General features: G+C 62.4%; 56 protein-coding genes and 1 other RNA gene. 17 read left to right on the forward strand and 40 right to left on the reverse strand.

The features are described 5' to 3' along the window. Window positions 1-124: 124 nt before the first annotated feature. The 3 genes from QZS13_RS03265 to QZS13_RS03275 are packed head-to-tail and all read left to right on the forward strand — an operon-like array spanning window position 125 to window position 1976. Window positions 125-628, forward strand: coding sequence for a GreA/GreB family elongation factor (locus QZS13_RS03265; protein WP_295585425.1), 504 nt, complete (start codon window positions 125-127; stop codon window positions 626-628). A gap of 35 nt (window positions 629-663) precedes the next feature. Continuing rightward, a complete protein-coding gene (locus QZS13_RS03270; RefSeq protein ID WP_295585427.1) occupies window positions 664-1014 on the forward strand; it encodes an arsenate reductase family protein in 351 nt (116 codons plus the stop codon). After that, window positions 1011-1976, forward strand: a complete 966-nt coding sequence (locus tag QZS13_RS03275) for a tRNA-dihydrouridine synthase (RefSeq protein WP_295585429.1) — start codon at window positions 1011-1013, stop codon at window positions 1974-1976. Before QZS13_RS03270 ends, QZS13_RS03275 begins: the two co-directional genes overlap by 4 nt. A 52-nt stretch (window positions 1977-2028) precedes the next feature. Here the strand turns inward: QZS13_RS03275 and QZS13_RS03280 are convergent, their stop codons facing one another. After that, complete coding sequence (locus QZS13_RS03280; RefSeq protein ID WP_295585431.1) at window positions 2029-2448, reverse strand: PPC domain-containing DNA-binding protein; 420 nt, start codon at window positions 2446-2448, stop codon at window positions 2029-2031. Between the two features lie 94 nt (window positions 2449-2542). Between QZS13_RS03280 and QZS13_RS03285 the strand changes: the two genes are divergently transcribed. Then, complete coding sequence (locus tag QZS13_RS03285) at window positions 2543-3232, forward strand: helix-turn-helix domain-containing protein (protein WP_295585433.1); 690 nt, start codon at window positions 2543-2545, stop codon at window positions 3230-3232. A gap of 35 nt (window positions 3233-3267) precedes the next feature. Here the strand turns inward: QZS13_RS03285 and QZS13_RS03290 are convergent, their stop codons facing one another. The 8 genes from QZS13_RS03290 to QZS13_RS03325 all read right to left on the reverse strand — a co-directional run bounded on the left by QZS13_RS03290 (window position 3268) and on the right by QZS13_RS03325 (window position 10276). Further along, the gene (locus QZS13_RS03290; protein ID WP_295585435.1) at window positions 3268-4356 is read right to left on the reverse strand and encodes a PTS transporter subunit IIC; all 1089 of its coding nucleotides are present in this window, start codon (window positions 4354-4356) and stop codon (window positions 3268-3270) included. A 101-nt stretch (window positions 4357-4457) separates the two neighbouring features. Beyond that, the gene (locus tag QZS13_RS03295; RefSeq protein WP_295585438.1) at window positions 4458-4970 is read right to left on the reverse strand and encodes a transcription repressor NadR; all 513 of its coding nucleotides are present in this window, start codon (window positions 4968-4970) and stop codon (window positions 4458-4460) included. A 106-nt stretch (window positions 4971-5076) separates the two neighbouring features. Beyond that, on the reverse strand, window positions 5077-5778 hold the full coding sequence (locus QZS13_RS03300; RefSeq protein ID WP_366557933.1) for an ABC transporter ATP-binding protein: 702 nt from the start codon (window positions 5776-5778) through the stop codon (window positions 5077-5079). Between the two features lie 11 nt (window positions 5779-5789). After that, the gene (locus tag QZS13_RS03305) at window positions 5790-6611 is read right to left on the reverse strand and encodes an ABC transporter ATP-binding protein (protein WP_366557934.1); all 822 of its coding nucleotides are present in this window, start codon (window positions 6609-6611) and stop codon (window positions 5790-5792) included. A 19-nt stretch (window positions 6612-6630) separates the two neighbouring features. Then, window positions 6631-7707, reverse strand: a complete 1077-nt coding sequence (locus QZS13_RS03310) for a branched-chain amino acid ABC transporter permease (protein WP_295585443.1) — start codon at window positions 7705-7707, stop codon at window positions 6631-6633. A 9-nt stretch (window positions 7708-7716) separates the two neighbouring features. Further along, window positions 7717-8595, reverse strand: coding sequence for a branched-chain amino acid ABC transporter permease (locus QZS13_RS03315; protein ID WP_295585445.1), 879 nt, complete (start codon window positions 8593-8595; stop codon window positions 7717-7719). Window positions 8596-8759: 164 nt separating this feature from the next. Then, on the reverse strand, window positions 8760-9929 hold the full coding sequence (locus QZS13_RS03320; protein ID WP_295585447.1) for an ABC transporter substrate-binding protein: 1170 nt from the start codon (window positions 9927-9929) through the stop codon (window positions 8760-8762). A 74-nt stretch (window positions 9930-10003) separates the two neighbouring features. Further along, complete coding sequence (locus QZS13_RS03325; protein ID WP_295585449.1) at window positions 10004-10276, reverse strand: hypothetical protein; 273 nt, start codon at window positions 10274-10276, stop codon at window positions 10004-10006. Window positions 10277-10552: 276 nt separating this feature from the next. Between QZS13_RS03325 and QZS13_RS03330 the strand changes: the two genes are divergently transcribed. Both QZS13_RS03330 and QZS13_RS03335 read left to right on the forward strand, forming a co-directional pair. After that, the gene (locus tag QZS13_RS03330; RefSeq protein WP_295585451.1) at window positions 10553-12262 is read left to right on the forward strand and encodes an ABC transporter ATP-binding protein; all 1710 of its coding nucleotides are present in this window, start codon (window positions 10553-10555) and stop codon (window positions 12260-12262) included. Further along, window positions 12259-14010 (forward strand): ABC transporter ATP-binding protein, encoded by a 1752-nt coding sequence (locus tag QZS13_RS03335; RefSeq protein WP_295585453.1) that lies wholly within the window; start codon window positions 12259-12261, stop codon window positions 14008-14010. Before QZS13_RS03330 ends, QZS13_RS03335 begins: the two co-directional genes overlap by 4 nt. A gap of 75 nt (window positions 14011-14085) precedes the next feature. On the opposite strand, the gene QZS13_RS03340 is transcribed toward QZS13_RS03335, so the two are convergent. The 6 genes from QZS13_RS03340 to QZS13_RS03365 form a co-directional block, all read right to left on the reverse strand. Further along, window positions 14086-15261: a 4-hydroxybutyrate dehydrogenase gene (locus tag QZS13_RS03340; protein WP_295585455.1), complete on the reverse strand. Its 1176-nt coding sequence runs from the start codon at window positions 15259-15261 to the stop codon at window positions 14086-14088. A 75-nt stretch (window positions 15262-15336) separates the two neighbouring features. Beyond that, window positions 15337-16308, reverse strand: a complete 972-nt coding sequence (locus tag QZS13_RS03345; RefSeq protein WP_295585457.1) for a transketolase family protein — start codon at window positions 16306-16308, stop codon at window positions 15337-15339. Between the two features lie 15 nt (window positions 16309-16323). Further along, the gene (locus QZS13_RS03350) at window positions 16324-17157 is read right to left on the reverse strand and encodes a transketolase (RefSeq protein ID WP_295585459.1); all 834 of its coding nucleotides are present in this window, start codon (window positions 17155-17157) and stop codon (window positions 16324-16326) included. Between the two features lie 71 nt (window positions 17158-17228). Continuing rightward, window positions 17229-18242 (reverse strand): inositol 2-dehydrogenase, encoded by a 1014-nt coding sequence (gene iolG, locus QZS13_RS03355; protein WP_295585461.1) that lies wholly within the window; start codon window positions 18240-18242, stop codon window positions 17229-17231. Window positions 18243-18297: 55 nt separating this feature from the next. Beyond that, window positions 18298-19866 (reverse strand): phosphoglycerate mutase (2,3-diphosphoglycerate-independent), encoded by a 1569-nt coding sequence (locus tag QZS13_RS03360; protein WP_295585463.1) that lies wholly within the window; start codon window positions 19864-19866, stop codon window positions 18298-18300. Window positions 19867-19909: 43 nt separating this feature from the next. Next, window positions 19910-20647, reverse strand: a complete 738-nt coding sequence (locus tag QZS13_RS03365) for an HAD family hydrolase (RefSeq protein WP_295585465.1) — start codon at window positions 20645-20647, stop codon at window positions 19910-19912. A 370-nt stretch (window positions 20648-21017) separates the two neighbouring features. On the opposite strand from QZS13_RS03365, the gene QZS13_RS03370 reads away from it, so the two are divergent. From QZS13_RS03370 to QZS13_RS03380, 3 genes are all read left to right on the forward strand, one after another. Then, complete coding sequence (locus tag QZS13_RS03370; protein WP_295585466.1) at window positions 21018-22019, forward strand: LacI family DNA-binding transcriptional regulator; 1002 nt, start codon at window positions 21018-21020, stop codon at window positions 22017-22019. Between the two features lie 73 nt (window positions 22020-22092). Next, window positions 22093-22821: a PHP domain-containing protein gene (locus QZS13_RS03375; RefSeq protein ID WP_295585467.1), complete on the forward strand. Its 729-nt coding sequence runs from the start codon at window positions 22093-22095 to the stop codon at window positions 22819-22821. Continuing rightward, window positions 22818-23696, forward strand: coding sequence for a PfkB family carbohydrate kinase (locus QZS13_RS03380; protein ID WP_295585468.1), 879 nt, complete (start codon window positions 22818-22820; stop codon window positions 23694-23696). The genes QZS13_RS03375 and QZS13_RS03380 overlap by 4 nt, the downstream gene beginning before the upstream one ends. A 46-nt stretch (window positions 23697-23742) precedes the next feature. Here QZS13_RS03380 and QZS13_RS03385 read toward each other — a convergent pair whose 3' ends face one another. Further along, on the reverse strand, window positions 23743-25116 hold the full coding sequence (locus QZS13_RS03385; RefSeq protein ID WP_295585473.1) for an MATE family efflux transporter: 1374 nt from the start codon (window positions 25114-25116) through the stop codon (window positions 23743-23745). A 183-nt stretch (window positions 25117-25299) separates the two neighbouring features. On the opposite strand from QZS13_RS03385, the gene QZS13_RS03390 reads away from it, so the two are divergent. The 4 genes from QZS13_RS03390 (at window position 25300) to QZS13_RS03405 (ending at window position 29134) form a co-directional block, all read left to right on the forward strand. Beyond that, complete coding sequence (locus QZS13_RS03390) at window positions 25300-25620, forward strand: hypothetical protein (RefSeq protein ID WP_295585474.1); 321 nt, start codon at window positions 25300-25302, stop codon at window positions 25618-25620. A gap of 131 nt (window positions 25621-25751) precedes the next feature. Further along, window positions 25752-26903, forward strand: a complete 1152-nt coding sequence (locus QZS13_RS03395) for a permease (protein ID WP_295585477.1) — start codon at window positions 25752-25754, stop codon at window positions 26901-26903. Window positions 26904-26993: 90 nt separating this feature from the next. After that, window positions 26994-28268 (forward strand): aminotransferase class I/II-fold pyridoxal phosphate-dependent enzyme, encoded by a 1275-nt coding sequence (locus QZS13_RS03400; protein WP_295585480.1) that lies wholly within the window; start codon window positions 26994-26996, stop codon window positions 28266-28268. Beyond that, complete coding sequence (locus tag QZS13_RS03405; protein ID WP_295585482.1) at window positions 28265-29134, forward strand: radical SAM protein; 870 nt, start codon at window positions 28265-28267, stop codon at window positions 29132-29134. Before QZS13_RS03400 ends, QZS13_RS03405 begins: the two co-directional genes overlap by 4 nt. 52 nt (window positions 29135-29186) lie before the next feature. Here the strand turns inward: QZS13_RS03405 and QZS13_RS03410 are convergent, their stop codons facing one another. The 20 genes from QZS13_RS03410 to QZS13_RS03505 all read right to left on the reverse strand — a co-directional run bounded on the left by QZS13_RS03410 (window position 29187) and on the right by QZS13_RS03505 (window position 47582). Continuing rightward, on the reverse strand, window positions 29187-30053 hold the full coding sequence (locus QZS13_RS03410; protein WP_295585485.1) for a YitT family protein: 867 nt from the start codon (window positions 30051-30053) through the stop codon (window positions 29187-29189). A 269-nt stretch (window positions 30054-30322) separates the two neighbouring features. Then, window positions 30323-30748 carry an aspartate carbamoyltransferase regulatory subunit gene (locus tag QZS13_RS03415; protein WP_295585487.1) on the reverse strand — a complete coding sequence of 142 codons (426 nt, stop codon included), beginning with the start codon at window positions 30746-30748 and terminating at the stop codon, window positions 30323-30325. A 17-nt stretch (window positions 30749-30765) separates the two neighbouring features. After that, the gene (pyrB, locus tag QZS13_RS03420; protein ID WP_295585489.1) at window positions 30766-31686 is read right to left on the reverse strand and encodes an aspartate carbamoyltransferase; all 921 of its coding nucleotides are present in this window, start codon (window positions 31684-31686) and stop codon (window positions 30766-30768) included. A gap of 311 nt (window positions 31687-31997) precedes the next feature. Further along, complete coding sequence (pyrE, locus tag QZS13_RS03425) at window positions 31998-32639, reverse strand: orotate phosphoribosyltransferase (RefSeq protein ID WP_295585491.1); 642 nt, start codon at window positions 32637-32639, stop codon at window positions 31998-32000. 34 nt (window positions 32640-32673) lie between these two features. Beyond that, window positions 32674-33375, reverse strand: a complete 702-nt coding sequence (gene pyrF / locus QZS13_RS03430) for an orotidine-5'-phosphate decarboxylase (RefSeq protein WP_295585493.1) — start codon at window positions 33373-33375, stop codon at window positions 32674-32676. Then, window positions 33368-34285 carry a dihydroorotate dehydrogenase gene (locus tag QZS13_RS03435; RefSeq protein WP_295585496.1) on the reverse strand — a complete coding sequence of 306 codons (918 nt, stop codon included), beginning with the start codon at window positions 34283-34285 and terminating at the stop codon, window positions 33368-33370. The genes pyrF and QZS13_RS03435 overlap by 8 nt, the downstream gene beginning before the upstream one ends. Then, window positions 34279-35016, reverse strand: coding sequence for a dihydroorotate dehydrogenase electron transfer subunit (locus tag QZS13_RS03440; protein WP_295585498.1), 738 nt, complete (start codon window positions 35014-35016; stop codon window positions 34279-34281). Before QZS13_RS03440 ends, QZS13_RS03435 begins: the two co-directional genes overlap by 7 nt. Next, window positions 35013-36299, reverse strand: coding sequence for a dihydroorotase (locus QZS13_RS03445; RefSeq protein ID WP_295585500.1), 1287 nt, complete (start codon window positions 36297-36299; stop codon window positions 35013-35015). The genes QZS13_RS03440 and QZS13_RS03445 overlap by 4 nt, the downstream gene beginning before the upstream one ends. A gap of 172 nt (window positions 36300-36471) precedes the next feature. Next, complete coding sequence (locus tag QZS13_RS03450; RefSeq protein WP_295585502.1) at window positions 36472-36882, reverse strand: NifB/NifX family molybdenum-iron cluster-binding protein; 411 nt, start codon at window positions 36880-36882, stop codon at window positions 36472-36474. Next, window positions 36879-37235, reverse strand: coding sequence for a DUF134 domain-containing protein (locus tag QZS13_RS03455; RefSeq protein WP_295585504.1), 357 nt, complete (start codon window positions 37233-37235; stop codon window positions 36879-36881). The genes QZS13_RS03450 and QZS13_RS03455 overlap by 4 nt, the downstream gene beginning before the upstream one ends. 110 nt (window positions 37236-37345) lie before the next feature. Next, window positions 37346-39070 (reverse strand): phospho-sugar mutase, encoded by a 1725-nt coding sequence (locus QZS13_RS03460; protein WP_295585506.1) that lies wholly within the window; start codon window positions 39068-39070, stop codon window positions 37346-37348. A gap of 51 nt (window positions 39071-39121) precedes the next feature. Beyond that, the gene (locus QZS13_RS03465; RefSeq protein ID WP_295585509.1) at window positions 39122-39415 is read right to left on the reverse strand and encodes a hypothetical protein; all 294 of its coding nucleotides are present in this window, start codon (window positions 39413-39415) and stop codon (window positions 39122-39124) included. Window positions 39416-39428: 13 nt separating this feature from the next. Further along, window positions 39429-39911: a 23S rRNA (pseudouridine(1915)-N(3))-methyltransferase RlmH gene (gene rlmH, locus QZS13_RS03470; RefSeq protein ID WP_295585511.1), complete on the reverse strand. Its 483-nt coding sequence runs from the start codon at window positions 39909-39911 to the stop codon at window positions 39429-39431. Next, window positions 39899-40696: an MBL fold metallo-hydrolase gene (locus QZS13_RS03475; protein ID WP_295585513.1), complete on the reverse strand. Its 798-nt coding sequence runs from the start codon at window positions 40694-40696 to the stop codon at window positions 39899-39901. Before QZS13_RS03475 ends, rlmH begins: the two co-directional genes overlap by 13 nt. Before the next feature lie 91 nt (window positions 40697-40787). Beyond that, window positions 40788-42086 carry a UDP-N-acetylglucosamine 1-carboxyvinyltransferase gene (locus QZS13_RS03480; protein WP_295585516.1) on the reverse strand — a complete coding sequence of 433 codons (1299 nt, stop codon included), beginning with the start codon at window positions 42084-42086 and terminating at the stop codon, window positions 40788-40790. Window positions 42087-42308: 222 nt separating this feature from the next. Beyond that, the gene (locus QZS13_RS03485; protein ID WP_295585521.1) at window positions 42309-43112 is read right to left on the reverse strand and encodes a hypothetical protein; all 804 of its coding nucleotides are present in this window, start codon (window positions 43110-43112) and stop codon (window positions 42309-42311) included. A 30-nt stretch (window positions 43113-43142) separates the two neighbouring features. After that, entirely contained in the window at window positions 43143-44432 is a 1290-nt protein-coding gene (locus QZS13_RS03490) for a hypothetical protein (RefSeq protein ID WP_295585523.1), read from the reverse strand. Window positions 44433-44463: 31 nt separating this feature from the next. Beyond that, entirely contained in the window at window positions 44464-46260 is a 1797-nt protein-coding gene (locus tag QZS13_RS03495; protein WP_295585525.1) for an ATP-binding protein, read from the reverse strand. Between the two features lie 40 nt (window positions 46261-46300). Beyond that, complete coding sequence (locus QZS13_RS03500; RefSeq protein ID WP_295585527.1) at window positions 46301-47005, reverse strand: response regulator; 705 nt, start codon at window positions 47003-47005, stop codon at window positions 46301-46303. 28 nt (window positions 47006-47033) lie between these two features. Beyond that, a complete protein-coding gene (locus QZS13_RS03505; RefSeq protein ID WP_295585531.1) occupies window positions 47034-47582 on the reverse strand; it encodes an NUDIX domain-containing protein in 549 nt (182 codons plus the stop codon). A 198-nt stretch (window positions 47583-47780) separates the two neighbouring features. On the opposite strand from QZS13_RS03505, the gene smpB reads away from it, so the two are divergent. The 4 genes from smpB to ssrA all read left to right on the forward strand — a co-directional run bounded on the left by smpB (window position 47781) and on the right by ssrA (window position 50036). Then, entirely contained in the window at window positions 47781-48254 is a 474-nt protein-coding gene (gene smpB / locus QZS13_RS03510; RefSeq protein ID WP_295585548.1) for an SsrA-binding protein SmpB, read from the forward strand. Between the two features lie 2 nt (window positions 48255-48256). Then, a complete protein-coding gene (locus tag QZS13_RS03515) occupies window positions 48257-48790 on the forward strand; it encodes a peptidylprolyl isomerase (protein ID WP_295585533.1) in 534 nt (177 codons plus the stop codon). A 27-nt stretch (window positions 48791-48817) separates the two neighbouring features. Beyond that, a complete protein-coding gene (locus tag QZS13_RS03520; RefSeq protein ID WP_295585535.1) occupies window positions 48818-49576 on the forward strand; it encodes an SDR family oxidoreductase in 759 nt (252 codons plus the stop codon). Between the two features lie 97 nt (window positions 49577-49673). Beyond that, window positions 49674-50036, forward strand: a transfer-messenger RNA (tmRNA) gene (ssrA, locus tag QZS13_RS03525). A gap of 118 nt (window positions 50037-50154) precedes the next feature. Here ssrA and QZS13_RS03530 read toward each other — a convergent pair. The 4 genes from QZS13_RS03530 to QZS13_RS03545 form a co-directional block, all read right to left on the reverse strand. Then, window positions 50155-51204 carry a site-specific integrase gene (locus tag QZS13_RS03530; protein ID WP_295585539.1) on the reverse strand — a complete coding sequence of 350 codons (1050 nt, stop codon included), beginning with the start codon at window positions 51202-51204 and terminating at the stop codon, window positions 50155-50157. Window positions 51205-51306: 102 nt separating this feature from the next. Beyond that, complete coding sequence (locus QZS13_RS03535) at window positions 51307-52224, reverse strand: BRCT domain-containing protein (RefSeq protein WP_295585541.1); 918 nt, start codon at window positions 52222-52224, stop codon at window positions 51307-51309. 15 nt (window positions 52225-52239) lie between these two features. Beyond that, complete coding sequence (locus tag QZS13_RS03540) at window positions 52240-52776, reverse strand: copper amine oxidase N-terminal domain-containing protein (RefSeq protein ID WP_295585543.1); 537 nt, start codon at window positions 52774-52776, stop codon at window positions 52240-52242. Window positions 52777-52841: 65 nt separating this feature from the next. Next, window positions 52842-53510, reverse strand: a complete 669-nt coding sequence (locus QZS13_RS03545) for a LexA family transcriptional regulator (protein WP_295585546.1) — start codon at window positions 53508-53510, stop codon at window positions 52842-52844. Between the last annotated feature and the right edge of the window lie 167 nt (window positions 53511-53677).

Genomic DNA, 53677 nt, shown 5'->3' on the forward strand with positions numbered 1-53677 from the left:
AGGGAGTAGGCTGGATAAAACCGGCGCGAGGGTTCAAATCCCTCCTTCTGCGCCACGCGGCCGCAAAGCGAACTTTGCGGCCGCGTTTCTTTTTTGGATTTTTCAAGATCAGGAGGGTGTTTCCATGTACGACGAGCTGACGGCAGTGGATATCAAAAAGATGCAGGAGGAGCTGGATCACCGGATCCGGGTGGAGCGCCCCCAGCTGATCGAGGAGGTACAGACGGCCCGTGCCTTCGGCGACTTGAGCGAGAATTATGAATATAAGTGTGCCAAGCAGGCCAAAAACCGTAATGAGAGCCGCATCCGCTACCTGGAGCGGATGATCCGCACGGCGAAGGTCATCGAAGTGCAGGACAAGGGCGACGCGGTGGGCCTTTTCGACAAAGTGACCATCTTCAACGAGATGGTGAAAAAGGAGATGACCATCCGGATCGTGACGACCCTGCGGCAAAATGCACTGAAGGGCCTTATCAGTAAGGAGTCCCCGGTGGGACAGGCCCTGCTGGGCCGCCGGGTGGGCGACCGGGTCCAGGTGGAGGTCAGCCCCACCATGAAGTACTTTGTGGAGGTCCGCGCCATTGAAAAGGGCGAGGATGACGAGAGCCTGGAGATCGGCAGCTTTTGAGCGGCTGTTTCATAAGACGATAAAGGAGAGACCATATGCTGTTTGTATGCTACCCCAAGTGCAGCACCTGCCAGAAGGCCCGTGCCTTCCTGGAAGAGCGCGGTGCGGCCTACACCCTGCGGGATATCAAGACTGAAAACCCCACGGCGGAGGAACTGCGCCGGTGGTGGAAGATGAGCGGATTGCCCCTCAAGCGGTTTTTCAACACCAGCGGCCTCCAGTACAAGGCCCTGGGCCTCAAGGACCGTCTGCCGGAGATGGACGAGCAGGCCCAGTTGGAGCTGCTGGCTACGGACGGCATGCTGGTCAAGCGGCCCATTCTGGTGGGCGAGGACTTCGTGCTGGTTGGCTTCCGGGCAGCGGAGTGGGAGCAGCGGCTGGGATGATTGAGCGGGTGGACTTTGCACCGCTGGACGGCATCACCAAGGCGGTGTTCCGGCGGGTGTTTCACGCCCGCTTCGGCGGCGCGGACCGGTACTTCATTCCTTTTTTCTCGCCCACGGACCAGCACATCGTCACCAAGCGGGACCAGCGGGAGCTGGACGTAAACAATAATCCGGGCCTTCCCCTGGTACCCCAGATCATGACCCGCCGGGCCGACGACTTTTTGTGGGCGGCGTCCCTGATGGAGGAGCTGGGCTACCGGGAGGTGAACCTGAACCTGGGGTGCCCCTCCGGCACGGTCACCGCCAAGGGCAAGGGTTCCGGCTTTCTGGCAAAGCCCGACGAGCTGGAGCGGTTTTTCGACCAGGTGTTTGCCGCGGTGCGTCTGCCGGTGTCCGTCAAGACCCGGCTGGGGGTACAGTCGCCGGAGGAGTTTGAACGGCTCCTGGAGATCTACAACCGCTATCCCATCGCCTGCCTCACCGTCCATCCCAGGGTGCAGAAGGAGTTTTACAAGGGGGCGGTCCACCGGGACTGGTTTTCCCAGGCTGCGGCGCGCAGCCGCAATCCCGTCTGCTATAACGGGGACCTGGTGACCGTGGAGGACGTCCGGGCCTTTGAGCGGGACTTTCCCGCCGTGGAGGCGGTGATGATCGGCCGGGGGGCTGTGGCGGACCCGGCCTTGCTGCGCAAGCTCCACGGCGGCGCGCCCGCCACCCGACAGGAGCTTATGGACTTCACCGCCGAGCTCTATGAGGCCTACCAGGAATTTTACGGCCAGGTGGGCCCGGCGGCTCAGCGGATGAAGGAGGTGTGGTTCTATCTCATCCACCTTTTTGAGGGGGGTGAGAAGATCCACAAGTCCATGCGCCGCAGCCGGACGCCCCGGGAGTATGAGGCCCTGGAGGCGGAGGCCTTTTCCACATTGCCCCTGCGGGACCACGCGGTGGGCCCGCTGGTATGAAACGCAATGCGCCGGACGGCATCGACCGTCCGGCGCGTTTTTATGCCCTTTTTCAGAGCTTCCAGAGGTTCAATCCCACCTCCGGGCTGAAGGCCCGGTCCACGGTGCCCGGCAGTACCCGCACCGCCATCTCGCAGGTGGCGCTGATGACGGCCCGGTTCAGGTGGCCGCCCACCACGTGGCCCTGGCTGTCGCCGGCGCTCATGTGCAGGTGACTGTAGAATTCCCCGTTCATGGAGTCGATGGTACCCGTCAGGGAGACGATCTCATAGGGGCCGGAGAACTCGTTGGAGTGATAGGTCTTGCTGACCGTGTCAAAGACGCCCACGGTGAACTCCCGCACGGCCCCCAGAGCCTGTACGGTGGCAAGGCGGATGTTCTCCGCCAGGGCCAGCTTCTTCACCTGCTCCAAAATCTCCTCGCCGGGGTCCATCCGCACGAGATAGGTGTCCCCGAATTTCCGATATTCCATAAGTATCCTCCTTGTGCTGTGGTTTTTTCCAGCATACCACACTCCGCAGCCCAGCGCAACGGATCATTGCGTGACAAACCCGGGGGTGGATGCTATGATAAAGCTGGAGGTGAGGGACATGGTGGGACGCAATCTCAAGAGACTGCGCCAACAGGCGGGACTGACCCAGGATGCTCTGGCGGAGCGGCTCCATGTGACCCGGCAGGCGGTGTCCTCCTGGGAGACCGGCAAAACGGCGCCGGATGTGGAGACCCTGACGGCCCTGGCCGAGGCTCTGGAGGTGGATGTGCGGGCCCTGATTTACGGGCCGGAGGTAGTGGCGGAGGGCGGCTATCCCCGGTTCCAGCGGAGATATGTGGTGTGCACGGCAGTGTTTGCCGCCGTGACACTGGCTCTGCTGGTGATGGAGATGACACTCAAGCCGTATCTGCATCAGCTGAAGGGGCAGACCTTTATCCTGTGGCCTTCTTTGACGTACATCATGGCAGTGGTGCCGTTAGGGTACGCTGCCGTAGGGGCACTGGTCCCCTCGCTGTTGTCGTTGTGGGCGGATATCCGGGTACGCAGCGCCCGCGTCCGGTGGGTTTTACTGGTGGTGGGACTGCTGGCCCTGGGGACTTATCTCCTTTGGGTCGTTTCGTTTTTCGGATATGGTCCCGAGGCGGTGTATGAATACCCACTGCGGCAGTGGTATGTAGCCATGTCTACCACAGGAAACGATTTGATCCGATACAGTTCTGTGACACTGTCCGGCTGTACGCTGTTTCTGGCCTTTAACCGATAAGAAAACCCCCGGCTTCAAGCCGGGGGTTTTCTTTGTCAGGAGAGCTTCAGATCGCCCTCCTTGATCCAGCCGATGCGGCGGAAGAACAGGCCGAAGGCCCAGGTGAGGACGGCGGGGAGGATGAAGCACAAAAGGGCCATGGCCAGCCAATCCATGCCGGTGATGGCGGCCTTGGCGCCGGTAGAGACGTCGTTGACCCAGCCGGTGTAGACGCCGATGGGGCCCACCATGCCGCAGGTGCCCATGCCGCTGGCTACGCCGGAGGCGGGGTCGTTCATCTCAAAGTGGAACACGCAGGTGGCAAGCGGTCCGGTAATGGCGGAGGTGAGGATGGCGGGCAGCCAGATCCGGGGATTCTTCACGATGTTGCCCATCTGCAGCATGGACGTGCCCAGGCCCTGGCTGATGAGGCCGCCCCAGCGGTTTTCCCGGAAGCTGAGCACCGCGAAGCCCACCATGTTGGCGCAGCACCCGGCCACGGCGGCGCCGCCTGCCAGGCCCGTGAGGCCGATGGCGGCGCAGATGGCGGCGGAGGAGATGGGCAGCGTCAGGGCGATGCCGATGACCACGGACACCAGAATGCCCATCCAGAAGGGCTGGAGCACCGTGGCCCACTTGACGAAGTCGCCTACGGCGCTGGCGGCAGTGCCGATGGCGGGGGCCCACCAGGCGGACAGAGCCACGCCGGAGAGAATGGTCACCAGGGGCGTCACCAGCAGGTCGATTTTCGTCTCCTTGCTGACGGCCTTGCCCAGCTCCGCGGCGATGACGGCGATGAACAGCACGGCCAGGGGGCCGCCGGCTCCGCTGCCGCCGGAGAGGGTGGTGGAGCCCAGGGCGTTGGCGGCGTAGCCCACGGTCACCAGGGAGAAGAGCACCATGGGCGGGGCCTGAAGGGCGTAGCCGATGGCCACAGCCATGGCCGCGCCGCTCATGGCGGAGGCGTAGCCGCCCACGGTCACCAGAAATTCGATCCCCAGCTGGGTACCCAGGGTGTTGAGGATGGTGCCGATGAGCAGCGAGCAGAAAAGGCCCTGGGCCATGGCGCCCAGGGCGTCAATGCCGTATCGCTTGCCGGAGATGACGATGTTTTTCCGTTTTAAGAATGCCTTGAAGTTTTCCATGGGAAGCACCTGTTTCTCTATAAAAATAAATGTGGTATACAGGTGTCTTGACACCTGTATACCACATCATACCCGCATCAAGGTCTCCTGTCAAGCCCCAATCATCCTTCCAGCAGCACTCCCTGGGCCCGCAGGGCGGCGCGAACCCGCTCCAGGGCGGCCTCGTCGGGGCAGGAGAGGGTGTGCAGGTGGATGCCGCCGGTCAGATCGGACAGGGGGCGGGCGTCGGAGATGGCGCAGCGGTCCAGGAACTGGCGCACATCATGGCGGCTGGCAAGCTGCAGCGAGCCGGTGAGCTGGCCGTAGACCGGGTGCTCCACGATCACGTCCCGCACGGTGCAGCCCTCGTCCACCATGGCGTTGAGCTCCGCCTCCATTTCCGCGGCGGTGTGCTGGCAGGCCACCTGACGCACCAAGCCCGACGACTCCGGCAGCACCACGTAGCCCCGGGGAGTGGCGGAGATGGCGTCTCCGGCGGCCCGCAGCAGGGCGATGTCTCCCACGATGATCTGGCGGCTGACGGAGAACCGGCCGGCCAGCGCCGTGGCGCTGATGGGCTGGCGGGATTGATGTAGAATTTCACGGATGGCCTGACGGCGCTGCTCGGCACGCATAGGGGATGCTCCTTTCACTGTCATGACAGCAGTATACCACACCAGCGGAAAAATGCAACGCAAAGAAAAAAGGAAGCGCACTTTCGTGCGCTCCCTTTGGTACCGGTCAGCCGCCCAGATAGGCTTTTTTGATGGCGGGGCTCTCCAGCAGCTCTTTGCCGGTGCCGGAGGTGACGATGCGGCCGGTTTCCAGCACGTAGCCCCGGTCGGCCACGGAGAGGGCGGCCTGGGCGTTCTGCTCCACCAGCAGGATCGTGGTGCCGCTTTGATGGAGCTTGCGGATGATGTCGAAAATCTGCTCCACCAGGATGGGGGCGAGGCCCATGGAGGGCTCATCCAGCATCAGCAGCTTGGGTCGGCTCATGAGCGCCCGGCCCATGGCCAGCATCTGCTGTTCGCCGCCGGAGAGGGTGCCGGCGATCTGGCGACGGCGTTCCAGCAGGCGGGGGAAGGTGTTATAGACCTTTTCCATGTCCTGGGCGATGTTGGCGCCGGACTGGGTGTAGGCGCCCATCTCCAGGTTTTCCTGGACGGACATCTGCAAAAAGACCCGGCGTCCCTCAGGGACCAGGGCCAGGCCCCGGGAGACGATCTTGTGGCTGGGGACCTTGTTCAGCGGCTCACCCATAAAGGTGACGGAGCCGCTGCGGTTGTGGAGGAGTCCGGCGATGGTGTTCAGCGTGGTGGACTTGCCGGCGCCGTTGGCACCGATCAGCGTCACGATCTCGCCTTGGTTTACCTCGAAGGAGATGCCCTTGACGGCATGGATGCTCCCGTAATAGACGTTGATGTCGTCTACTTTCAAAATCGTTTCCATGCTTACGCCTCCTTCTGCTTGCCCAGGTACGCCTCAATGACGGTGGGGTTGGATTGGATTTCCTCGGCGGTGCCCTTGGCGATGACCTGGCCGAAGTTCAGCACGCAGATGCCCTCGCAGATGCTCATGACCAGCTTCATGTCGTGCTCGATGAGCATGATGGCGATCTGGAAGGTATCCCGGATCTTGACGATGTTCTCCATAAGCTCCGCCGTCTCGGAGGGGTTCATGCCTGCTGCAGGCTCATCCAGCAGCAGCAGACTGGGGTTGGTGGCCAGGGCCCGGACAATCTCCAGGCGGCGCTGGGCACCGTAGGGCAGGGAACCGGCCTTGAAGGAGGCCATCTGCTCCATGTCGAAGATGGACAGCAGCTCCATGGCCCGCTCGTGGGCGGCCCGCTCCTGCTTCCAGTAGCCCGGCAGGCGCAGCACGCCGGCCAGGGCGGAGTAGTGGGTCTGGTTGTGGAGGCCGATCTTCACGTTGTCCTCCACGCTCAGGTTGTTGAAAAGGCGGATGTTCTGGAACGTACGGGCGATGCCCATGCGGTTGATCTGGGCGGTAGTCTTGCCGGCGGTGTCCAGACCGTCCAGCAAAATGGTGCCCCGGGTGGGCTGATAGACCTTGGTGAGCAGGTTGAAGATGGTGGTCTTGCCGGCACCGTTGGGGCCGATGAGGCCGGCGATCTCCGTGCGGCCGATGGTCAGGTTGAAGTCGTTCACGGCTTTCAGACCGCCGAAGTCGATGCCCAGGTGGCTGCACTCCAGAATGGGGGATTTGTCCACATCCCGCTCGGGAACGATGGCCCGGCTGGGAACCGGCACCATTTTGGCTTTTTCAAATTGTTTAGCCATTGTTGGCGGCCTCCTTTCTTCTGCCGGGGATGGCGCGGCCCAGCAGCACGCGGCAGCGCTCGTTGTTGGTGGCCAGCATCACCAGAATCAGCACGATGGCATACACCAGCATCCGATAGTCGGAGAACGCGCGCAGCAGCTCCGGCAGCACCGTCAGCGCCGCAGCGGCGATGAGGGAGCCCCAGATGTTGCCCAGACCGCCCAGCACCACGAACACCAGAATCAAAATGGAGGTGTTGAAGTTGAACTTGGTCGCCTGGAGGGAGGAGAAGTTCAGGCCGTACAGCGCGCCGGAGGCGCCCGCCAGAGCGGCGGAGGTGACAAAGGCCATGAGCTTGTACTTGGTGACGTTGATGCCCACGCTCTCGGCGGCGATGCGGTTGTCCCGCAGGGCCATGATGGCCCGGCCGGCGCGGCTGCGCACCAGGTTGAGCACGATGACCAGCGTCAGCATCACCAGAATGAATCCGGCGGTGAAGGAGGCGATGGTCCGGGTACCGGAGGCGCCCTGGGCGCCCTTGATGATTTCCAGGCCGCCCGCCGTCAGGTTCAGATCGGCGATGGACATGTTGCCGGTGAGATTGAAGGCCATGTGGAGGCCGTTTTCATCGTAGCCCACCAGAAGGCAGTTGACCAGATCCTTGATGATCTCGCCGAAGGCCAGGGTGACGATGGCCAGGTAGTCGCCCCGCAGCCGCAGCACGGGCATACCCACGATAAAGCCCGCGATGGCGGCGAATACCGCGCCCACCACCATGGCCACGGCCAGGCGGAGGGGAGCAGAGGGAATGGCGTTTTGCAGGCTCATGGCAGCGATGATGCCGGAGAAGGCGCCCACGCTCATGAAGCCCGCGTGACCCAGGCTCAGCTCGCCCAGAATGCCCACGGTCAGGTTCAGGGAGACTGCCATGGACATGTAGCAGCAGATGGGCACCAGCTGGCCGGTCAGGGAGCGGGAGAGGACGCCGCTGCCCTGGAGCAGGTTCATGACGATGAAGGCGATGATGACGCCGATATAGGTGGCGAAGTCCGTTCGGGTGGACTTTTTCAGCTGACTGATTTTTTTCATGGAACCACCTCACACTTTCTCGGGCACGTACTTGCCCAGCAGACCTGCGGGCTTCACCAGCAGCACCACGATCAGCACGGCGAACACGATGGAGTTTGCCAGGTTGGTGGAGATATAGGCCTTGGCCATAGACTCAATGATGCCAAGCAGCAGACCGCCCAGGAAAGCGCCGGGGATGGAGCCGATGCCGCCAAACACGGCGGCGGTGAAGGCCTTGATGCCGGGCATGGAGCCGGTGGTGGGCATGAGGGTGCCGTAGGAGGAGCACAGCAGCACGCCGGCGATGGCTGCCAGGGCAGAGCCGATGGCAAAGGTGGTGGAGATGGTGAAATTGACGTTGATGCCCATGAGCTGGGCAGCGCCCTTGTCCTCGGAGCAGGCGCGCATGGCCTTGCCCATGCGGGTCATGCTGGTGAACATGGTCAGTCCCACCATGATGACAAGGCAGGTGACCACAGTGAGCAGGGACACATAGGAAATGGAGAGCTGGCCGCCGAACAGGCTCAAAGAGCCGGTGACCACCGGGGAGTAGACCTTGGGTGCGGCAGACCAGATGAGCTGGGCTGCATTTTGCAGGAAGTAGCTCACGCCGATGGCGGTGATGAGCACGGCCAGGGACGGGGCGGCGCGCAGGGGCTTGTAGGCAAGGCCCTCAATGACCACGCCCAGCACGGTGCACACCACCATGGCCAGCAGCACGGATACCACGCTGGGCAGCCCCAGGTAGTTCATGGCGCAGTAAGAGATATAGCCGCCCACCATGATGATGTCGCCGTGGGCGAAGTTGAGCATTTTCGCAATGCCGTAGACCATGGTATAGCCCAGGGCGATGATGGCGTACACACTGCCCAGGCTGATGCCGCTGATCAAGTAGGAGAGAAATTCCATCAGGAAGCACCTCTTTTTCTTCTCTTTTCCACATTCTATGGCAGAAATACGGGCAGCAGCGGCGCTGCCGCCCCTGTTTCCACCATAGAACCCGGGAAGGGCTGCCGGGAGACCCGGCAGCCGCTTCCCCGCGGTTTTACAAATTGTATGCGTCGCGCCGGAGATTACTGGGGCAGGACGTACACGCCGTCCTGGATGACGAAGGCGGTGGGATCCTTGGACACGGCACCGTCGGCGGACCAGGTCATGCCCTTGCCGGTCAGGCCGTCATAGGACAGCGTGGGCATGACGGGGACGATGGCCTCGCAGATGTCGGCGGCGGACATGTCGGCCGTGCAGCCGGCGGACTCCAGAGCGGCCTTGAGGATGTACACGGCGTCATAGGCGTCGGCGGCGAACTGGTTGGGGGTCTCGCCGAACTGATCTTCATACTCGCTCACGAAGCTCTGGTTCTCCTCCAGGGTGGCGGAGAAGGGAGTCAGCAGCATGACGCCCTCGGCCAGAGCGGGATCAAAGCCCTCCATGGTCAGGATGCCGTCCATGCCGTCCACGCCGAAGAAGGTGGGCGCATAGCCCATGGCGTTGGCCTGGCTGAGGATGACGGAAGCGGGCTGATAGTACATGGGCAGGAACAACGTGTCGGCACCGGCGGCCTGGGCGGCAGTCAGCTGCACGGAGAAGTCGGTGGCGGTGTCCTTGGTGAAGGTGCCCTCATCCACGATGGTCAGGCCCTTGGACTCAGCCTCGGAGACGAAAGCGTCCCGGATGCCCTGAGAGTAGGCGTCATCGTTCTGATAGAGGACGTAGATCTTGGCGTCAGCCATGTTCTCAGCCATGTAGTCGGCGGAGCTGGTGCCCTGGTTGGGGTCGGTGAAGCAGACCTGGAAGACGTTGTCCTTGCCGGAGGTGACGTCGGTGGAGGAGGCGGAGGGGGTCAGCATGAAGGTCCGGTCCTCATAGCACTTGGCACCGACGGAAACAGAGGGGCCGGTGGTGGTGGGGCCGACCAGCAGCTGCATACCCCAGTCCATCAGGTTGTTGTAGGCGTTGACGGAGGTCTCACCGTCGTTGACATCGTCCTCGCTCTTGAGCTCGAACCGGATGTCGCCGCCGGCGGCATTGATCTCGTCCACGGCGATCTTGGCGCCGTTGGCCACGGCCTGGCCGTAGATAGCAGCGTCACCGGTCAGGGGGCCGATGGTGCCGATCTTGAAGGCGGCGCCTTCCGCGGTGGCACCGTCTTCAGAGGTGGTGCCGCCATCCTGCTGGCCGCAGGCGGTGAGCCCGGCCACCATGGCCAGCGCCATGGCAAGACATGCAAACTTCTTGTTCATCATCTTTTCTCCTTTATTGAAAAAATATTATACAAAAAAGCGGCTCCGCCCATGAGCGGAACCGCTTTACTGTATCACAACAGTAATGTGCGCTTTCGCGGCATGGGGGATAAGAACCAACCCAGCAGGACTGCCAGCAAAGCCAGGTTCAGCAGGGAAATGCCCGCTACCAGAATGTTTACCAGGCATACCAGGGCGAAAATAATAATGGACGCCACAATAATGGCGTCCAGAATCACACGGATGGCAGTATAAGCGGCACAATGCGCGCAGGAGGAAGCGGCCTCTGCCTGATGGGCAGACGCACGATAGGACTTCATGTGGGAAGTGAACATTGCGTACGTCATGGTGCCGTCTCCTTTCTGCAAGACTGCCTGGAAATTACTTTTTATTGTACTCATTCAAAGGACTAAAGTCAATCCGCTGTTTGCCGTCAAAACACACAGAAAACGGCGGAGCGAAACCGGTATTATTTACAAAAAATTCAAAAAATGAGGCTGATTTAAAAAAATAGTTGCGCATAACAACAAAACGGGATTGACTTGCAGGGGGGATATGATATGATGGGGACAGACATACACGGGCTTTCGCAAACGTTTGAGCCCGGAGAGGAGGAAAAGGCTGTGCGGACGGTACTGGGGTATCTGCGGCCCTACTGGCTCCGGGTTGCCTGCGGCGTGAGCATCAAGTTTATGGCCGCGGTGCTGGAGCTTGTCTTGCCGCTGCTGCTGGCCCACGTGATCGACGATCTGGTGCCTCTGGGGGACATGGGACCCATCTGGCGGACGGGGGCGGTCATGGCGGCGGTGGCCTTCGGCGCCGTGGGATGCAACATCACGGCCAACCGGATGGCGGCGCGGGTGTCCATGGAGATGACCTGTGCCCTGCGCCGTGACCTGTACGCCAGGACGGCGGGCCTCTCCTGCGCCCAGATGGACCGGTTCTCCGTCTCATCCCTGGTCTCCCGCCTGACCAACGATACATATAATGTGCATCAGATGGTGGATAAGGTGCAGCGGGGCGGCATCCGGGCCCCCATGCTGGTGCTGGGGGGACTGACACTGACGTTTTTGCTGGAGCCGGTGCTGGCACTGGTGCAGCTGGGGGTCTGCGCGGCCACGTTTTTCACCATCTATCAGGTGACGCGCCGGGGCATCCCCCGCTATACCGCCGCCCAGACGGCGGTGGACACGGTGGTGCGGATCATCCGGGAGAACGCTGCCGGCGTCCGGGTCATCAAGGCGCTGGGCTGTCAGAACCGGGAGCGGCAGCGGTTTGAAACGGCCAACGCCGCCGCCAGGGACCGGGAGTCCGAGGCCGGCGTGGTCATGGCGGCTGCCAACCCCACCACGGACTTTCTGCTGAACGTGGGGCTGATCCTGGTGGTAGCCGTGGGAGCGGTGCGGGTACAGGAGGGACGGATGGCCTCCGGGCAGATCGTGGCTTTTTTGTCCTACTTTACCCTGATTCAGACGGCCACCTTGGGCGTTTCCAAGACATTTTTGCGCATCAGCAAAGGCGCCGCCTCTGCCCGGCGCATCGAACAGGTACTGCATGCACTCATGGATCAGCCGGTGTACCTGCCGGAGAAGAAAAACGGCGCGGAGCTGGGCATGGAGCAGGTATCCTTTTCCTACCTGGGGGTGGAGCAGGACTTGAGTGAGGCCTCCTTTTCCCTGCAAAAGGGGCAGACGCTGGGCATCCTGGGCCCCACTGGCAGCGGAAAGACCACGCTGGTGAGTCTGCTGCTGCGGCTGTACGACGCGGACGAGGGCACCGTGTGGGTGGGCGGCGCGGATGTGCGGTCTTACCAGCGCCGGGCGCTGTCCGACCGGTTCGGCGTGGTGTTCCAGAACGACACGCTGCTGGCAGGCACGGTCTATGAAAATATCTCCTTTTTGCGCCATCTTCCCCGGGAGGACGTGGAGCGGGCGGCGCGGACGGCCCAGGCCTGGTCGTTCATCTCCCGGATGCCGGGGGGACTGGACGCGGCGGTGGAGCTGCGGGGGGCCAACCTCTCCGGCGGCCAGCGCCAGCGGCTGCTGGTCGCCCGGGCTTTGGCGGGCCGTCCGCCGGTGCTGGTGCTGGACAGTGCGGACAGCGCCCTGGACTACCGCACCGCTGCGGCGCTCCACGCCGCCGTCCACCGGGAATTTCCGGACATCACCCTGGTGGTGATCTCCGAGCGGATTGCCTCGCTGCGTCAGGCGGACCACATCTTGGTGCTGGAGGACGGGTGCATCACCCACCAGGGGAGCCATGAGGCACTGATCCGGGATTGTCCCCGTTACCGGCGCATGGCCCAGCTGCAAATGGGGGAGGAGGCCGTATGAAGAAAAAACGAGCGGTGCTGCGGCGGCTGTGGCCGTTTCTGCGGCCCTACGGCGGGAGGCTGTGCGTCCTGGCGGTGTGTTTGGTGGCCAACAACCTGCTGACGCTGTGCATCCCCATGCTCTCAGGCTGGGGGGTAGGCGCTGTGGGCACGGAGCCGGGGGCGGTGGACTTTGGGGCGGTGGGGCGCTGCTGCGCCGGGATGGGTGTGTGCTGCGCCGGGGCATCCGCCCTGAACTACCTGGTCTCGTCCCGGATGATCCGCCTGGCCCAGTCCGTGTCCTATGACCTGCGCCGGGCGGCGTTCGACCGGGTCAGCGAACTGCCGGTGGAGTATTTTGACACTCACCCCGCCGGGGACATCATCAGCCGCATCTGCTACGACGTGGATACGGTGAATGCTACGCTGTCCACGGATCTTTTGCAGATTGCCACCAGCTTTTTGACGGTGGGGGGCTCCTTTGCCATGCTGCTGCTTCTCTCGCCCAGGCTGTCGCTGGTATTTTTCGTAACGGTGCCGCTGTCGGTGGTGCTCACCTGGGCCCAGATGCGGCGGATTCAGCCCCTGTTCCGCCGGCGGTCCCGGGAGCTGGGTGCCCTCAACGGATTTGCGGAGGAGCGGATGGCCTGCCGCCAGGCCATCCGGGTCTACGGGGTGGAGGAGGCGGACATCCGCCAGTTTTCCGAATTCAACGAGAAGGCGTCCCGGGCCTACTATGAGGCCGACCGGGCCAGTGTGGCCCTGGGACCCTCGGTGAACTTCATCAACAACCTGTCCCTGGCCGCCATCAGCGTGTTCGGCGCCCTGCTGTATCTGGGCGGGGGACTGCCTCTGAGCACGCTGACCTCCTTTGTGCTCTACTCCCGGAAGTTCTCCGGCCCCATCCGGGAGGCGGCGGATCTGCTGGGGGAGCTCCAGGCCAGCGTGGCGGCGGCAGAGCGGGTGCTGGAGCTGATCGCACAGCCAACCGAGCCGGGGGACGGGCCGGACGCGGTACCTGCCAAATCCCTGCGGGGCGCCATCGACTTTGACCGTGTGGTGTTCGGCTACGACCCGCAAAAGCCGGTGCTGCGGGAATTCACTGCCCACATTCCGGCGGGGACGCTGGTGGCGGTGGTGGGGGCCACCGGCGCGGGAAAGACCACGCTGGTGAGCCTGCTGCTGCGGTTCTACACGCCACAGAGCGGCTCCATCACCATCGACGGCGTACCGGTAGGGGACTACAGCCGGGACGGGCTGCGCCGGCGATTGGCGCTGGTGATGCAGGACACCTGGCTCTTCGGCGGCACCATTGCCGAAAATATCGCCTACGGCACACCCGGCGCCACCCGGGAGCAGATCATCCAGGCGGCCAAGGCGGCCCGCATTCACCGCTATATCATGTCGCTGCCCCAGGGATATGACACGGTGCTCGCGGATGAGGGAGCAGGGGTGTCCAAGGGCCAGCGGCAGCTGCTGGCCATCGCCCGGTGCTTTCTGACGGATGCGGACATCGTGATTTTGGACGAGGCCACCTCCAACGTGGACACGGAGACGGAGGGGGCCATCAGCCAGGCCATGGAGAATCTGCGCCGTGGCCGCACCTGCTTTGTCATCGCCCACCGACTGGCCACCATCCGGGGAGCCGACCGGATTCTGGTGCTGGAAAACGGCACCGTGGCCGAGTCGGGTACCCACGACGAGCTGCTGCGCCGTGGCGGTACCTACGCGGCGTTGTACGCCGCCCAGTGGGCCCGTGAGGATCTGTGAGCGGAGAGAAAAAGAGAGCCGGAGAGGCGATTGCCTCTCCGGCTCCTTGTTTTCCGGTCAGACTGCCGGGAACGATCAATAGCACTTGCGGTAGATGGCCTCTTCGCTCTCCAGATCGAAGGGATAGTAGGCGTTGGTCATCAGGCGCTGCTGGTTGGCCTCCACGGACAGGGGGAAGGCCTTGAAGTCGGCTTCGGTGAAGCCGCAGTCCCGCAGGGGGCGCAGGGGCAGAATGCGCTGGAGCAGGGCGTTGAGGTAGGGAATGGCGTCCTTGACCTCGCAGCCGGTGATGCTGGCAATGAGCTGCTTGAACTTCATGATCTCGCCGTCGGGCTTCTTCTCATCGTAGTAGTCCAGAATGGCGCCGAAGAGCATGTAGTTGCTCTCGCCGTGAGGCACATGATAGGTGCCGCCCAGAGGGAAGCTCATGCCGTGGACAGGGCCGCAGCCGGCCTTCAGGAAGGCGATGCCGGCGTAGAAGGAAGCGGTGACGAACTCGTCCATATACTCGAAGCGGGCATCCTGACCCTTCTCGTCGATGAGCTTGAAGCCCTTGAGGATCATGTCCATGGCCTTCTCGCTGAAGAGCTCAGAGGTCATGGTCTTGCGGTGGGGGCTCAGGAAGGACTCAGTGGCGTGGACCAGAGCGTCGATGGCGGAGCAGGCAAAGGGCTTGTAGGGCAGGGTCCGCAGCAGGTCGGGGATCAGGCACACCTTGTTGGGGATGATGTCGTCGGACACCAGGCCCAGCTTGGTCTCGCCGCCGGTGAGCACGCCGTCCTTCTCGTCCTTGACGATGGCCACGGAGATGTTGGTGCACTCGGAGCCGGTGCCGCAGGTGGTGGGGATGGCAATGACGTCCTTCTCATGCACAACGGGGAAGCGCTTGAAATACAGGTTGTGCACGGTGTCGGGACGCTTGCAGCCCAGCAGCTTGCAAAGGTCCATGATGGCGCCGCCGCCCACAGCGATGACACGGTCATAGCTGTCGTAGGGGATGGCGTCGTACATGACTTGGATCATTTCCTCGCTGGGCTCGCCGGCACCGAACTTCTCCTGGAACACGAAGTTGCACTTGAGGCCCAGGTCCTTCATGAAGGGGGTGTAGATGAACTCGTTGGTGAGCACCACATCCCGCTCGTTCAGGTTGAATTCCTTGGCCATGTCGGCAAAGGTCTTGAACTTGTACACGGTGGGGGCAAAGATAATTTCTCTCTTGTCGGCCATCAAAGAAGCGCTGAATGCATCCATGTTTGGTTCTCCTTTACAAATTATTTGCTATGGCGATACAGGCAGGGCCCGACGGGCCCTGCCGGGTATCCGAAATTACTTGCGGGAGACGGCCTTCTTCACCGCGGCGACGATGTTGGCCGCGCGCAGGCCGTACTCGTCCATCAGGAAGTCCTGGGGACCCACCTGGCCGAACCGGTCCTGCACGCCCACGAACTCCTGCACGGTGGGCAGGTTCTTGGCCAGGCAGTTGGCCACCACGCTGCCCAGACCGCAGGTGACGTTGTGGTTTTCGGCAGTGACGATAGCACCGGTCTCGCGGGCGGCCTTGATGACCAGCTCCTCGTCCAGGGGCTTCCAGGTGAACATATCGATGACCCGGACGGAGATGCCCTCCGCAGCCAGGGCCTCGTAGGCCTTCAGGCTCTCGTCCACCATGATGCCGGAGGTGATGATGGTGGCCACGTCCTTGTCAGACTCGTGGAGCACCACGCCCTTGCCGATCTCAAACTCGGAGCCCTCGCCGTAGACCTGGATGATGCCCTTGCGGACGAAGCGGGTGTAGCTGACGCCCTCCACGTTCACCAGCTGACGGGTGATGCTCTTGAGCTGGTCGTAGTCGGCGGGGTCCAGCACGGTGGTGCCGGGGATGGACAGATACATGCCGCCGTCCTCCAGGGGCATGTGGGTGCCGCCGTTGAACGCGGCGGTGACACCGGCGTCGGAGCCCAGAACCCGGACGCTGAGGCCCGCGTAGGCGGCGGACATGTAGATCTGGTCATAGCAGCGGCGGGAGGAGAAGGTACCGAAGGAGTGGAAGAAGACCTTCTTGCCGGTGGCAGCAAGACCGGCGGCCACGCCGGCGCCGTTGGCCTCGGCGATACCGGCCTCAAAGGCCCGGTCGGGATAATTCTTCTTGAGCATCTTGGTGTTGATGCAGCCCATCAGGTCGCAGTCCACGTAGCAGATGGACTTGTCCTCCGCCATCATCTCGTTCAGAGTCAGAGCGAGACCATCCCGGCAGGCCCGGGAATCCTTTTCATGCTTTCCGATCAGTTTCACATTCATAGCTCTGGCCCTCCTTTAAGCGTTCTTGGCGTCTTCGTAAGCCTTTTCGGCAGCGGCCAGCGCCTCGGCCCACTGTTCTTCGTTGGGCTGAGAGGAGTGGTCGTGCTTGGGCTCGGCGAAGGTGGCACCCTTGCCCTTGCAGGTGTCCAGCACGATGCAGCTGGGCACACCCTTCTTGGCGAAGGCGTTCTGGATGGCGTTATAGATGGCGGTCACGTCGTGGCCGTCGATCTCCTGGGTGTACAGGCCGAAGGCCTCAGCCTTCTTGGCCAGGTCGCCGTGGGCCAGAATGTCGTCGGTGGGGCCGTCCAGCTGATAGCCGTTCTTATCGATGAAGAAGATGATGTTGTCCAGCTTGTGGGCGTAGGCAAAATGGAAGCCCTCCCACACCTGGCCCTCGTCGGCCTCGCCGTCGCCCACCACGCAGAAGACGTGGTTGGTGCGGCCGTCGATCTTGTTGCCAAGAGCGGCGCCCACAGCGGTGGACACGCCCTGACCCAGAGAGCCGGTGGTCAGATCCACGCCGGGGGTCAGCTTGCGGTCGGTGTGGCTGGGGAACTTGGTGTGGGGATGATTGAGGGTATAGGCCTCCTCCATGGGATAGTAGCCCATCAGGCCGTAGGTGGCGTAGGCCACGGGGCCGGCGTGGCCCTTGGACAGCACCATCCAGTCGCGGTCTTCCCAGCGGGGGTTCTTGGGGTCGAATTTCATGACCTCGCCGTAAAGGACGGCCATCAGGTCAGCCAGATCCATGGAGCCGCCCACATGGCCGAACCCACGGGAGTGGATGACCTTCAGAGTCTCCAGACGAATCTGAGCTGCCAGAACCTTGCAGTTTTTCTCATTCATCGGGTGTTTCTTCCTTTCCTTTTTTGATTGGCGGACGCAGGGCCAAAGCCCGGCGGCGCCGGATGCACGGATCAAAGGGAAACTTCCTCCAGTCGGACGGGGCGATGCTCCCGGGCCGACCGGGTGCAGGCGATGGCCAGCACGGTGGCCCGCAGGGCGTCCTCGCCGCCCACAGGCACGGGGGAATCGTCTTCCACAGCGCGGACAAACTGCCGGATCTCCTCCTGAAAAGCGGGCAGATACCGCTCCAGGAAAAACCAGGGAGGACCCTGGCGGCGAATGCCGTCGGCTGTGGCCAGAACGGCGGTGGAGGGGGCGTCGTTTCCGATGGACACGCAGCCCAGAGAGCCGAACACCTCAGCCCGCTGGTCGTATCCGTAGACCGCCCGGCGGGAGTTGTCAATCACGGCCAGGGCGCCGCCCCGCAGACGCAATACCGCCGCGGCGGTGTCCACGTCGCCCTCCCGGCCGATGGCCGGGTCGACGAGCACCGATCCGGCGGCATAGACCTCTTCCACCTCACAGCCGGAGAGAAAGCGGACCATGTCCAGATCGTGGACCGTCATATCCAGAAACAATCCGCCGGAAGAGCGCACGAATTTTGCAGTGGGCGGCTCGGAGTCCCTGGAGCAGATCTTGACCATCTGCACCGACCCGACCTTCCCGTCCTGCACAGCCTGGTGGAGGGCCTGGAAATTGTGGTCAAAACGGCGGTTGAATCCCACTTGGTATTTTAACCCCGAGCGGCTTGCCGCGTCAATGACCGTTTGGATTTTAACAAGCGAAAGATCCACCGGTTTTTCGCAGAAAACGTGCTTGCCGGCCGCCAGTGCCTCCAGGGAGATGGCGGCGTGGGTGTCCGAGGGGGAGCAGATGAGCACGGCGTCGATCTGGGGGTCCCGGAGTACCTCCCGGTAGTCCTGCGTCAGCACCTGCGCACCGGCCTCCTGCGCCAGGCGCTGGATTTCGGGCCGCAGGTGCGGCGCGGCGATGGCACGGATGCGGGCACCGGGGACGCCGGAGACGATGCCTTGGATGTGGACGCGGCCCATGCGGCCGGCGCCGATGATGCCGAGCTGGAGCATAAAAGCCTCCTTCTCACCTGTGCCCGGAGCGGAGGATCCGCCCCGGGCAGGTATCTTAGCTGTACTGGGCGCCCACGCCGTCCACCATGGCGTCGTAGGCCCGCTTGACCTTGTCGTAGTTTTTGTCCCGGTCCAGGGCCACGCCCCGGCCCACGCCGTCGACGATGTACCCGGCGCCGGCGTCCTCCAGGGCCTGGTCCAGCTCGCCCAGCAGCGCCGGGGCGGAGCCGGGATCGGTGGAGCGGCCGTCGAAGATCACGTGGACGAAGACCCGGTCCAGCCCGGCGTCGTGGGCCATGCGGCAGATGGACACGGCATAGTCCATAGACCCGTGGGAGGACTTGTGGGTCAGGAGCATAATGAGGTGCAGGGCGGAGCCGTGCTGGAGGGCGTGCCGGATGGCTTCCAGGAACACGGGATTTTTCTGGAAGCTGCCGTCCTTCACGGCGGTGTCCAGTCGGACGTCATCCTGCATGACCGTCCGCCCGGCGCCCAGGTTGGTGTGTCCGGCCTCAGAGTTGCCGGCCTTGCCCTCGCCCAGGCCCACGTAAGTGCCGGAGGCGTGGAGGCGGCACCAGGACTCCTTGGCAAGCAGACTGTCCCAGTAGGGGGTGTCGGCCAGATGGATGGCGTCGCCCTCATCGCCCCCTCCCAGGCCCCAGCCGTCGCAGATGATGAGCAGCATTTTCCGGCCCTCACCGAAGTCGTGGCCCCGGACCAGGGAGGTGCCGGTCATCTCCGGCGGCTTCGGGATGCCCATGACCTCCAGCACCGTGGGAGCCACGTCCCCCAGGCACCCGTCCCGCAGCTCCAGTCGGTCGGGACTGGCGGGGTCCATCAGCACGAAGGGCACCAGGTTGGTAGTGTGGGCGCCGTGGGGCTTCCCGGCGGCGGTGTAGAGCTGTTCGATGTTGCCGTGGTCGGCGGTGACCGCCACCACGTAGCCCTTGGCCAGGGCGTCGCTGACCACCAGCTCCAGGGCACGGCTCACGTGGCCGCAGGCTTCGATTTTGGCGGCGGTGTTCTGGGTGTGACCGATGACGTCGCCGTTTGCGAAATTGGTGACCACGAAGTCGTATTTGCCCAGGGCCTCGGTTACTTTTCGGGCCACCTGGGGCAGTGACAGCTCCGGCTTCTGGTCAAAGTCGATGCCCTTGGGGGAGGGGACGCACACATCGTCCTCACCGGGGAAGGGGTCGTTTTCGCCGCCGTTGAAGAAGAAGGTCACATGGGCAAACTTCTCCGACTCGGCGCAGTGAAATTGCCGTTTGCCCGCCTGGGAGAGCACCTGGGCCAACGGCCGGACCACATGGGCGGGTGCAAAAGCCACCGGCAGGTTTTTGAATTTTTCATGGTAGAGGGTCAGAATGGAGAAATACAGCCCCTGGAGTTCGTGCCGCTCCACCGGATGGAAGTCCGGCTCGGTGAAAAGCTCCGTCAGCTCAATCTCCCGCTCGCCCCGGCGGCAGCAGAAGACCACGGCATCGTTGTCGTGGACCGTACCGGCGGGCGCGCCGCTTTCCGTCAGTACCATGGGTTCAAGATGGTAGTCGTCCATCCCCTGGGCATAGGCTTTGCGCACGGCATTTGCCAGCCGGGCGCCGCCCCGATCGATTTGTGACATGGGTTACGCCTCCTTCATCTGCAATCAAACGTGAACGGGTAGGTCATACCAGCGGCGGCAGCAGGTCCAGAATCTGCCGGAAGTCCTCGATAACGGCATCGGGCCGGTTGTCCTCATTGAAGCGGATGGGATGCTTTTTCTCCGGAGAGTCGAAGATGATGTTGTAGCCGATGCCGGCAGCCTTGGCGCCGGGAATGTCCCGCTTGATGTTGTCCGCCACGGACACACACTCCGCCGCCGTGACGCCCAGCTCCCGGCAGGCCATGTCGTAGATCTCGCCGCAGGGCTTGCGCAGATGGCACACGGAAGAGAGCACCACGCAGTCGAAATATTGGTCCAGTCCGTCTTCCTCCAGCCAGTCGGGCACCTCGTGTTCACCGATCAGGTTGGAGATGATGCCCAGCTTGTAGCCCCGCTGGTGGAGGGTGCGGATGACCTCGGCGCCGCCGTCCACCACCACCCGGCGGCCCTTGCTCTGGCGGTACTGGAAGCTCAGCTCATGGCAGACCTGGCGGATGCGCTGGCGGTCGTAGTCCGGCAGCAGCCACTTGCACCACAGCTCCTCATCCCCGGACTCCTTGTTTTCGCCCAGAGCCCAGTCCCGGTAGGGCGCATAGCGCTCCTCCACCAGCTGGTAGAACTCCTCATAGGGCAGATCTGTACCGGCGATTTCCGCCAGCTTGCGGCGGGCGTGGCGCATATAGGGCTCCTCCAAAAGCGCAATGCGAAGCGTGCCGCCCAGGTCGAAGAACACGGCTTTGAACGTACTTGCTTTTTCCATGACAAAGTGCCTCCTTATTGAACTGCGTGCCCGAGTGCCGTCGGTGCACACCCCGGGAAAACGTGGGCAGGGCGGGGACGCGCCGCGGCCGTCGGAGACGGCTGTGGAAACGGAGTGTAAACGTTTGCAATTTTTTCGCAGTTTTATTCTAAAATATCGCCGGGAGAATTGTCAATATACCAAATGCCGAAGAGTTGGGGCGTTTTTTGCCTTTCTGCCTAATGACCCCGGAAAGACAGATTCGTATTGACATTACAGGAAAAATCAGATATTCTTTTCATAGACATTCTGTTGCTGAACAGGCGGGAGCCTGTTTTGAAAATGAAACGGAAACGTTTGCGATTCTTGCCGGCCAAAAGGATGGTCAACTATGAAAAATGTAACATTAAAGGATGTGGCCAAGGCGGCAGGCGTATCCTACGCCACGGTTTCCCGTGCGCTCTCCGGCAGCCCCCAGATCGGCAGGGACACCCGGGAGCGGATCATCAAGCTTTGCGACGAGATGGGGTATACCACCAACTATGTGGCCCGCTCCATGGTCATGAAAAAGACGGACCTGATCGGCCTGGTGGTGCCCTCCATCGACAACCAGTTTATGTCGGAACTGGCGTACTACGCGGAAATGAGCGCCCGCTCCCACGGATATAACATCATGCTGTGCAACTCCGGACCGGATCTCAAGCAGGAAAAGACGGTGGTCAAGCTGCTGCTGGGCCGTCAGGTGGACGGCATCCTCATCGTCCCCCAGAGCCCGGATACCTACGAGAATATCCGGGCTTTCACCGACCAGGTACCCACGGTGTTTTTGTCGGAGAACCTGCGGGACCAGCCCCAGAGCTATGTGGCCGTGGACAACAGCCACGGCACCTACATCGGCACCAAGTACCTCTATGAGCTGGGCCACCGGGATATTCTCTATTTCGGCCGCCGTCACTCCACCACCCACCAGCTGCGGGCGGAGGGGTACATGAAGGCCTGCCGGGAGCTGAACCTGCGGGAGCAGTACTTCAACAGTGAGTTTCCCCGCTCCTCCATCACCAACGGCTATCAGCTGGCCCGGGAGCTGTTCTCCAAGCCCATTACCTACACGGCCATCTTCGCCTCCACGGACTCCAACGCCCTGGGCATTTTAAAGGCCGCGGACGAGATGCACATCGATATCCCCCGGCAGCTGAGCCTGATCGGCTTTGACAATATCCCCTCCACGGCGCTGCCCCGCATTGAGCTGACCACCATTGAACAGCCCAAGCGGGAGATGGCGGTGCAGGCGGTGGATATGCTGCGGGACAAAATAGAAAACGGGACCCAGGGCTACGTGCATCAGATATTGATGCCGGGCCTTGTCAAGCGGAGTACGTGCCAGCCCCTGTGAGGCGGCGCACCGCGTGTTGGAATACGGCGCCCGGACCCGGGCGCGAACGATTTTGAAGGGAGCGGAACAAACAATGAACGGTTATCTGTATGATCCCCACACCCACACGGCGGAAACCAGCAAGTGCGGACACCTGAACGCCGCCGATGTGGTGGACCGGTATGTCCGCCACGGCTTTTCCGGCCTGGTGGTGACGGATCACCTGCATCCGGAGTACCTTTCCCGGATCGACGTGGACCACAACTGGGATCATGTGATGGACCACTATCTTTCCGGCTACCATGCCTCCAAGGCCCGGGGTGACCAGGTGGGCCTGGACGTGATATTGGGCGCGGAGCTGCGCTTCCCGGAAAACGACAATGACTACTTGGTCTACGGCATTGACGAGCAGTGGCTCCGGTCCAACCCCTATATGTGCTGCATGAGCGCCCAGGAATTCTACGACAAGTTCCACGACCAGGTGCTCATCATCCACGCCCATCCCTTCCGGGAGGGCAGCGCCCCCGTTCAGGAGACGGCGGTCCACGGCGCGGAGATCATCAACGGCAACCCCCGCCACGATAACCACAACGACCTGGCCCTGGCGCTGTGCCGGCGGCACCCGGAGTACTACCGCCTGGCCGGCTCCGACACCCACCGGGACGGGGATGAGGCCCGTGCGGGCGTGGTGCTGGCCGAGCGGGTGCACGATTCCTACGCCTACAAGGCCATGATCGAGTCCGGCCGCTTCCACCTGTGGAGCCCGGAGTTTGAGTCCTTTGTGGAGGCCGACGAGGCCATGCGGAAAGGAGAGGCAAAATGAGTCAGTATGATTCCCTGATTATCGGCGAGGTTGCTCAGGACACCAATGTGGATTACGACGGCACCGTGGTGAAGGCCATCGGCGGCGCGGTGTACTACTCCGGCTTCGCGGCGGCCAATATGGGCCATAAGATCGCGGTGCTGCCCAAGGCGGATACCCGCGCGGTGGATCTGAAGGCGGCTTTTGCGGCGGCCCCCAACATCACCGTTTATCCCCTCCACAGCGATACGTCCTTTGTGACGAAGAACGTCTACCACACGGCGGACCGGGAGCGGCGCACCTCCACGGTGGACAGTATGATTACCCCCTACCGCCCGGAGGAGGTGCCCGACATCGACGCGGCCATCTGGCATCTGGCAGGCCTGGCAGCCGGTGACATCCCCGACGAGATGATCCCCTTTGCGGCGCAGCACGCCATGGTGGCCATCGACGTGCAGACCATGCTCCGCTGCGTGGAAAACGGCGGCATGGTGTACCACGACTGGGCGAAAAAGAAAGAGATGCTGCCCTACATCCGGTTTTTGAAGACCGACGCGGCGGAGGCCCAGATCCTCACCGGCACGGAGGATCGTGCCCAGGCGGCCCGGATGCTCTGCGACTGGGGCGCCAAGGAGGTGCTCATCACCCACAACTCCGAGGTGCTGGTCTACGACGGCAAGGAGATCTACACCTGCCCCATCAAGGCCCGGAACCTGTCCGGCCGCACCGGCCGGGGGGACACCACGTTTGCCTGCTACATCACGGAGCGGCTCACCTGCGACGTGCCCACCGCCCTGCGCACCGCTACGGCGCTGGTCTCCTTGAAGATGGAGACGCCGGGCCCCTATATGGGCACCCGGGCGGACGTGGAGGATTACATCAAGGAATTTTACTGATACAAGAAAAAGACGCCGCCCGGCCGGGCGGCGTCTTTTTTTGCGGTCATTTGCGCAAATGGACGGCGGCGTCCACATCGGCGGGCATCCGCCGCAGGACGTAGAGCTGGATGGGGATTGCGCTGATGAGGGTCAGCAGATCGGAGGCGGACTGGGTCATCTCCACGCCCAGGAAGCCCAGCGTGTGAGAGAGCAGGAACACCAGGGGAATGAAGAACACGCCCTGGCGCGCCATGGCCAAAAACGTGGCGGGGACCGTCTTGCCGATGGTCTGGAGCATCATGTTGCTCATGACAATCCAGCCCTGGAAGCAGAAGGTGACGCACTGGAAGCGCAGGGCGGCGGCACCGTAGGCGATGACGTCCGGGTCGTCCTGGAACAGGGCGATCAGCTGGGGGGAGATGATAAAGCCCACCACGCTGACGGCCAGCAAAAAGCAGGTGGAGGCCTTGACGCAGAACCAGAAGCCCGCCTTCACGCGGCTGTAGAGCCCGGCGCCGTAGTTGAAGCCGCACACGGGCTGGAAGCCCTGTCCGAAGCCGATCATGGCGCTGCCGCCGAACATGGTGATGCGCTGGACGATGCCCATGGCGGCGATGGCGGTGTCCCCGTAGGGGCCGGCGGCCTGATTGAGGCAGATGGTGGCCACGGAGGCCAGGCCTTGCCGGCCCAGGGAGGGCAGGCCGCCCTTGACGATCATGGCGTAGTAGGCGGGTTTGAGCTGGACCTTGGAGATGTGGATCTTCAGGTTGCCGCCCCGGGCGCAGCCGGCCAGCAGCAGGCAGAAGCTGATGAACTGGCTGATGATGGTGGCCCAGGCGGCGCCGGAGACGCCCAGGTCCATCCAGAAGATCATAATGGGGTCCAGGACGATGTTCAGCACGGCACCGGAGGTGATGCCCACCATGGCGTAGGCGGCACTGCCCTGGAAGCGAAGCTGATTGTTGAGCACCAGGGAGGCGGTCATCCAGGGGGCGCCGAAGAGGATGATCCGCAGATAAGCCCGGGAGTAGGGCAGGATGGTGGGGGTGGAGCCCAGGAGCGTGGCCAGGGGCGTCAGGAAGATCTGACCCACCACGCAGATGAGAATTCCGGCGGTCAGGGCGGAGAAAAAGCCGGTGGCGGCCATGTTTTCCGCCTCATCCAGGTGCTGCTTGCCCAGCTCCCGGGAGATGAAGTTGCCGCTGCCGTGGCCGAAGAAAAAGCCGATGGCCTGGATGATGGCCATGAGGGAAAAGACCACGCCCACGGCGCCGGTGGCGCTGGGGTTTTTCAGCATGCCCACAAAGAACGTGTCCGCCATGTTGTAAAAGGAAGTCACCAGCATGCTGATGATGCACGGCAGAGCCAGGCGGCAGACCAGATGGCCCACGGGGGTCTGTGTCATCTCCCGGAATTTTTGCTCCTGCTTTTCGTCCATGGAATACACCTCGCAGAGTTTTTGTATTTTTCCCGTATTTTTAACAAAATTATAACACAGCCCGGGGCGACGGAAAAGACATATTTCCGGAAAACGCCGCACGGGGCCATGCCCGGCGGCATAGAATGGGCATACCCGGAGACAGATGGCCGGGATTTGACATCAGGAAGTGAGGGAACTGTCTTGCGAATCAATGAAGAGACGCCGTCCCTGACCCAGGCGGAGACGTCCTGCCCGCTGGACGGATGCAACAAAGTGGTGACGCAGTGCGTGGATGTGACCGCGCCGCTGACCATGACGCCTACGGCGGTGCTGGGGTCCATGTCCGTCACCTGCCAGGGGGCGCCCCGGGTGGTGTGTACTGCCGACGCGTCCGGCGAGAGCTGCACCGTCACCATGACCCAGCAGGTGTGCGTCAGCGTCCCGGTGCGCTTTGGCGTGAGCATCGCGGCGGGGGACAAAACCATCGGCTGCGCGGACAGCCGCGGCTGCGGCTGCCGGTAAAGGGCGGACATAGAGAGAAAATGAGGGCCGGCGGCATGTTCCGCCGGCTCTCTGCATTGAAAAATCCGTCGAAAAGCGGTATACTGAAGCGAAAATGCTGCCGCTGAGGCAGAGAGAAAGGACTGGGGCGTATGCTCTCCATTCAGGAAAGCGCCCGCACGATACTGGAGCTGTTCGCCATCGCGGCACTGGGGTACTGTGTGGGCGCGGTGAAGATCCGGGGGATCAGTCTGGGCAGCTCGGCGATTTTCCTGGTGGCCCTGGTGTTCGGACACTTCGGCGTCTCGTTTCCCGGGGAATTGCAGACGGCGGGCATGGTGCTGTTCATCGCCTCTGTGGGCATCAGCGCAGGGCCAAGCTTCGTGGGCAATCTGCGCAGCCACGGGGCGGCGTATGTGCTGCTGTGCCTGTGTACCGCCGTCACCGGCGCGCTGGTGTGCGTGGCGGTGATCCGTTTGGCCGGGGTGGAACCGCCCCTGGTCATGGGGCTGATGACTGGCGCATACACCTCCTCGCCGGGCTTTGCCTCCGCCAAGGAGGCCTTCGGGGCCGATGCCGGGGCCGTGGCCATGGTGGCGGCGGGATACGGCATCATGTACCCGGTGGGCGCCGTGTGCAAGGTGCTATTTGTCCAGACGGTGCCCAAGCTGCTGGGGGCGGATATGGCCCATGAGCGGGCGCTGCTGCGCCATCCCGCCCGTCCGGATGGGGATGGCCGGGTCCGACCGCCCCGGCTGCGGCTGGAGCCCATGGGCTTTTTCACCCTGACGGCAGTCATCGCCTGCGGCATTTTGCTGGGGGGCGTCACCATCCCTCTGCCGGGTCTTGGCAGCTTCTCCCTGGGCAACTCCGGCGGACCGCTGCTGGTGGGGCTGCTGGCGGGGCATCTGGGCCGGGTGGGGCCCCTGGACCTGCGGGTGGAGCCCCAGCTCATCGGACCGGTGAAGGAACTGGGCCTCATCCTGTTTTTTACCGGCGCAGGCACGGAGGGCGGCGCCCGGCTGGCCCAGATCCTGGGGGAGTACGGGGCATTTTTACTGGTGTACGGTCTGATTTTGGTGTTTGTGCCGCTGATCGTGGGCTTTATTCTCAGCCGTCGGGTGTTCCGCCTGACGCTGCTGGGGGGCCTGGCTGCCATGACCGGCAGCATGACCTGCTCGCCGTCCCTGGCGGCGCTGATCCAGACGGCGGGCACCACGGACGTAGCCGGCATCTACGCCACCACTTATCCCATTGCCCTCATTGACATGGTGATCGTCATGCAGATCCTGGCAAAATTGTGAAAAGCGGAAAAATCGCGGCCGCGGCATTGAAAGCTGCGGAAAACATGGTATACTGATTCAAAATCCAAAAAACTGAGAGGATGAACGGAAATGACTCCCTACGCAAAGATGACCCCGGCAGAACGGGCGGCGGAATACGCCCGGGTGTCGGCGGAATACGAGGCAAAAAAATCCCTGGGGCTGAAGCTGAACATGGCCCGGGGCAAGCCCGGCAAGGAGCAGCTGGATCTGGTCAACGGGCTGTTCGACGTGATGAAGACGCCGGAGGACTTCGTCTCCGACGGTGTGGACGTGCGCAACTACGGCGAGCTCAAGGGCCTGGCCTCTGCCCGCCGGCTGTTTGCCGAGATCCTGGGCTGCAAACCCGAGCAGGTGTTCGTGGGCGGCAACGCCAGCTTGCAGCTCATGTACGACACCGTGGCCAAGGCCTATACTCACGGCCTTCTCCACAGCCCGCGCCCCTGGTGCAAGGAGGAGAAGATCAAGTGGCTGTGCCCGGCCCCGGGCTATGACCGCCACTTCCAGGTCACCGAGTCCTTCGGCTTCGAGCTTGTCACCATCCCCATGACCGCGGACGGCCCGGATATGGACGCCGTGGAGGCTGCCATTGCTGACCCGGCGGTCAAGGGCATGTGGAACGTGCCCAAGTACTCCAACCCCGACGGCGTGATCTACTCCGCCGAGACCATCCGCCGCATCGCCTCCATGAAGCCCGCCGCGCCGGACTTTTTGCTCATGTGGGACAACGCCTACTGCATCCACGAGTTCGAGGGGGAGTACGTGGACTTCCCGGACATTCTCAGCGAGTGCGCCAAGTACGATAACGCCGATATGGTCTTTGAGTTTGCCTCCACCTCCAAGGTGACACTGCCCGGCGCCGGTATCTCCTGCTTTGCTTGCTCCGAGGCCAACATGGCCTACATGGAAAAGCTGCTGGGCGTACAGATCATCAGCTTCGACAAGGTCAATCAGCAGCGTCACGTGCTCTATCTCAAAGACAAGGCCCACACCCTGGCGCTTATGCGCCGCCACGCGGGGGTGCTTGGCCCCAAGTTCCGCTGCGTGCTGGATGCCCTGGACCGGGAGATCGCACCGCTGGACATCGCCTCCTGGCAGCGGCCCAAGGGCGGCTACTTCATCTCCCTCAACGCCATGCCCGGCACGGCCCGGCGGGTGTGGGAGCTGTGCCGGGACGCGGGCGTGACCCTCACCGGCGCCGGCGCCACCTTCCCCTACGGCAAGGACCCCGCTGACAGCAACCTGCGCATCGCCCCGTCCTACCCGCCGGTGGAGGAGCTGGAGCAGGCCATCGCGGTGCTGTGCGTGTGCCTGAAGATGGCGGCACTGGAGAAGCTGGGCGTATGAGATATTTCGGAAGCGTATACCGTCCCCCCTCCGAGGCGTACAGCCTCATCGTCCAGGTGACCTACGGGTGCAGCCACAACACCTGCGCCTTTTGCAGCATGTACAAGGAAAAGCGGTTCGCCCTGCGGCCCCTGGACGAGGTGCTGGAGGACTTCCGCATAGCCCGGCAGACCTACCGGGCGGTGGACCGGGTGTTCCTGGCGGACGGAGACGCCCTGGTGCGCCGGGCGGAGGAGCTGTATGTGATCCTGGATACCATCCGGGAGCTGTTTCCGGAGTGTGAGCGGGTTACCAGTTATGCCTCTCCCGCCTCCATCCGCATCCGCACGGACGAGGAGCTGCGTACCCTGCGGCAAAAGGGACTGACCATGGTCTACATGGGCTTGGAGTCCGGCTGCGACGACGTGCTGCGGCTCATGAACAAGGGCCACATGTCCGATGAGATCGTGGCCATGGGCCAGAAGGTGCGGCGCAGCGGCATTGCATTGTCCGTCACGGCCATCACGGGCCTGGGGGGACCTGAGCTGCTGGAGCGCCACGCCGTGGAGACGGCCAAGGCCTTCAATGCCATGAACCCCGAGTATATCGGCATGCTGACGCTGATGGTGGAGCCGGAGACGCCCCTTTACGACTGGGTGCAGCAGGGCAAGTTCCATCTGCTGACCCAGCCTCAGGTGCTGGAGGAGACGAGACTGCTGGTGGAGCATCTGGACAGCCCCGGCAGCGTGTTCCGCATGAACCACGCCAGCAACTACCTGGTGCTCAAGGGCACCCTCAACGCCGACAAGGACGCCATGCTGCGCACTATCGACGCGGCCGAGCACGACCTGGGCCGCCTGCGGCCGGAGTCGTGGCGAGGTCTGTAAAAGACAAGAACCCCCGGAAAGCATTGCTTTCCGGGGGCGTTTTTTTGTGGGGTCAGGAGGCGATGTGCTTGAAGTTGCCCAGGGTCTCGTTGACGTTGGAGACATAGGCGAAGGTGTCGGGAAACTCCCCCAGCACCCGGTGGAACTGCATGACCTGGCTGCGGTTGACCACGCAGATCAGCAGCGACTTGGGGGTGTCGGAGTACATGCCCTGGGCGGGCAGCACGGTGACGCCGTGGTGCAGTTCCCGCAAAAGACGCTCGGACAGCTCGTCGGCGTGCTGGGTGACCACTTCGAATTTCAGAGCGGTCTTGAAACCCTTGAGGATGCCGTCGCTGATGCGGGAGCTGAGGTAGCAGTAGATCAGGCACAATATGACCGGCTCGAACTGGTAGCCGTAAACGAAGAAGGACAGCACCGCCACGGAGGCGTTGAGGCCGAAGATCACCCACACCAGACTGGCCTGGGGGTGGAGCTTGTGGACCCAGGCGGCGATGATGTCCGTGCCGCCGGTGGAACCGCCCAGCCGGATCACCAGGCCGTACACGGCGCCGCTGACCACGCCGGCGGTCACCGGGCCCAAAATGGCGGAGGAGCCGGTGTCGTAGGCAATGCCGCTCAGGTCCATCCGGCCCAGGCCCAGAGTCACGGCGGAAAAGACCAGCACGAACAACAGGCTCTTGCGGGCAAAGTCCGCGTCCAGCTTCCGCCAGGCCAGCAGGATCAGCGGCAGGTTGATAATCAGGGACAGATAGCCGATGCTCACGTGGAACAGGTATTGGATGATGGTGGCAAAGCCGTTGATGCCCGCAGGGGCAAAGGCGTTGGGGAACACGAAGAGCTCATAGCTCAGTCCCATAATCACGGCCAGGCCCGCAACGGCGAGATAGCGCCCGGCCTGACATGAAGTGTGCTGCATGGGGGAAACCTTCCTTTCTTGAATCTTCCGGGCCGCAGTATACGCTGGTTTTCCTGGAAATGCAAGTAAAAATTCAAAGTTTTCCCGTATATGCAAGAAAATTTTCAAATCATGCAAAATGACGGGGAAGGGGCGCTCCGGACCGGGACAGCGGGGGCACCGGACGCATTCTGCAAAGCCGCTGCTGCATCCTGCATGGCGGGTGACAAAAAAGGCCGCTGCCGTCTCATGACGGCAGCGGCCTTGGTTCGCCGGATACGGCGTTCTTTTTACAGCTTGCGGACCTTCTCGGTGTCGCAGTAGGCGCAGCGGTAGGTGTGCTTTTCCGGATCGCTGAGCAGGAAGATGGCGTCCAGCTGGGGCTCGGCCATGGTGATGCAGCGGGGATTCTTGCAGTGGATGACGTTCACCAGCTTCTGAGGAAGCTCCAGGTGCTTTTTTTCCACCCGCTCGCCGTTGCGGATGATGTTGACGGTGATGTTGGGGTCGATGTAGCCCAGCACGTCCAGATCCACGTCCATGGGGGAGTCGATCTTGATGATGTCCTTGCGGCCCATGCGGTCGCTGCGGACGTTCTTGATGATGGCCACGGAGCAGTCCAGCTCGTCCAGATGCAGGTATTTGTAGATGTCCATGCTCTTGCCGGACTGGATGTGGTCCAGAACCACGCCGTTTTGGATGCTGTCGATATTCATTGCGAGATCTCCTTCCATTACACCTGGATGTTCAGCAGCTTCATGATCAGCGCCATGCGGACAAACTTGCCGTTTTTGACCTGCTTCCAGTAGCAGGCGCGGGGGTCGCGGTCCACGGAGACGGTGATCTCATTGACCCGGGGCAGGGGGTGCAGGATGCAAAGATCGGGCTTGGCGGGAACCAACTTCTCCGGGTCCAGCACGTAGGTGTCCTTCAGGCGGATGTAGTCGGCCTCGTTGAAGAAGCGCTCCTTCTGGACGCGGGTCATGTACAGGATGTCCAGCTTGGGCATGGCCTCTTCCAGGCTGCCGGTCTCCTCGTAGGGCAGGCCGTTGCGGTCCAGCACGTTCTCCTTGAGGTAGTCGGGCATCTTCAGCTCGTCGGGGGAGATAAAGACGAAGCGGATGCCGGTCTGGCGGCTCAGGGCGTTGACCAGGGAGTGGACGGTGCGGCCGAACTTCAGGTCACCGCAGAAGCCGATGGTGAAGTCGTTGAGACGGCCCTTTTCCCGGTGGATGGTCAGAAGGTCCGTGAGGGTCTGGGTGGGATGGTTGTGGCCGCCGTCACCGGCGTTGATGATGGGCACCTCGGAGAACTGTGCCGCCGCGTAGGGGGCGCCCTCCTTGGGATGGCGCATGGCGATGATGTCGGCGTAGCAGCTGACGGTGTGGATGGTGTCGCCTACAGTCTCACCCTTGGCGGTGGAGCTGGACATGGCCTCGGAGAAGCCCAGCACGCTGCCGCCCAGGGCCAGCATGGCGGACTCGAAGCTCAGGCGGGTACGGGTAGAGGGCTCGAAGAAGAGGGTGGCCAGCTGCTTGTGGGCGCAGGCGTCCTGGTACTTGACGGGATTGGCGATGATATCCTCAGCGGTGGCGATCAGCTGGTCGATCTCCTCCACACTCAGGTCAGTGATGTCGATGAGGTTTCTAGGCATGGGACTGCTCCTTTCGGAAGATGGTTTCAATTCAGTGTTTTACAAGGCCCCGCCGCGCCCCTGCGCGGTGGGGAAAGGAGAAATAAGCGGAACAAGTGACGTTTATTCAAGCGGGGCCCCCGCCGCGCCCCGCGCGGAGGGGAAAAGGAGAAATAAACGGAGCGGATAGAGCTTTCAGCGTCAGCTGGAAGCGGAATGAGCGGCGTTTATCTCATGGGGCCCCCGCCGCGCCCCCTGTGCGGAGGGGAAAAGGAGAAATAAACGGAGCGGATGGAGCTTTCAGCATCAGCTGGAAGCGGAATGAGCGACGTTTATTTCGACGTGATCCAGCTTTCGTCGCTGGGGTTGGAGCGGAACTTCTTGAGCCGCTCGATGTCCTCGGGGCGGATCTTGCCCTCGTCGGCAGCCACCTGGCACACGGCGTCGAAGTTGGACAGGGAGTAGTTGGTCACATTGGCGGCGGCCAGACGGTCCAGACCCTTCTGCAGGCCGTAGGTGAAGATGGACACGATGCCCAGCACCTGGGCGCCGGCCTCCCGCAGGGCCTCCACCACCTCGATGCAGCTGCCGGCGGTGGAGATCAGGTCCTCCACCACGACCACCTTCTGGCCCGCCTCCAGCTTGCCCTCGATGCGGTTGCCGCGGCCGTGGTCCTTGTTGCCGGAGCGGACATAGCCCATGGGCAATCCCATGAGATGGCCCACGATGGCGGCGTGGGCGATGCCGGCAGTGGAGGTGCCCATGAGGACCTCTACGTCCGGATAGTGCTTGCAGATGAGGTCCACCAGGCCTTCCTCCACCTGGGTGCGGACGGCAGGGGCCGTGAGGGTCAGGCGGTTGTCACAGTAGATGGGGCTCTTGATGCCGCTGGCCCAGGTGAAGGGCTCGTCGGGGCGCAGAAAGACGGCGCCGATGGAGAGCAGGTCATGAGCGATGGTTTGTTCCAGGTTCATATCTAAAATCCTCCTTGGTAAAATACAGATCGAATCAGCCCAGGAAGTCCTTGACGGCCCGGCGGTAGGCAGCCACGGGGTCCTCGGCCTGGGTGATGGGGCGGCCCACCACGATGTAGTCGCAGCCGGACTTGCCTGCCTTCTCGGGGGTCATGATGCGCTTTTGGTCACCGGCGGCGGAGTCGGCAAAGCGGATGCCGGGGGTGACGGTGACGAAATTCTCGCCGCAGTTTTCCTTTACCAGCGCGGCCTCCAGGGGAGAGCACACCACGCCGTCCAGGCCGCACTTGGCGGCGTTCTTGGCATAGGACATAACCGTCTCGGCCATGGGCACGTCGATGAGCAGCTCGTTTTTCAGGGCGGCGGCGTCGGTGGAGGTCAGCTGGGTGACGGCGATGAGCATGGGACGGGTGCCGTCGGGCCGGGTCAGGCCCTCCAGGGCGCCGCGCATCATCTCACCGGCGCCGGCGGCATGGAGGTTCACCATGTCCACGTCCAGGCGGGAGAGCACGCTCATGGCGCGCTTGACCGTGTTGGGAATGTCGTGGAGCTTCAGGTCCAGGAAGATCTTGTGGCCCCGGGCCTTGATCTCACGCACCACATCGGGACCCTCGGCGTAGAAAAGCTCCATGCCGATCTTCACAAAGGGCTTTTCCCCGGCGGGGAACTGGTCGAGAAAATGCAGCGTCTCCTCCTTGGTGGGGAAGTCCAGCGCGATGATTACGTCTTTAGCCATGATGTGCTCCTCCAGTCAGTTCAGAAATATTGTCCACGCCCAGCTTCCGGCACACGTCCGGCAGCTGTTCGATGATGGTCTTGCAGGCATAGGGGTCCACCAGGTTGGCAGCGCCCACCTCCACGGCGGTGGCGCCGGCCAGCATCATCTCCGCAGCGTCCTCGGCAGAGGAGACGCCGCCGCAGCCGATGATGGGGATCTTCACCGCCTCGTACACGTCCCACACCATCCGCAGCGCCACGGGGAACACGGCGGGGCCGGAGACGCCGCCGGTGCGGTTGGCGATGATGGGACGCTTTGTTTTCAGGTCGATGCGCATGCCCAGCAGGGTATTGATGAGGCACACGCCGTCGGCGCCGGCGTCCTCGCAGGCCCGGGCGATCTCGGCGATGTCGGTGACATTGGGGGTCAGCTTCATAAAGACCGGCTTCGTGGTGGCGGCCTTCACGGCCTTCGTCACCTCTGCGGCGGCCTTGGGGTCGCAGCCGAAGTTCCTGCCGCCGGCGTGGACGTTGGGGCAGGAGATGTTTACCTCCAGGATGGCCACCTGGTCCACGGATTCCAGCTTGCGGCAGTTTTCCGCGTATTCGTCCAGGGTGAAGCCGCCGATGTTGGCGATGACGGGGCCCTGGAAGATCTTCGCGATGTTGGGCACCTCATTGGCGATGACCGCGTCGATGCCGGGGTTCTGGAGACCCACGGCGTTGAGCATGCCGGAGGCCATCTCCGCGATGCGGGGCTGGGGATTGCCCAGCCGGGCCTCACCGGTGGTGCCCTTCCAGGAAAAGCTCCCCAGCACATTTAAATCATAGAGCTCCGCATACTCCCGGCCGTAGCCGAAGGTGCCGGAGGCGGGGATGACGGGGTTTTTCAGGGCAACGCCTGCCAGATTCACGCCTAAGTTTACCATACGATCTCCTCCTTATACAGGATGGGGCCGTCCTTGCACACCCGCTTATAGCCGTCCTTGGTAGGCACGGTGCAGCCCATGCAGGCGCCGAAGCCGCAGCCCATGCGGGCCTCGAAGCTGAACTGTCCGCCCTTGAGCTGGTCAAGGCCGTGGACCGCCTTGAGCATGGGCAGCGGGCCGCAGGTGAGCACGTAGTCGCACTCGGGGACGCTGCGGATGCAGTCGGTGACAAAGCCCCGGGTGCCCAGGGAGCCGTCCTCCGTGGCGATGAGCAGCCGGCAGCCCAGGGCGGCGAACTCTTCAATATAGAACGCGTCCTTGCCGCTGCGATAGCCCAGCGTCACGGTGGGGTTCTGTCCGGCGGCGATCATCCGCTGGGCCAGGCCGTACAGCGGGGCGATGCCGATGCCGCCGCCCGCCAGCACCGGGTGCTCCCCGGCGAGGGAGGGGTCAAAGCCGTTTCCAAGGCCGCTGAGCACGTCCAGCTCCGTGCCGGGCACGCAGCGCACCAGATCGTGGGTGCCCTTGCCCACGACCTTCACCAAAAGCAGCAGGCCCTGGTCATCCCAGTTGCAGATGGAGATGGGGCGGCGCAGATAATTGCCGGGCAGGGAGATGTTCACGAACTGACCCGGGGCGGTGATGGCGGAGGTGTCGCCGGAGAGGAGAACCTCATAGGTATCCTCCGTCAGCTGGCGGGTATGCTCCAACGTAAAGAGAGATTTTTTCATAGCTCCTCCTCATTTCCAAGATCGTGGTGGACGATTTCCCCGCCGCAGACGGTCAGCGCCACGGCGGTGCCCACGCCCCAGCCGTCGAAGGGCGTGGCATGGCCCAGAGAGCGGAAGGCGGCGGCGTCGATGGTGTGGGGCCGATTCAGGTCCAGCACGGCGAGATCCGCCGGGGCGCCCGGCTCGATGGCGCCGCCGCTAAGGCCGAAGATCTCCCGGGGACGGGTGCACAGGGCCCGGAGAATGGTCTCCAGGGAAACCAGACCCGTGGCCACCAGCTGGGTGTAGAGAATGGGGAAGGCGCACTCCAGGCCCACGATGCCGTTGAGGCTGTTGCGCAGTCCGCCGGACTTCTCCTGAGGAGAGTGGGGGGCGTGGTCGGTGGCGATGCAGTCGATGGTGCCGTCCAAGAGTCCCTCCAGCAGCGCCTGCCGGTCGGCGGCGGAGCGGATGGGGGGATTCATGCGGAAGCGGCCGTCGTCCTGGAGGTCCTCGTCGCACAGCACCAGGTAGTGGGGGCCGGTCTCGCAGGTGACGGGCAGCCCCTCTGCCTTGGCCTGCCGGATGAGGGCAACGGATTCCTTGGTGGAGATGTGGCACACATGGTAGCGGCAGCCGGTCTCGCGCACCAGAGCAATGTCCCGCTCCACCTGGCGCCACTCGCTTTCGGAGGCGTTGCCGGTGAGACCGTGGGCGGCGGCGTAGACTCCGTCGTGGACACACCAGCCTTTCGCCAGCAAAGACTCATCCTCGCAGTGGGCCACGATGGGCTTGTCCAGAGACTTGGCAAGCTCCATGGCCCGGCGCATCATATCCGGGGACTGGACGCCCTTGCCGTCGTCGGAAAAGCCCGCCACGTCCGGGGACATGGCTGCCATGTCGGCAAGCTCCGCGCCGGACTCGCCCCGGGTGATGGCCCCGTAGGGGTACACATGCACCTTGGCGTCCCGGCGGATGGCAGCCAGCTCCTCATCCAGGTTTTCCCGGCAGTCGGGCACGGGCTTGAGGTTGGGCATGGCGCACACGGCGGTGTAGCCGCCGGCGGCTGCCGCCGACGTGCCGGAGAACACCGTCTCCTTATAAGAAAAACCAGGCTCCCGAAGATGAACGTGGACATCAACGAAACCTGGAACTACCAAACAATCATGCAATTCAATCACGGAAGCACCGTCACGGGGAAGGGAGGGAGAAACGGAAACAATACGGCCCTGGTCAATGGAGATATCCATATCCTGGAATGTCCCGTTCCGGAAAACGGCACCGCCGGTCAGCAGCAAGCTCATGAGAGATCTCCTTTCTCTGTGGATTCATTCAACATATTATATTATCGGAAAGCGGAGGCCTTGTCAACCGATTTTCTCCGGCAAAGACCATAAAAAGCACCGTGGAGGGCGGCGGCTTTTTGGAAGATGGGAAAACGCCCCGTCTCCTTGAAGAGACGGGGCGTTTTTCAATTCAGTTGTGGCAGCCGTGGTCGCCGCAGTGATGCTCGCCGCAGCCGTGGTCGCCGCAGGTATGGGCCTCACCGTCGTGGTGATGATCGCAGGTGGCGGACTCGGCGTAGGTCAGCGTGCCGCCCAGCAGCTCGTCCACCCGCTCGTCGGCGCTGCCGGTGCAGCCGGCGTAGAGACGGATGCCCGCCTGGGCCAGGGCCATCTGGGCGCCGGGCCCGATGCCGCCGCAGATCAGGCAGTCCACCCCCTGCTGGGCCAGGAAGCCCGCCAGGGCGCCGTGGCCGCTGCCGTTGGTGGGGCAGATCCGGGAGGAGACGACCTTGCCGTCCTCCACGTCGTAGACCTTGAACTGCTCCGTGTGGCCGAAGTGGCCGAACACCATTCCGTCTTCATAGGTAACCGCGATTTTCATGATTGTGCTTCCTTTCCGTGTGCGCATGCGCCGCACAGCTTGCCGCAGCCGGACCGGCACTGCCGGGGGCACAGGGCGTAGCTGCCGCCGCCGATGGTCAGGGTACGGCCCTCCACCAAAAAGACGGCCAGCTTCCGGCGGGCCTGGGCGTAGATCCGCTGCACGGTGGCCCGGGCCACGCCCATCTGCTCGGCGGCTTCCTCCTGGGTAAGGCCCAGGTAGTCCATGAGCCGGACCGCCTCGTACTCCTCCACCGTCAGCTCCACCGCTCCGGAGGGAGCGGGCTGGTCGGGGGAGAAGCGGCAGTGATCGGGCATCCGGCACACCCGGCGGCATTTTGCATTGCGGGGCATGACGCACATCCTCCTTTTTGAACATATGCCCATTATAGCGCGTTTTGGGCATATGTCAAGAATGAAAATAAAAAGGGTCCGGCGCGCCATTTGGTGCGCCGGACCGGATATCAGTGGAGGCTCTGGACCCACTGGCCGTATTTTTCAATGTTGGCGGCGCACGCGTCGGCGTCGGCGCCCTGGGTCAGAATGTAGACCTTGATCTTGGGCTCGGTGCCGGAGGGGCGCACCAGGATAGTGGTGCCGTCGGCAAGCTCGTAGCGCAGCACGTTGGAGCCGGAGAGCTCCATGGTGCTCTTCGCGCCGGTGCGGCAGTCCACCACAGAGCCGTCGGTGTAGTCCTTGCGGACCACCACGTCCACGCCGGAGATCTGGGCAGGGGGCTGCTGGCGCAAAGACGCCATGAGGTTTGCCATGTCCTTGAGGCCGTCCAGGCCGGGCATGACCAGATTGTGGGTCTTTTCGGCGTAGTAGCCGTACTTCTTATAGAGGTTTTCCAGGGCGTCAGCCAGGGTCAGACCCTGGGAGGCGTACCAGGCGGCCATCTCGGTGAGCAGCAGCGAGGCGGTGACGGCGTCTTTGTCCCGGACATAGTCGCCCAGCATATAGCCGTAGGACTCCTCGTAGGCGAAGATGACCTTGCCCTCGCCGGCGTTTTCCAGCTTGTCCTTCTTCTCGGCCAGGAACTTGAAGCCGGTGAAGGTGTCGTAGCAGGCGAGGCCGTTGACCTCGGCCACCTTCCGGGCCATTTCCGTGGTGACGATGGTCTTGAGGGCCACGGCCTTTTCCGGCAGCTTACCGGCCCGCTTCATGGCACCGATGAGATAGTCCAGCAGCAGCACGCCGGTCTGATTGCCGGAGATGACCTTGAACTCGCCGCTCTTGGTCTTGACCATGATGCCCACCCGGTCGGCGTCGGGGTCGGAGCCCAGGATGAAGTCGGCGCCCTCCTTCTTGGCAAGCTCCACGGCCAGGGCGAAGCCCTCGGGGTTTTCCGGGTTGGGGGAGACCACCGTGGGGAAGTTGCCGTCCACCACCATCTGCTGGGGCACGCAGATGAGGTGACGGATGCCCAGCCGGTGCAGGGCCTCGGGGATGAGCTGGTAGCCGGTGCCGTGGAAGGGGGTATAGACCAGCTTGAAGGTGTCGGCCACCTTGGCAACCGTTTCGGGGTCGTTCACCTGGGCCATGACGTTGGCGAGGAACTTCTCGTCGGTCTCGGTGCCCAGTACCTCGATGATGCCCTGGGAGACGGCTTCATCATAGGGCATGGTCTTGATGTCGCGGAAGATGTCCAGCTGCTCCAGCCGCTTGGCGATGGCGTCGGCGTGGTGGGGGGGAAGCTGGGCGCCGTCCTCCCAGTAGACCTTGTAGCCGTTGTACTCCTTGGGGTTGTGGCTGGCGGTGACGTTGATGCCCGCCTGGCAGTGGTACTCCCGCACGGCGAAGCTCAGCTCCGGAGTGGGGCGCAGGGACTCGAAGATCCGCACGTGGATGCCGTTGGCGGCGCAGACTTCGGCGGCGGCACGGGCGAACTCCATGGAGTGGTTGCGGCAGTCCATGCAGATGGCCACGCCCCGGTCTCGGCCCGCCTGGCCCTCGGCGCAGATCACGTCGGCAAAGCCCTGGGTGGCCCAGCGGATGACGTGGATGTTCATATTGTGCAGTCCGGTGTACATGGTGCCCCGCAGCCCGGCGGTGCCGAACTCCAGGGGGCCGTAGAACCGGGCCTCGATTTCCTTGGGATCGCTGCGGATGGCCTCCAGCTCCGCGTGCTCCTCCGGGGACAGAGCAGGGCTTGCAAGCCACTTTTCATACTCTTTCATGAAATCCATACGCTGTTCCTCCTGTTGAATGATGATGCACCGTCCGGTGCAGAGATTGCCTCAGCTGTCTTCCTCCGGCGCAGGGGATGCCAGCAGCGCCCGGGCCTCCTCCAGGCGGGAGACGGGTACGTAGATGTCCACGCCTGTCCCGGTAACCCCCAGAATGACCTTGCCCTGGGTACCGACCTTGAAGGCGGGGATGCCGCAGCCGGCGAGGAATGAGATGGTGATGTCCGCCACGCTGTCCGCTTCCGACTCCACGGACAGCCGGGCGGCTTTCTCCCGGTTTCCGTGCTCGTCGGTGGGCCAGTTGTCCGGGATGGTTTGGGCCCGGGCCCAGAAATCCTGTTCCATCGAAACGACCCCTTTACTTATGATATTTGGTGCCTGCGTTGATCTGATAAGCCCGATAGATCTGCTCGAGGAGCATGACCCGGGCCAGATGGTGAGGGAACGTCATGGGGGACATGGAAAGCCGCAGGTCCGCCTGCGCCTTGACCGACTCGTCCAGCCCCACGCTGCCGCCGATGAGAAAGACCAGGCTGGACTCCCCGCCCACGGCAAAGCGGCCCATGCGCTGGGCCAGCTGGGGGGAGGAGAGGGTCTGTCCCTCAATGCACATGGCGATGACGGCAGCGCCCTTGGGAATCCTGGCCCGGATCAAGGATGCCTCGGTCTCCAGGGCCTGGCGGATCTGGGCGGGAGAAGGGTCATCCGGCAGACGGCTTTCCGGCAGTTCCACAATGTCCAGCCGGCAAAAGCGGCCCAGGCGTTTGGCGTACTCAGCCACGGCCTCCGTGTAAAACCGCTCTTTCAGCTTGCCTACACACAAAATGGTTACCCTCTGCATGAAACCCTCCCGCCGTAGGCACGGCTGAGCTGCTCCCGGGGCGCCACGGACAAAATGTCCGTATCCAGCCCGGCGGCGGAAAAGGCGCGTTGGGCGGCGGAGAGCGCCATGGCCGGGGTGTTGTTCTCCCGGCTCAGATGGGCCAGCACTACCTCCGCGGCACCGAACCGTGCCAGCGTCACGGCAAAGCGGGCGGCGTCCTCATTGCTCAGATGGCCGCCCCGGCCCAGGATGCGCTCCTTTAAATAATAAGGATAGGGGCCGGAGCGCAGCGTCTCCACGTCGTGGTTGGCCTCCAGTACCGCCACCTCCACGCCGGGCAGGACTTCCTGCGCGGCGGGGGTCACGTATCCGGTGTCCGTCATGAGGCCCACGGCGGTATCGGCGGTGTCAATGCGGTAGCCGCAGGCACCGGGAGCGTCGTGGGAGGTGGGGAAAGCGGTGACGCGGCAGCTGCCCAGCGTGAATTGTCCCCCGGCGGGGAAGACGCGGATGCAGTCGGCAAAGGCGGGGAGCCGCCCGGCCAGATCCGCCGCGGCGTCCCGGCTGGCCACCACCGGCAGCCGGCGCTTTTTCAAAAGGGTGGCAAGGCCGGCGATGTGATCGGTGTGGGTATGGGTAATGAGAATGGCGGTCAGATCCTCCGGTGTCAAATCCAGCGCCCGCAGGGCCAGGGTGATGCGGCGGCAGGAGATCCCGGCGTCCAGCAGCAGGTGGGTGCCGCCGCTGGAGAGTAAAAGGGCGTTTCCGGAGGAGCCGCTGGAGAGGGTATGTACAGTGGTCAAGGGAAATACCTCGCTTGATAAGAGATGAGAAAACGTCCGCAAGGGAGGCCGTCGACCTATGGTCGCCATCCTCCGTCGCGGACGTATGGGGTCAGCCGATATGGGCTTCCAGCTCCTCGGACTCGCCGGGCTCTTCCACGGCGCGGATATCCGCACCCAGACGGCGCAGCTTGGTGACGATGTCCTCATAGCCCCGCTCGATATACTGCACACAGCTGATCTCACTCTGGCCGTGAGCCGCCAGGGCGGCGATGACCAGAGCAGCGCCGGCCCGCAGATCGCAGGCCTGGATGGGAGCGCCGGTCAGATGATCCACACCCTCCACCACGGCGGTCTTCTCGTCCACCTGGATGTTGGCGCCCATGCGCTTGAGCTCGTCCACGTAGCGGTAGCGGTTGTTCCACACACTCTCGGTCACAAGAGACGTGCCCTCCGCCAGAGACAGCACGGCGGTAACCTGGGGCTGCATGTCCGTGGGGAAGCCGGGGTAGGGCATGGTTTTGACGTTGGTCTTCTGGAGCTTGCCGGTGCGGCGCACCAGGAGAGTGTCCTCATGCTCTTCCACCTCCACGCCCATTTCCACCAATTTGGCGGTAATGCAGTCCATGTGCTTGGGGATAATATTCTTGATGAGAACCTGACCGCCGGTGGCGGCCACAGCGGCCATGTAGGTGCCTGCCTCGATCTGATCGGGGATGATGGCGTAGGAGCCGCCGGTGAGCCGGTCCACACCGCGGATCTTGATAGTGTCGGTACCGGCACCGCGGACATTGGCGCCCATGGAGTTGAGGAAGTTGGCCAGATCCACGATGTGGGGCTCCTTGGCGGCGTTTTCAATGACGGTATCGCCCTCGGCCATGACGGCGGCCATCATGATATTCATGGTGGCGCCTACGGATACCACGTCCAGATAGACGTGGGCGCCCTTGAGGCGGCCGGACTCCGTGGAGGCATGGATGAAGCCGCCCTCCACCACCACCTTGGCGCCCAGGGTGGTAAAGCCCTTGACGTGCTGGTCGATGGGGCGGACGCCGAAGTTGCAGCCGCCGGGCATGGCCACTTCTGCCTGGCCGAAGCGGCCCAGCAGGGCGCCGATCAGGTAGTAGGAGGCGCGGATCTTCCGGGCCAGCTCGTAGCTGGTGCGGGTGGAGCGGATATGGCTGCAGTTGATCTCCACGGTGTGGCGGTTGATGGAACGGATGGAGGCGCCCAGCTGCTCGAGAATCTTCAGGCACAGCGTCACATCGGAGATCTGGGGGATGTTCTCGATGCGGCAGGTGCCGTCCACCAGCAGCGCGGCGGGGATAATGGCAACGGCGGCGTTCTTGGCGCCGCTGATCTCTACTTCACCAAACAGGGGCTTTCCGCCCTGTACAATATATTTTGTCAAAATATTTACCCTCTCTTCAAGGCACGTTCTTTTGTGGCGGCAATGCCGTCCGCCTCTGCGGACAGTTTGCCCGGCCGGTGCCGCTTCATACCCGCGCAAAGGCCGCGGGCCGGGAAAATTTCATCCGGGGAAACTCACACAGCGTCACTATATCATATCCACAGGGGAAATGCAAATCATTCCTGCACCGTTTCCATAATTCGTTCAAAAATAACATCCGTGTCACCCGCGGGTGACCGTGCCGGTGTAGCAGTTGACGTAATATGACCCAAAATCGGTCTGGATGCACCACATGGGCACCAGGCTCATCGCGGAGGCGGAGGTATTCTGCACCTGATAGCAGGCGGTGACGTCGGTGACGTGGGATACCACGGCGCCGCTTTCCAGGTGGGCGTTCAAAAACTCGGTCAGGGCGGACACGGCGTCCAGGGAGCCGGTTTCTCCGTCGGAGGAGGAAGCGGCGGCGGGCAGGAACGTGCCGCTGACGGTCAGGGCACTGCCCTGCACAGAGAAGGTGACGGTGCAGTTGGACACCGGGTAGCCGTCAAAGGTGCGGGTAGCGGAGGCGGAGAAGGGCTCTTCCTGAGAGACGGTGAGATCGTCGTACTGGAACTGACGGCACAGCTCCCGGCAAAGGCGCTCTACATTGGTGTCCTCGCCCAGCAAAATGGCGGCCTCGAAGGCACCGCCGGCGCTGAACACGGCGGCCCCGGCGCTGCTTTCGTAAGAGTAGATGACACTGCTCTGGCTGGAGTGGGTCATGCCCTTACCCAGCAAAAAGGCGGCCAGCTGGCGCTCCTGGTCCACGTCCCGGCTCAGAGAGGCGCCCTCCGGCGGCGGGTCGAAGGTGACGGCGCTCTGGGAGAGCGTGATGTTGTTGGCCTCGAACAGGGCAGTCAGCTGCTCCGCGGTCCGGCTGCGGCTTTCCAGCTGAGCGGCCTGCCGGCTCAGCTGGGAACCCAGCAGGAAGAGGTTCAGCAGCGCCAGAATCAATATAATGATGTTTTTCAGGCGGGTACTTTGCATGGGAGGTTCCTTTCTGAGGCAGACGCCCGGTCAGTCGGAGAGCCAGGAGAGGGTGCAGCTGCCGGTGCCGCTGTCCACGTAGGCAATGGAGAGCTCCCGGCCCGGGTCCAGGGCGGCGATGGCGGAGGCCTGTTTGAGAGGGAGCAGGGAGGCGCTCTCACCGGTGGCTGCGTACTCCCGCAGTGTGACGGTCAGGGCGGTGACGGCGGAGCCGCTCAGACGCACCTCGGCGGCGGGGCCGTCGTCCGGAAAGCGGATGGGTGTGCCGCCGGTGTGAAGACCGAAGCGCACCACGGTGGTATCGTCGGAGACGGTGACTTCCGTCAGGTACAGCGACGCGCTGCCCAGGCGGCCGTCGGTCAGCTTCCGTACCAGCTCCCAGGCGCCCTGGACGGCCTCCAGCGGGGTGGGGATGTGGTCGGCGTCGGCAAGGAACAAAGAGGCCCGGCCGCCGCTTTGATAGCGCAGCGTGCCGTCGGCGGAGATCCGCAGGGTCTGATCGCCCTCCATGACCACCTCGGTGCCGTTGGACTCGGTGTAGCGGGTATTGGCGTAGGGGTTGAAGCCCAGAGCGGAGAGCAGGGCGGAAGAATCGGACACGTCGGCCCCGGCGGAGAGCGTCTGGTACTGGGGCAGGGGCGAGAGGAAGAGAGAGCAGGGGGCACAGGCCTCAAAGGCCGGGTCGGACTCTGCCAGGTCGAAGGCAAAAGCGGCGTTGCCCAGCTCGTAGCTGCTGACCACGTCCTGAAGCCGGGAGGGCCTGACGGAGGTGCCGCAGCGCAAAAAAGAGTCCTCCCCATCCCAGATCAAAAGGTCCACGGTGCTGCTCTGCTGGGAGACAACCACGTACCGGGCGTCCAGGTCAAAGGCCACAGGGGTGTCCATACCTGCCAGAACCGACAAAACGGAAAGGGGCAGGGGAGACAGGAAGTCATAATAGACACAGGTGCGGGAGAGGGCGGAGAGAAATTCCGTCTGGGTGCAGGCGGAGAAGGTTCCGGCAGAGCCCAGAGCCTCACTGAGCAGGGGGGAGAGCAGACGTCCGAAACGGTCGGCGTCATCGGTGGAGAGGGAGATGTCTCCATATCGGCCGTAGGTGCCGGACACGGCCACCCGCACCGGGGCGGAGAGAGATTGCGCGGTGCCCTGAACAGGGGCATCGGAGGCGGAGCCCCCCTGAAAGAGGCCGCTCATGAGGCCGTCGTCGGGCAGGAGCATGTAGCGCTGGGTCTGAAGAAAAAGCAGAACGGCGGACACCGCCAGCACGGTGATGGCGATGTTTTGCAGCATGTCCCGCCGGCTGCCGCGCTTTTGATGCATGGGCGCACCTCCTTTCAGAAAACCGGACGCCTCAGGCGGAGGCGGGGCCGGCGATGGGCAGGGTCAGACGCACGGTGGTGCCGGGGCCCTCGTGGGGAGCCAGGGCAATGGTGCCGTTGTGGCGCAGCACCAGTTCCCGGGCAATGGAAAGACCCAGGCCGGTGCCGCCGGACTCCCGGGAACGGGCCTTGTCCACCCGGTAGAACCGGTCGAAGATCCGGTCCCGATCCTTTTCCGGAATGCCGATGCCGTCGTCCCAGACCTCCATCCACACGTCGTTTTCCGTGGAGCCGGCGCTGATGCGGATGTGGCCGCCGTCGGGCGTATACTTGATGGCGTTGCCGATGACGTTCATCATGACCTGCTCCAGCCGGCTGCGGTCGCCTACGATCAGCGGCAGGTCCTCCAGAGAGCCGCACGTGAGCTCATGGCCGTGGTTCTTGGCGGCCAGGGCATTGGCCCGGACCACGCTCTCGATGGCCTCGGCGAAGGAGAAGCGGGTGAGAATCAGCTCTGTGTGGCCGGAGTCCAGCCGGGAGAGAGTGAGAAGATCCTGGACGATGTTGGTCATGCGGTCCGTCTCGTTGATGATGATGTCAAGAAAGCTCCGGGCGGTATCGTAGGGGATCTCCCCCTCTGCCGCGTCATGGAGGGTCTCGGCGTAGCTGCGGACGTTGGTCAGCGGGGTACGCAGCTCGTGGGAGACGTTTGCCACGAACTCCTTGCGCCGCTCCTCGTTGCGGTGCTGCTCCGTCACGTCGTGGAGCACGATCAAAACGCCGCCGCGGGCCTGGTCGGAAAAGGGCGCCAGATACAGCTCCAGCGTCCGCTCCCCCACCAGCATCTCGCCTTCGGCGTAGTTGGGCCGCTGGAGGGCGAGCATCTGCTGGAAGGGGTAGACGGAGCCGAACAGCTCATCGTAGGAGCACCGGTCGTCCAGATTGCGGTGAAGCATGGTGTTGGCGGCGGGGTTGCCGTGAATGAGCTTGCCCTCGTGGTTGAAGGCCACCACGCCGTCGGTCATGTGGAGAAAGAGCGTGTCCAGCTTGTCCCGCTCGTTCTCCACGGCGGCCAGGGTCTCCTGCAAAATGCCCGCCATCTCGTTGAATGTGCCGGTGAGGATGCCGATCTCGTCGGAGGACTCCACCGGCAGCTGACTGTCAAAGTCCCCTGCGGCTACCCGCTCGGCACCTGCGGTGAGCTTTTCAATGGGACCCACCATGGTCTTGGAGAGCAGAAAGCTCAAAAGGACGGAGATGAGCAGGCCGATGACCAGGGCCTGGAAGATGATGGTGAAGAGCTGCGCGTTGAGTTCAGAGACGGACTCCTTGTTGTCCAGGATGTAGATGATAAAGGCGTTGTCACCGGAGAGAATGGGGATGGCCACGTCCATGTAGTCGGCGGTGATGTCGCTCTCGTCGCCCACCAGGGTGGCATCGCCCCGGGCCACGGCGTTGCGGGCGGTGAGCAGATTGGGGGTCTGCTCCCGGGGCAGACTGTCCTCTCCCGCAGAGCCGCCCAGAAAGGCGCCGGTTCGGCCGTCGAGGATGAAGTAGTTGCGGCTGCGGTAGTCAATGCCCAGCTCGCCGGCGCTGATCTTCAGAATGTCCTGAAGCCGCTGGGCCCCGTCGCTTTGTGCGGCCTCGCTGCGGAGGGTGGAGACGAAGTCCTGCTGATCCTCGCCGAACACGTCGGCGATCTGTTCATAAAACGTATTGATATAAAAGCTGGAGACGCTGGTGGTCAAAAAAGCGCCCACTACCGCCATCAGCGACGTGATCAGCAGCAGCAAGATCAGCATGAGCTTCATGTGCAGGCTCCGGAACACCGGCGGCACCTCCTCTCATAGACGTGTAGGGCTCCGGCACTCAGACGGAGAAGTAGTATCCGGCACCCCGGCGGGTGAGAATATAGACGGGGTTGGCCGGGTCGGCCTCGATTTTCTCCCGCAGGCGCCGGACGGTCACGTCCACGGTGCGCACGTCGTCGCCCACGTAGCCGTAGTTCCACACCTGTTCCATCAGAGCGATGCGGGAGTAGACCTTGTTGGGGTGGCTTGCCAGGAAGGTCAAAAGCTCGTATTCCCGCTGGGTCAGGTCGATGGCCTTGCCGCCCCGGAATACCTGGTGGCTGTCGGTGTTGATGGCAAGGTCCCCGGCCACCGGCATGGCGCTGGCGGCGGCAGAGGCGGGGACGGCCATGGAAGTGCGGCGGATGTTGGCGCCCACCCGGGCGATCAGCTCCCGCATGGAAAAGGGCTTTGTGATATAGTCGTCGGCGCCGATCTCCAGTCCCAGCACCTTGTCCGACTCCTCTTCCCGGGCGGTGAGGATGATGACGGGCACGCTGCTGCCCTGGGCGCGCAGGGCGCGGCAGACGTCGAAGCCGTTCATCTGGGGGAGCATGACATCCAGCAAAATCAGGTCGGGGTTTTCGGAGACGGCCTTGTCCAGCCCGTCCTTGCCGTCGTAGGCCTCCAGGGTGCGGTAGCCCTCCCGCTGGAGGTTGAAGCGGAGGATGTCCACGATGTTCTTCTCATCCTCCACGATGAGAACGGTTTTCTGCGTGTTCATAGGGACCTCCAAGTTTGTGTGATGAAAATCAAAGGTTGAGCAGGATCTTGGCCTTGAGCACGGCGGCGATGGTCTTGGCGTCCTCGATCTCGCCGCTCATGCACCGGTGGACCATCTCGTCAAAGGGGATGCGCTCCACGTTGAGGAACTCTCCCGGGTCCAGATGCTGCTGCTCCATGTGCAGTCCCCGGGCCAGAAACAGGTGCAGCACCTCGCTGTAGCAGCCGGGGGCGGGGACGATGTGGCCCAGGGGCAGGAAGGTGTCCGGCACGGCGCCGGTCTCCTCCTTGAGCTCCCGCAATGCGCCGGTGACCGGGTCCTCGCCTTCGTCCAGCTTGCCCGCCGGGATCTCCAGCATGGTCCGGCCGAACACGTAGCGGTACTGGGTCACCGTCAGCACGTTGTTGCGCTCATCCAGCGGCAGCACGGCCACCCCGTCCACGTGCTCGACCACCTCACGGGACGAGACGGTGCCGTCGGGCAGCCGGACTGTGTCCGTATGGACGGAGAAGAGGGGGCCGCTGTACTGCTCCTTGCGGCTGAGGGTCTGCTCCGTCAGATCCATGAATTTATCCATATCGTTACACCTCGTATACTTTACATTCCGGCCGGGCAGGATGGACGGAGCGGCCGCTCCGTCTGAAAAGCACTGTGCCCCAGTCGATTCCATTCATATCATTATATCACGGGGGCGGGAGCTTGCCAACCGCTTCTTTCTCTTGAAGAAGCGGCGGAGGTGTGCTATACTGTCACCACGCAAAACGGCGGGAAAGGGGTGAGCCCCACGGAGAAAAAGGGGATCAAAATCGCGGCGCAGAACCGCAAGGCCTTCCACGATTACTTCGTGGAGGACAAATACGAGGCCGGCATCGAGCTGGCGGGGACGGAGGTCAAGTCCATCCGGGCCGGCACGCTGAACCTCAAGGACGCCTACTGCACCGTCAAGGACGGGGAGCTGTTCGTCCACGGCATGCACATCTCCCCCTACGAAAAGGGCAATATCTTCAATAAGGACCCTATGCGCACCCGCCGCCTGCTCATGCATAAGCGGGAGATCCGCAAACTCCACGCTCTGGTCAAGCAGGACGGCTACGCCCTGGTGCCCCTGTCTGCTTACTTCAAGGACGCCCGGGTGAAGCTGGAGATCGGCCTTTGCAAGGGCAAGAAGAACTACGACAAGCGTGCGGCCACCGCGGCGCGGGACGCCAAGCGGGAGATCGACCGCACCATGAAAGAGAGGAATCGGTAATTATGTCTGAAAACAACTATCCCATCGCCACCATCACCATGGACGACGGCCGGGTCATGACGGCGGAGCTGTACCCCGAAAAGGCGCCCAACACCGTCAATAACTTCATCTCCCTGGCCAACAAGGGCTTTTACGACGGATTGATCTTCCACCGGGTCATTCCCGGCTTCATGATCCAGGGCGGCTGCCCCAACGGCAACGGCATGGGCGGTCCCGGCTACGAGATCGACGGCGAGTTTTCCGCCAACGGCTTCAAGCAGAACGACCTCAAGCACACCCTGGGCGTGCTGTCCATGGCCCGTACCATGGCGCCCAACTCCGCCGGCAGCCAGTTCTTCATCATGGTGGCCCCCGCGCCCCATCTGGACGGGCAGTACGCCGCCTTCGGCCAGGTGACCGAGGGTACGGACGTGGCGGTGGACATCTCCCGGGTCCAGCGCAACATGATGAACGACAAGCCGAAAAAAGATGTGGTGATCCGGTCCATCCGGGTGGATACCAAGGGCGTGGATTACCCCCAGCCGCAGACCCACTGACCGGGCGCGGCGGAAAGGAGGACGCGTATGCGGACTGCCATTATTACCGGGGCTTCCTCCGGTTTGGGCCGGGAGTTTGTCCGGCAGCTGGCGGACGTGTTCCCGGATGTGGAGTGCTACTGGCTTATCGCCCGCCGGCAGGACCGGCTGGCGGAGATGGCCGCGGAGCTGCCGGATAAAACGGTGGAGTGCCTGGCACTGGACCTTTGCGATTCCATGAGCTTTGTGGCGCTGCAGGAGAAGCTGGCCACGGAGCACCCGGAGGTGGCGGTGCTCATCAACAACGCCGGCTGCGGGTATCTTGGCGAGGTGGGGCGGACGGAGACGTCCCTCCAGACCCGTATGGTGGATCTGAACCTGCGGGCGCTGACGGCTATCACCAGCATGTCCATCCCCTACATGGAAGCGGGGAGCCGCATCATCAACGTCTCCTCCATCGCTGCGTTCTGTCCCACGCCCCGGATGACCGTGTACTCAGCCACCAAGGCCTATGTCAGCGCCTTTACCCTGGGGCTTTCTGAGGAACTGCGGAAAAAGGGCATCACGGTTACGGCGGTGTGCCCCGGGCCTATGAAAACGGAATTTCTGGACGTGGGGCGCATCGCGGGCAACTCCAGAACCTTTGCCATGCTGCCCTACTGCGATCAGGTCCGGGTGGCGGGCGGCACGCTGCGGGCAGCCAAGGCGGGAAGGACCATCTATACGCCCCGGCTCTTTTATAAAACGTACCGCGTGCTGGCCAAGGTAACGCCGGCCAAGCTGATGATGAAGCTGACCAGAACATAAATTTCACGGAATTGTAACATACTTCCCCCGGGAAGTATGTTACAATTCCAAAAGAGTATTCCGCGCCATCCAGCCGCGCAGCGGGAGACGCCCATATGGGGGTGTACCGGTTTCGACGGGGGTATGGAGGCGGGATCAGCGGGCGGCGGCGCCTGACCGCCATAAAACGGGCAATTTATAAATTAAATAACAACAACACTGTTGCTATTGCTGCCTAATTAAAGGCAGCCGTCCGACTCGGAAGGACCGCGAGCCGAGGAGGGCGTCGTTTAGCGGTAAATGTGCGTGCAGTAAGCTTTGCCTGCGCCACACATCATGAAGCTTACCTGACCCGATGGCGTGACGGTTTGCCATCTGGAAGGGGAACAGGGAGGAAGACTCCCGGAATAATCGTCTGCGCCCGGAGAAAATCCCGTTAAAGTGCTTTCGGACGGGGGTTCAACTCCCCCCACCTCCACCAAAGCCCGGAGCCTTGCAACTGCAAGGCTCCGGGCTTTTTCTCTTGTGCCGCAATGGTTTGCGGTGATTCTCCCATAAACTTTGTGCGTTGGTTTTAAGGCATCATGACCACGTAAATTTCACTCTTTTTCACTTTTATTTTCACTTTTTTCCGGCGGGGACAGTAATTTGTCCAGCGCCGTGTCCATGGCTGCATCGTAAGCGGCCTCCCGCTCCTTGATGGTGTGCTGGTAGACGGTCTTAAGCATGTTGTTGGTGGCGTGGCCCATGCGCTTCATGGCGTACTTGTCCGGCAGCCCGGTGGCCAGCATCAGCGAGGCATTGAAGTGCCGCAGATCGTGAAAGCGATAGTGAGGCAGGCTAGCCTTGTCGCAGAGCCGGCAGAAACCGCTGTACACGGCCTTTCCGCTGAGGGTGGTGATATGATCCCCCTTTCGCGGCTGTGCGGCCAGGAGGGCCGCCACATGGGCGGGGAGATGCACCCGACGGGTGCCGCTGGTGGTTTTGGTGCCCTTCTCCACCGGCCCGTCGTCGCCCACCACCATGGCGCGGCGGATGGTAATGGTGTCTCCGGAGACATCCTCCCAGCGCAGGCCCAGGATCTCCGACTGGCGCAACCCCAGGAATACCGCCAGGCAGATGGGCAGCTCATAGCGCGTCCCCCGGGCCGCTTCCAGCAGACGGCGGATCTCATCCTCTGTGGGGATCTGGATCTCCTGCCTGACCTTCTGGGGCAGGCGAGTCCGCAGTGTCAGCGTCGGACGGTATTCTCCTACAACAGCGGAGAGGAGGCCGTGGGCGTTGGCCACCGACTTGGGGGACTTTCCCTCCCGGACCATCCAGCCCACCCATCGCTGCACCTGCTCCTGGTTCAGGTGGTTCAGCTGGACGTTTTCCAGCGGGCCCAGCGCCTCGCGGATGTGGTTATACCCCCGGATGGTAGAGGGAGAGAGCACCGGTGTTTTCAGGTCAATGTAGCGCTGCATGGCGTCCGATACGGACAGCTGCAGGGGAGAGCGCGCATCTTCGGCCAGTCGGGTCTTGAGCCCAGCGGCCCAGTAGGATGCCGCTTCCGCTGTGTCAAAGGTGCCATTGTAGCGATGCCCGTCCACCATCAGCTGGATGTACCATTTTCCGGCGGGCGTTTTCTTCGGCTTCGGGAGTTTCATTGCCGCCCCTTTCTGAAAAAACAAAACATTTGTTCGATTACACGATTAGAAAAAAGCCGCCCGCCAGGGGCGGCTTTTTAGTTTGCATATTATGGATAATTTTCAGTCGGAAATGCCTGCATTCGCATCGTCCACTGCGTCCCAGAAGTCAGTTTCATTGACAATGATCACTTTGGCGCCATCTTTACGAAGCTGCATGGCCTCTTCAATTTTCCGGCCATAGCAGGCATAGGCCCAGCATGGATTGCCGGCGTTGCCGACGACTAGATAGTCGGTTTTTGCACTGACGGTAGAACGGGCGATCCCGCCAAACGCTCTCACAGCATCGGCCATTACGTTCCGCTTTGCACGATAGGACTCGCCCGTGAAGCAAAAGACCTTATTTTCAAACGAGATTTCAGGGCAAACAGCACAGACACCGCCAATGCTGTATTTTTCTTGCAGTGCCTTGAAATCGCCTTCATTCAGGTTGAAAGAATCTTTGAATTCAATGATGTTTCCGAAAAAGGCCATAAGCTGCTCGCGCTCTTCCGTGGTAATGACGTTATCATCAAGCACGGCACAGAGCAGGCTGTTGATTTCGTCAAACGGATAGGTCCCGGCAAGAAAAGCGTTTGCACTCATCCAGGATTTTAATGCCTGAATCTCTCGGTCGCTCAGTTCTCCGTCTGCCATAATTCCGTGTATCATACCCGAAAGGAACTGGATGGAAGAGGTTATGGCGTCGTAGTAAGAATTGCTGTCAGCAAAATTATTGCACAACCAGAGAATATCCTTGGATTCGTCCTCTGTGATGACGCCGTCTTCGCAGGCTTTTTCCACTACGGGAATGATTTCAGAAAATGGATGGCGATCCCGCAGGTGCGCGTGAAGCTGGCACCAGTGCGTCAGTTCCTGAATTTCCGAGCTTTCAACGGATGCGTCAGAATTGATCCCGGCCACGATCCCGCGCAGGGTGTTCACGGCTTTATGCAGCTCAGCCGGAGTGGTAAAAGCCCGATACTCTTCCATCTCTTTCATTTATGTGTACTCCTTTTAACCTTGCAGAACGCCAATACATCTGTTCAGCTTGAGGTATTCTCCGTTCTCCACCGTAATATAGGCGGTATTGCTGAAGTTGTCATTTGCAATGATGGAAGAAAACTCCCCACTAGCGTCTTTGCAGCGGGCGTAATAAGCGCCCCAATCCTCGCTTGTTGCAGTCAACAGGTAGGTTCCGGCCTGGATATCCGTACCAACCAGATACATTCCTTCGCCCACGGATGCAGCAGGGTCATGTTTAGGCGTAGTTAGGACAACGGTGCTGGTAGATCCATCCCAAGCAACAGAAAGACCAAGAGCTTCTGCAAGCGCTCGGACAGGGAGATAGTTTGTGCCATCAAACATAAAGGGTTCCACAGGATTCCCTTTTGCGTCAGTCAGATTCAACTTCTGCCCATCTAGGCTGACGCTAATATTGCGGTATTCCAATTCCTTCGTTACTTTTCCAGTAGTAGCAATGGCAGTTCCCGCCAAACAAACAATCAGCAACATGGTAAGCATACCGGCAAAGAAGCTCTTGTTTTTTCCCATTTTTCTCTCTCCTTGATGTGTCCGATTCGGACACGTTTATTTTTTATCCGCACACTGGCGGGGAATTACAAGGTAAACTCCACTTTCACCACCCGACCGATGACGCGGATCTTGGTCTTGCTGGTGTCGTAGATCTGCGGCTGGTGCTCCGGGTTGGTGGACTGGGGCATCAGGGTGACGGTGGAGCCGGTGGCATAAAACCGCTTGACGGTGGCGTCCTCATCTCCCACCATCACCACGGCCACCTCTCCATTCTCCACTGTATCCTGACGGCGGACGATAATACGGTATCCATCATTGATGCCTAGGGCGTTCATGCTGTCTCCGTGAACAATAAGGGCGAAGTACTCTGCCTGGCCGTTGAGATCCGTGACAGTATATCCCTCAATGTGCTGCTCGGCGTAGAGCGGCAATCCTGCGGAGATGCGGCCCAGGATAGGGATGCGGTGGAAGGTTCCCAGGTCAATATGTTCCGCACCTTTTGGAAGAACTGTGTCCGAATTGGACACACCGGCGGGGGCTGTTTTCTTTTTGGGGCCGTTGCCGGTGAGCAGGTACTCCGTGGTGGTGCCCAGGGCCTCGGCGATCTGGGGCAGGCGGCGATTGAATGATGATGACTTTCTTCTGCGCCACTCACTGACTATGGATGGGGTGACGCCTAACTGGGCAGCAAAATCCCGTTGCTCCTTATATTTGCGATCAACCAGATCAAAGATGCGGTCTACAGTGTCCAATGGAATCACCTCTAATAATGCACAAAACGTAAAAACAAGAATTGTTAAAATGAAACAAGAATAAATAAATCCCGAATTTACGATTGACAATCGTAAAAACAAGAATTATAGTTATAACCACAAACTACATGAAAGGAGAAACGACAAAGAACCATGTTTATTCATGA

This window comes from uncultured Oscillibacter sp., from assembly GCF_900546705.1.
GTDB lineage: Bacteria > Bacillota > Clostridia > Oscillospirales > Oscillospiraceae > Oscillibacter.

Coding starts and splice junctions, on each gene's coding strand:
- QZS13_RS03265 (WP_295585425.1), top strand. CDS start 125: ATGTACGACGAGCTGACGGCAGTGGATATCAAAAAGATGCAGGAGGAG.
- QZS13_RS03270 (WP_295585427.1), top strand. CDS start 664: ATGCTGTTTGTATGCTACCCCAAGTGCAGCACCTGCCAGAAGGCCCGT.
- QZS13_RS03275 (WP_295585429.1), top strand. CDS start 1,011: ATGATTGAGCGGGTGGACTTTGCACCGCTGGACGGCATCACCAAGGCG.
- QZS13_RS03280 (WP_295585431.1), bottom strand. CDS start 2,448: ATGGAATATCGGAAATTCGGGGACACCTATCTCGTGCGGATGGACCCC.
- QZS13_RS03285 (WP_295585433.1), top strand. CDS start 2,543: ATGATAAAGCTGGAGGTGAGGGACATGGTGGGACGCAATCTCAAGAGA.
- QZS13_RS03290 (WP_295585435.1), bottom strand. CDS start 4,356: ATGGAAAACTTCAAGGCATTCTTAAAACGGAAAAACATCGTCATCTCC.
- QZS13_RS03295 (WP_295585438.1), bottom strand. CDS start 4,970: ATGCGTGCCGAGCAGCGCCGTCAGGCCATCCGTGAAATTCTACATCAA.
- QZS13_RS03305 (WP_366557934.1), bottom strand. CDS start 6,611: ATGGTGCCGGTTCCCAGCCGGGCCATCGTTCCCGAGCGGGATGTGGAC.
- QZS13_RS03310 (WP_295585443.1), bottom strand. CDS start 7,707: ATGAAAAAAATCAGTCAGCTGAAAAAGTCCACCCGAACGGACTTCGCC.
- QZS13_RS03315 (WP_295585445.1), bottom strand. CDS start 8,595: ATGGAATTTCTCTCCTACTTGATCAGCGGCATCAGCCTGGGCAGTGTG.
- QZS13_RS03320 (WP_295585447.1), bottom strand. CDS start 9,929: ATGAACAAGAAGTTTGCATGTCTTGCCATGGCGCTGGCCATGGTGGCC.
- QZS13_RS03325 (WP_295585449.1), bottom strand. CDS start 10,276: ATGACGTACGCAATGTTCACTTCCCACATGAAGTCCTATCGTGCGTCT.
- QZS13_RS03335 (WP_295585453.1), top strand. CDS start 12,259: ATGAAGAAAAAACGAGCGGTGCTGCGGCGGCTGTGGCCGTTTCTGCGG.
- QZS13_RS03340 (WP_295585455.1), bottom strand. CDS start 15,261: ATGGATGCATTCAGCGCTTCTTTGATGGCCGACAAGAGAGAAATTATC.
- QZS13_RS03345 (WP_295585457.1), bottom strand. CDS start 16,308: ATGAATGTGAAACTGATCGGAAAGCATGAAAAGGATTCCCGGGCCTGC.
- QZS13_RS03350 (WP_295585459.1), bottom strand. CDS start 17,157: ATGAATGAGAAAAACTGCAAGGTTCTGGCAGCTCAGATTCGTCTGGAG.
- iolG (WP_295585461.1), bottom strand. CDS start 18,242: ATGCTCCAGCTCGGCATCATCGGCGCCGGCCGCATGGGCCGCGTCCAC.
- QZS13_RS03360 (WP_295585463.1), bottom strand. CDS start 19,866: ATGTCACAAATCGATCGGGGCGGCGCCCGGCTGGCAAATGCCGTGCGC.
- QZS13_RS03365 (WP_295585465.1), bottom strand. CDS start 20,647: ATGGAAAAAGCAAGTACGTTCAAAGCCGTGTTCTTCGACCTGGGCGGC.
- QZS13_RS03370 (WP_295585466.1), top strand. CDS start 21,018: ATGAAAAATGTAACATTAAAGGATGTGGCCAAGGCGGCAGGCGTATCC.
- QZS13_RS03375 (WP_295585467.1), top strand. CDS start 22,093: ATGAACGGTTATCTGTATGATCCCCACACCCACACGGCGGAAACCAGC.
- QZS13_RS03380 (WP_295585468.1), top strand. CDS start 22,818: ATGAGTCAGTATGATTCCCTGATTATCGGCGAGGTTGCTCAGGACACC.
- QZS13_RS03385 (WP_295585473.1), bottom strand. CDS start 25,116: ATGGACGAAAAGCAGGAGCAAAAATTCCGGGAGATGACACAGACCCCC.
- QZS13_RS03395 (WP_295585477.1), top strand. CDS start 25,752: ATGCTCTCCATTCAGGAAAGCGCCCGCACGATACTGGAGCTGTTCGCC.
- QZS13_RS03400 (WP_295585480.1), top strand. CDS start 26,994: ATGACTCCCTACGCAAAGATGACCCCGGCAGAACGGGCGGCGGAATAC.
- QZS13_RS03405 (WP_295585482.1), top strand. CDS start 28,265: ATGAGATATTTCGGAAGCGTATACCGTCCCCCCTCCGAGGCGTACAGC.
- QZS13_RS03410 (WP_295585485.1), bottom strand. CDS start 30,053: ATGCAGCACACTTCATGTCAGGCCGGGCGCTATCTCGCCGTTGCGGGC.
- QZS13_RS03415 (WP_295585487.1), bottom strand. CDS start 30,748: ATGAATATCGACAGCATCCAAAACGGCGTGGTTCTGGACCACATCCAG.
- pyrB (WP_295585489.1), bottom strand. CDS start 31,686: ATGCCTAGAAACCTCATCGACATCACTGACCTGAGTGTGGAGGAGATC.
- pyrE (WP_295585491.1), bottom strand. CDS start 32,639: ATGAACCTGGAACAAACCATCGCTCATGACCTGCTCTCCATCGGCGCC.
- pyrF (WP_295585493.1), bottom strand. CDS start 33,375: ATGGCTAAAGACGTAATCATCGCGCTGGACTTCCCCACCAAGGAGGAG.
- QZS13_RS03435 (WP_295585496.1), bottom strand. CDS start 34,285: ATGGTAAACTTAGGCGTGAATCTGGCAGGCGTTGCCCTGAAAAACCCC.
- QZS13_RS03440 (WP_295585498.1), bottom strand. CDS start 35,016: ATGAAAAAATCTCTCTTTACGTTGGAGCATACCCGCCAGCTGACGGAG.
- QZS13_RS03445 (WP_295585500.1), bottom strand. CDS start 36,299: ATGAGCTTGCTGCTGACCGGCGGTGCCGTTTTCCGGAACGGGACATTC.
- QZS13_RS03450 (WP_295585502.1), bottom strand. CDS start 36,882: ATGAAAATCGCGGTTACCTATGAAGACGGAATGGTGTTCGGCCACTTC.
- QZS13_RS03455 (WP_295585504.1), bottom strand. CDS start 37,235: ATGCCCCGCAATGCAAAATGCCGCCGGGTGTGCCGGATGCCCGATCAC.
- QZS13_RS03460 (WP_295585506.1), bottom strand. CDS start 39,070: ATGGATTTCATGAAAGAGTATGAAAAGTGGCTTGCAAGCCCTGCTCTG.
- QZS13_RS03465 (WP_295585509.1), bottom strand. CDS start 39,415: ATGGAACAGGATTTCTGGGCCCGGGCCCAAACCATCCCGGACAACTGG.
- rlmH (WP_295585511.1), bottom strand. CDS start 39,911: ATGCAGAGGGTAACCATTTTGTGTGTAGGCAAGCTGAAAGAGCGGTTT.
- QZS13_RS03485 (WP_295585521.1), bottom strand. CDS start 43,112: ATGCAAAGTACCCGCCTGAAAAACATCATTATATTGATTCTGGCGCTG.
- QZS13_RS03490 (WP_295585523.1), bottom strand. CDS start 44,432: ATGCATCAAAAGCGCGGCAGCCGGCGGGACATGCTGCAAAACATCGCC.
- QZS13_RS03500 (WP_295585527.1), bottom strand. CDS start 47,005: ATGAACACGCAGAAAACCGTTCTCATCGTGGAGGATGAGAAGAACATC.
- QZS13_RS03505 (WP_295585531.1), bottom strand. CDS start 47,582: ATGGATAAATTCATGGATCTGACGGAGCAGACCCTCAGCCGCAAGGAG.
- QZS13_RS03515 (WP_295585533.1), top strand. CDS start 48,257: ATGTCTGAAAACAACTATCCCATCGCCACCATCACCATGGACGACGGC.
- QZS13_RS03520 (WP_295585535.1), top strand. CDS start 48,818: ATGCGGACTGCCATTATTACCGGGGCTTCCTCCGGTTTGGGCCGGGAG.
- QZS13_RS03530 (WP_295585539.1), bottom strand. CDS start 51,204: ATGAAACTCCCGAAGCCGAAGAAAACGCCCGCCGGAAAATGGTACATC.
- QZS13_RS03535 (WP_295585541.1), bottom strand. CDS start 52,224: ATGAAAGAGATGGAAGAGTATCGGGCTTTTACCACTCCGGCTGAGCTG.
- QZS13_RS03540 (WP_295585543.1), bottom strand. CDS start 52,776: ATGGGAAAAAACAAGAGCTTCTTTGCCGGTATGCTTACCATGTTGCTG.